General features: G+C 72.4%; 51 protein-coding genes and 1 other RNA gene (2 of these 52 running past the window's edge). 30 read left to right on the top strand and 22 right to left on the bottom strand.

Going from position 1 to position 56,279, the window contains the following annotated elements; translation table 11 throughout:
* Positions 1-1,414, bottom strand: partial view of an alkaline phosphatase D family protein gene (locus ACFYSH_RS23175; protein WP_388754863.1) — the 5' portion only. The gene continues 254 nt to the left of window position 1, outside the view; the window shows 1,414 of its 1,668 coding nt (coding positions 1-1,414); the start codon lies at positions 1,412-1,414; its stop codon lies beyond the left edge, outside the window.
* A gap of 142 nt (positions 1,415-1,556) precedes the next feature.
* On the opposite strand from ACFYSH_RS23175, the gene ACFYSH_RS23180 reads away from it, so the two are divergent.
* The 3 genes from ACFYSH_RS23180 to ACFYSH_RS23190 all read left to right on the top strand — a co-directional run bounded on the left by ACFYSH_RS23180 (position 1,557) and on the right by ACFYSH_RS23190 (position 4,301).
* Positions 1,557-2,312, top strand: coding sequence for an SDR family oxidoreductase (locus tag ACFYSH_RS23180; RefSeq protein WP_388754866.1), 756 nt, complete (start codon positions 1,557-1,559; stop codon positions 2,310-2,312).
* Positions 2,313-2,503: 191 nt separating this feature from the next.
* Complete coding sequence (locus tag ACFYSH_RS23185) at positions 2,504-3,358, top strand: PhzF family phenazine biosynthesis isomerase (protein WP_359474516.1); 855 nt, start codon at positions 2,504-2,506, stop codon at positions 3,356-3,358.
* A gap of 145 nt (positions 3,359-3,503) precedes the next feature.
* The gene (locus ACFYSH_RS23190; protein WP_388754869.1) at positions 3,504-4,301 is read left to right on the top strand and encodes an SAM-dependent methyltransferase; all 798 of its coding nucleotides are present in this window, start codon (positions 3,504-3,506) and stop codon (positions 4,299-4,301) included.
* 51 nt (positions 4,302-4,352) lie between these two features.
* Here ACFYSH_RS23190 and ACFYSH_RS23195 read toward each other — a convergent pair whose 3' ends face one another.
* Both ACFYSH_RS23195 and ACFYSH_RS23200 read right to left on the bottom strand, forming a co-directional pair.
* On the bottom strand, positions 4,353-5,351 hold the full coding sequence (locus ACFYSH_RS23195; protein ID WP_359474510.1) for an aldo/keto reductase: 999 nt from the start codon (positions 5,349-5,351) through the stop codon (positions 4,353-4,355).
* 70 nt (positions 5,352-5,421) lie between these two features.
* On the bottom strand, positions 5,422-6,033 hold the full coding sequence (locus tag ACFYSH_RS23200; RefSeq protein WP_359474507.1) for a TetR/AcrR family transcriptional regulator: 612 nt from the start codon (positions 6,031-6,033) through the stop codon (positions 5,422-5,424).
* Positions 6,034-6,144: 111 nt separating this feature from the next.
* Here ACFYSH_RS23200 and ACFYSH_RS23205 point away from each other — a divergent pair, with 111 nt between their 5' ends.
* From ACFYSH_RS23205 to ACFYSH_RS23215, 3 genes are all read left to right on the top strand, one after another.
* Entirely contained in the window at positions 6,145-7,590 is a 1,446-nt protein-coding gene (locus ACFYSH_RS23205; protein WP_388754873.1) for an MFS transporter, read from the top strand.
* Positions 7,591-7,643: 53 nt separating this feature from the next.
* The gene (locus ACFYSH_RS23210) at positions 7,644-8,225 is read left to right on the top strand and encodes a GNAT family protein (RefSeq protein ID WP_359474501.1); all 582 of its coding nucleotides are present in this window, start codon (positions 7,644-7,646) and stop codon (positions 8,223-8,225) included.
* Between the two features lie 87 nt (positions 8,226-8,312).
* Entirely contained in the window at positions 8,313-9,215 is a 903-nt protein-coding gene (locus tag ACFYSH_RS23215) for a glycosyltransferase (protein WP_359474498.1), read from the top strand.
* A gap of 19 nt (positions 9,216-9,234) precedes the next feature.
* On the opposite strand, the gene ACFYSH_RS23220 is transcribed toward ACFYSH_RS23215, so the two are convergent.
* On the bottom strand, positions 9,235-9,702 hold the full coding sequence (locus tag ACFYSH_RS23220; RefSeq protein WP_359474495.1) for a GNAT family N-acetyltransferase: 468 nt from the start codon (positions 9,700-9,702) through the stop codon (positions 9,235-9,237).
* Between the two features lie 141 nt (positions 9,703-9,843).
* Between ACFYSH_RS23220 and ACFYSH_RS23225 the strand changes: the two genes are divergently transcribed.
* A complete protein-coding gene (locus tag ACFYSH_RS23225; protein WP_359474492.1) occupies positions 9,844-10,272 on the top strand; it encodes a pyridoxamine 5'-phosphate oxidase family protein in 429 nt (142 codons plus the stop codon).
* A 176-nt stretch (positions 10,273-10,448) separates the two neighbouring features.
* Positions 10,449-11,801 (top strand): ricin-type beta-trefoil lectin domain protein, encoded by a 1,353-nt coding sequence (locus ACFYSH_RS23230; protein WP_359474489.1) that lies wholly within the window; start codon positions 10,449-10,451, stop codon positions 11,799-11,801.
* Between the two features lie 68 nt (positions 11,802-11,869).
* On the opposite strand, the gene ACFYSH_RS23235 is transcribed toward ACFYSH_RS23230, so the two are convergent.
* Positions 11,870-13,120 (bottom strand): hypothetical protein, encoded by a 1,251-nt coding sequence (locus ACFYSH_RS23235; RefSeq protein WP_388754878.1) that lies wholly within the window; start codon positions 13,118-13,120, stop codon positions 11,870-11,872.
* Between the two features lie 720 nt (positions 13,121-13,840).
* On the opposite strand from ACFYSH_RS23235, the gene ACFYSH_RS23240 reads away from it, so the two are divergent.
* On the top strand, positions 13,841-15,364 hold the full coding sequence (locus tag ACFYSH_RS23240) for an FG-GAP-like repeat-containing protein (RefSeq protein ID WP_388754880.1): 1,524 nt from the start codon (positions 13,841-13,843) through the stop codon (positions 15,362-15,364).
* A gap of 145 nt (positions 15,365-15,509) precedes the next feature.
* On the opposite strand, the gene rnpB is transcribed toward ACFYSH_RS23240, so the two are convergent.
* Positions 15,510-15,908, bottom strand: an RNA gene (gene rnpB, locus ACFYSH_RS23245) — RNase P RNA component class A.
* A gap of 18 nt (positions 15,909-15,926) precedes the next feature.
* Positions 15,927-16,460 (bottom strand): TetR/AcrR family transcriptional regulator, encoded by a 534-nt coding sequence (locus tag ACFYSH_RS23250; RefSeq protein WP_359474477.1) that lies wholly within the window; start codon positions 16,458-16,460, stop codon positions 15,927-15,929.
* Positions 16,461-16,670: 210 nt separating this feature from the next.
* On the opposite strand from ACFYSH_RS23250, the gene yaaA reads away from it, so the two are divergent.
* The gene (gene yaaA, locus ACFYSH_RS23255; RefSeq protein WP_359474474.1) at positions 16,671-17,471 is read left to right on the top strand and encodes a peroxide stress protein YaaA; all 801 of its coding nucleotides are present in this window, start codon (positions 16,671-16,673) and stop codon (positions 17,469-17,471) included.
* Positions 17,472-17,540: 69 nt separating this feature from the next.
* Positions 17,541-18,188, top strand: a complete 648-nt coding sequence (gene eda, locus ACFYSH_RS23260) for a bifunctional 4-hydroxy-2-oxoglutarate aldolase/2-dehydro-3-deoxy-phosphogluconate aldolase (protein ID WP_359474471.1) — start codon at positions 17,541-17,543, stop codon at positions 18,186-18,188.
* A 42-nt stretch (positions 18,189-18,230) separates the two neighbouring features.
* Here the strand turns inward: eda and ACFYSH_RS23265 are convergent, their stop codons facing one another.
* The 4 genes from ACFYSH_RS23265 to ACFYSH_RS23280 all read right to left on the bottom strand — a co-directional run bounded on the left by ACFYSH_RS23265 (position 18,231) and on the right by ACFYSH_RS23280 (position 22,224).
* Positions 18,231-19,487 carry a bifunctional RNase H/acid phosphatase gene (locus tag ACFYSH_RS23265; protein WP_388754884.1) on the bottom strand — a complete coding sequence of 419 codons (1,257 nt, stop codon included), beginning with the start codon at positions 19,485-19,487 and terminating at the stop codon, positions 18,231-18,233.
* Positions 19,487-20,230, bottom strand: a complete 744-nt coding sequence (locus tag ACFYSH_RS23270; protein ID WP_359474669.1) for a C4-type zinc ribbon domain-containing protein — start codon at positions 20,228-20,230, stop codon at positions 19,487-19,489. Before ACFYSH_RS23270 ends, ACFYSH_RS23265 begins: the two co-directional genes overlap by 1 nt.
* On the bottom strand, positions 20,227-21,063 hold the full coding sequence (locus ACFYSH_RS23275; RefSeq protein WP_359474464.1) for a Nif3-like dinuclear metal center hexameric protein: 837 nt from the start codon (positions 21,061-21,063) through the stop codon (positions 20,227-20,229). The genes ACFYSH_RS23270 and ACFYSH_RS23275 overlap by 4 nt, the downstream gene beginning before the upstream one ends.
* Before the next feature lie 120 nt (positions 21,064-21,183).
* Positions 21,184-22,224 carry an ABC transporter substrate-binding protein gene (locus ACFYSH_RS23280; RefSeq protein ID WP_388754888.1) on the bottom strand — a complete coding sequence of 347 codons (1,041 nt, stop codon included), beginning with the start codon at positions 22,222-22,224 and terminating at the stop codon, positions 21,184-21,186.
* A gap of 196 nt (positions 22,225-22,420) precedes the next feature.
* Here ACFYSH_RS23280 and ACFYSH_RS23285 point away from each other — a divergent pair, with 196 nt between their 5' ends.
* The 6 genes from ACFYSH_RS23285 to ACFYSH_RS23310 all read left to right on the top strand — a co-directional run bounded on the left by ACFYSH_RS23285 (position 22,421) and on the right by ACFYSH_RS23310 (position 30,268).
* Positions 22,421-24,241 carry a hypothetical protein gene (locus ACFYSH_RS23285; protein WP_388754891.1) on the top strand — a complete coding sequence of 607 codons (1,821 nt, stop codon included), beginning with the start codon at positions 22,421-22,423 and terminating at the stop codon, positions 24,239-24,241.
* A 448-nt stretch (positions 24,242-24,689) separates the two neighbouring features.
* Positions 24,690-25,646: an ABC transporter ATP-binding protein gene (locus ACFYSH_RS23290; protein WP_359474455.1), complete on the top strand. Its 957-nt coding sequence runs from the start codon at positions 24,690-24,692 to the stop codon at positions 25,644-25,646.
* Positions 25,646-26,368 (top strand): ABC transporter permease, encoded by a 723-nt coding sequence (locus ACFYSH_RS23295; protein ID WP_359474452.1) that lies wholly within the window; start codon positions 25,646-25,648, stop codon positions 26,366-26,368. Before ACFYSH_RS23290 ends, ACFYSH_RS23295 begins: the two co-directional genes overlap by 1 nt.
* Before the next feature lie 29 nt (positions 26,369-26,397).
* Positions 26,398-27,579, top strand: a complete 1,182-nt coding sequence (locus tag ACFYSH_RS23300) for a sensor histidine kinase (RefSeq protein WP_359474666.1) — start codon at positions 26,398-26,400, stop codon at positions 27,577-27,579.
* A gap of 327 nt (positions 27,580-27,906) precedes the next feature.
* Complete coding sequence (locus ACFYSH_RS23305) at positions 27,907-29,445, top strand: protein kinase (protein WP_388754896.1); 1,539 nt, start codon at positions 27,907-27,909, stop codon at positions 29,443-29,445.
* A 190-nt stretch (positions 29,446-29,635) separates the two neighbouring features.
* Positions 29,636-30,268: a response regulator transcription factor gene (locus ACFYSH_RS23310; protein ID WP_359471313.1), complete on the top strand. Its 633-nt coding sequence runs from the start codon at positions 29,636-29,638 to the stop codon at positions 30,266-30,268.
* A gap of 29 nt (positions 30,269-30,297) precedes the next feature.
* On the opposite strand, the gene ACFYSH_RS23315 is transcribed toward ACFYSH_RS23310, so the two are convergent.
* Complete coding sequence (locus tag ACFYSH_RS23315) at positions 30,298-31,794, bottom strand: MFS transporter (RefSeq protein WP_359471295.1); 1,497 nt, start codon at positions 31,792-31,794, stop codon at positions 30,298-30,300.
* A gap of 253 nt (positions 31,795-32,047) precedes the next feature.
* Between ACFYSH_RS23315 and ACFYSH_RS23320 the strand changes: the two genes are divergently transcribed.
* From ACFYSH_RS23320 to ACFYSH_RS23335, 4 genes are all read left to right on the top strand, one after another.
* Positions 32,048-33,568, top strand: a complete 1,521-nt coding sequence (locus ACFYSH_RS23320) for an MFS transporter (protein ID WP_359471293.1) — start codon at positions 32,048-32,050, stop codon at positions 33,566-33,568.
* 96 nt (positions 33,569-33,664) lie between these two features.
* Positions 33,665-34,321, top strand: coding sequence for a class I SAM-dependent methyltransferase (locus ACFYSH_RS23325; protein WP_359471291.1), 657 nt, complete (start codon positions 33,665-33,667; stop codon positions 34,319-34,321).
* Positions 34,322-34,343: 22 nt separating this feature from the next.
* Positions 34,344-35,282 carry an N-acetylmuramoyl-L-alanine amidase gene (locus ACFYSH_RS23330; RefSeq protein WP_388754901.1) on the top strand — a complete coding sequence of 313 codons (939 nt, stop codon included), beginning with the start codon at positions 34,344-34,346 and terminating at the stop codon, positions 35,280-35,282.
* A gap of 195 nt (positions 35,283-35,477) precedes the next feature.
* Positions 35,478-36,302 (top strand): hypothetical protein, encoded by an 825-nt coding sequence (locus ACFYSH_RS23335; protein ID WP_359471289.1) that lies wholly within the window; start codon positions 35,478-35,480, stop codon positions 36,300-36,302.
* Between the two features lie 66 nt (positions 36,303-36,368).
* Here ACFYSH_RS23335 and ACFYSH_RS23340 read toward each other — a convergent pair whose 3' ends face one another.
* On the bottom strand, positions 36,369-37,148 hold the full coding sequence (locus ACFYSH_RS23340) for a maleylpyruvate isomerase family mycothiol-dependent enzyme (RefSeq protein WP_359471287.1): 780 nt from the start codon (positions 37,146-37,148) through the stop codon (positions 36,369-36,371).
* 218 nt (positions 37,149-37,366) lie between these two features.
* On the opposite strand from ACFYSH_RS23340, the gene ACFYSH_RS23345 reads away from it, so the two are divergent.
* Positions 37,367-37,660, top strand: a complete 294-nt coding sequence (locus ACFYSH_RS23345) for a hypothetical protein (RefSeq protein WP_359471285.1) — start codon at positions 37,367-37,369, stop codon at positions 37,658-37,660.
* A 10-nt stretch (positions 37,661-37,670) separates the two neighbouring features.
* Here ACFYSH_RS23345 and ACFYSH_RS23350 read toward each other — a convergent pair whose 3' ends face one another.
* The 3 genes from ACFYSH_RS23350 to ACFYSH_RS23360 are packed head-to-tail and all read right to left on the bottom strand — an operon-like array spanning position 37,671 to position 40,847.
* Positions 37,671-38,744, bottom strand: coding sequence for a prenyltransferase (locus ACFYSH_RS23350; protein WP_359471283.1), 1,074 nt, complete (start codon positions 38,742-38,744; stop codon positions 37,671-37,673).
* Positions 38,741-39,643, bottom strand: a complete 903-nt coding sequence (locus ACFYSH_RS23355; RefSeq protein WP_388754905.1) for a class I SAM-dependent methyltransferase — start codon at positions 39,641-39,643, stop codon at positions 38,741-38,743. The genes ACFYSH_RS23350 and ACFYSH_RS23355 overlap by 4 nt, the downstream gene beginning before the upstream one ends.
* Positions 39,534-40,847: a glycosyltransferase family 4 protein gene (locus tag ACFYSH_RS23360; RefSeq protein WP_359471279.1), complete on the bottom strand. Its 1,314-nt coding sequence runs from the start codon at positions 40,845-40,847 to the stop codon at positions 39,534-39,536. Before ACFYSH_RS23360 ends, ACFYSH_RS23355 begins: the two co-directional genes overlap by 110 nt.
* A 231-nt stretch (positions 40,848-41,078) precedes the next feature.
* Between ACFYSH_RS23360 and ACFYSH_RS23365 the strand changes: the two genes are divergently transcribed.
* Positions 41,079-41,720, top strand: coding sequence for a TetR family transcriptional regulator (locus ACFYSH_RS23365; RefSeq protein ID WP_359471277.1), 642 nt, complete (start codon positions 41,079-41,081; stop codon positions 41,718-41,720).
* Here ACFYSH_RS23365 and ACFYSH_RS23370 read toward each other — a convergent pair.
* Complete coding sequence (locus tag ACFYSH_RS23370; RefSeq protein WP_359471275.1) at positions 41,702-42,196, bottom strand: hypothetical protein; 495 nt, start codon at positions 42,194-42,196, stop codon at positions 41,702-41,704. The two genes, ACFYSH_RS23365 and ACFYSH_RS23370, sit on opposite strands and share 19 nt — an antisense overlap.
* A gap of 290 nt (positions 42,197-42,486) precedes the next feature.
* On the opposite strand from ACFYSH_RS23370, the gene ACFYSH_RS23375 reads away from it, so the two are divergent.
* The 5 genes from ACFYSH_RS23375 to ACFYSH_RS23395 are packed head-to-tail and all read left to right on the top strand — an operon-like array spanning position 42,487 to position 48,086.
* Positions 42,487-43,746 carry a prenyltransferase/squalene oxidase repeat-containing protein gene (locus tag ACFYSH_RS23375; protein WP_359471273.1) on the top strand — a complete coding sequence of 420 codons (1,260 nt, stop codon included), beginning with the start codon at positions 42,487-42,489 and terminating at the stop codon, positions 43,744-43,746.
* A complete protein-coding gene (locus tag ACFYSH_RS23380; protein WP_359471271.1) occupies positions 43,743-44,417 on the top strand; it encodes an SCO2322 family protein in 675 nt (224 codons plus the stop codon). Before ACFYSH_RS23375 ends, ACFYSH_RS23380 begins: the two co-directional genes overlap by 4 nt.
* Positions 44,414-45,559, top strand: a complete 1,146-nt coding sequence (locus tag ACFYSH_RS23385; RefSeq protein ID WP_359471269.1) for an energy-coupling factor transporter transmembrane protein EcfT — start codon at positions 44,414-44,416, stop codon at positions 45,557-45,559. Before ACFYSH_RS23380 ends, ACFYSH_RS23385 begins: the two co-directional genes overlap by 4 nt.
* The gene (locus ACFYSH_RS23390) at positions 45,556-47,271 is read left to right on the top strand and encodes an ATP-binding cassette domain-containing protein (RefSeq protein WP_359471267.1); all 1,716 of its coding nucleotides are present in this window, start codon (positions 45,556-45,558) and stop codon (positions 47,269-47,271) included. Before ACFYSH_RS23385 ends, ACFYSH_RS23390 begins: the two co-directional genes overlap by 4 nt.
* Entirely contained in the window at positions 47,268-48,086 is an 819-nt protein-coding gene (locus ACFYSH_RS23395) for an ECF transporter S component (RefSeq protein ID WP_359471265.1), read from the top strand. The genes ACFYSH_RS23390 and ACFYSH_RS23395 overlap by 4 nt, the downstream gene beginning before the upstream one ends.
* Here ACFYSH_RS23395 and ACFYSH_RS23400 read toward each other — a convergent pair whose 3' ends face one another.
* From ACFYSH_RS23400 to aroQ, 3 genes are read right to left on the bottom strand one after another with little or no spacing between them, the layout of a single operon-like run.
* A complete protein-coding gene (locus ACFYSH_RS23400) occupies positions 48,087-49,907 on the bottom strand; it encodes a bifunctional sugar phosphate isomerase/epimerase/4-hydroxyphenylpyruvate dioxygenase family protein (RefSeq protein ID WP_388754912.1) in 1,821 nt (606 codons plus the stop codon).
* A gap of 19 nt (positions 49,908-49,926) precedes the next feature.
* Positions 49,927-50,790, bottom strand: coding sequence for a shikimate dehydrogenase (locus ACFYSH_RS23405; RefSeq protein ID WP_359471261.1), 864 nt, complete (start codon positions 50,788-50,790; stop codon positions 49,927-49,929).
* Positions 50,787-51,257, bottom strand: coding sequence for a type II 3-dehydroquinate dehydratase (aroQ, locus tag ACFYSH_RS23410; RefSeq protein ID WP_359471259.1), 471 nt, complete (start codon positions 51,255-51,257; stop codon positions 50,787-50,789). The genes ACFYSH_RS23405 and aroQ overlap by 4 nt, the downstream gene beginning before the upstream one ends.
* 204 nt (positions 51,258-51,461) lie before the next feature.
* On the opposite strand from aroQ, the gene ACFYSH_RS23415 reads away from it, so the two are divergent.
* Complete coding sequence (locus tag ACFYSH_RS23415; protein WP_359471257.1) at positions 51,462-52,124, top strand: TetR family transcriptional regulator; 663 nt, start codon at positions 51,462-51,464, stop codon at positions 52,122-52,124.
* A gap of 228 nt (positions 52,125-52,352) precedes the next feature.
* Positions 52,353-53,717: an MFS transporter gene (locus tag ACFYSH_RS23420; protein ID WP_359471255.1), complete on the top strand. Its 1,365-nt coding sequence runs from the start codon at positions 52,353-52,355 to the stop codon at positions 53,715-53,717.
* A gap of 50 nt (positions 53,718-53,767) precedes the next feature.
* On the opposite strand, the gene ACFYSH_RS23425 is transcribed toward ACFYSH_RS23420, so the two are convergent.
* Both ACFYSH_RS23425 and ACFYSH_RS23430 read right to left on the bottom strand, forming a co-directional pair.
* Entirely contained in the window at positions 53,768-55,804 is a 2,037-nt protein-coding gene (locus ACFYSH_RS23425) for a bifunctional glycosyltransferase 87/phosphatase PAP2 family protein (RefSeq protein ID WP_359471253.1), read from the bottom strand.
* Between the two features lie 176 nt (positions 55,805-55,980).
* A protein-coding gene (locus ACFYSH_RS23430; protein WP_388754917.1) for a serpin family protein crosses the window boundary here: on the bottom strand, positions 55,981-56,279 show its 3' portion. Its footprint extends 784 nt past the window's final position; 299 of the gene's 1,083 nt are visible here — the last part of the coding sequence; its start codon lies beyond the right edge, outside the window; it ends in the stop codon at positions 55,981-55,983.

Consider the following 56,279-nt stretch of genomic DNA (forward strand, 5'->3'; position numbering starts at 1 on the left):
CCGTGCCGACGGTCCGGGACGCCGGGTCGTCGAAGTCCTTCTTGAGGTCGAAGCCGTAGCCGACGTGCACGTCGCCGGTCAGGACCATCAGGTTCTCGATCCCTGCGGCCTCCGCGCCGTCCATGACCCGCTGCCGGGAGGCGGGGTAGCCGTCCCACGAGTCCATGGAGAGCGTGTAGGCCTCGGTGGGGGCGTTGCGCCGCTGGGCGAAGGTGACCTGCTGGGGCACGATGTTCCACCGGGCGTCCGAGGTCTTCCAGCCGTCGAGCAGCCAGCGTTCCTGCGCGGCGCCCGTCATGGTGCGTGACGGGTCCTCGGACTCCGGTCCGGGGACCTTCCAGCCGTCGCCGTAGGCCTGGTTGCTGCGGTACTGGCGGGTGTCGAGGATGTCGAACTGGGCGAGCCGGCCGAAGCGCAGCCGACGGTAGAGCCGCATGTCGGGGCCGGTGGGGCGCTGCGGGGTGCGCAGCGGCTGGTTCTCCCAGTACGCACGGTAGGCGGCGGCCCTGCGCAGCAGGAACTCCTCCGGCGGGACGCTGTTCTCCGGGGTGTCGCCCGCGTAGTTGTTCTCGGTCTCGTGGTCGTCCCAGGTGACGACGAAGGGGTGCGCGGCGTGGGCGGCGCGCAGGTCGGGGTCGGACTTGTAGAGGCCGTACCGCATACGGTAGTCCTCCAGCGTGAGCGTCTCCCGGTTGTAGTGGTCCGGCAGGACGCGGTCGGTGTACTTGCGGGCGCCGCCGACGGAGGTGACCGCGTACTCGTAGAGGTAGTCGCCGAGGTGGAAGACCACGTCGACGTCCTCGTCCGCGAGATGCTGATAGGCCGTGAAGTAGCCGTCGTGGTAGGCCTGGCAGGAGACGGCGGCCAGGGTCAGGGAGCTGTTGCGGGCGCCCCGGGCGGGCGCGGTGCGGGTGCGGCCGGTCGGGCTGACCCAGTTGCCCGCGCGGAAGCGGTAGTGGAAGATCCGGTCGGAGTCGAGGCCGTCGACGTCCACATGGACGCTGTGCCCGAACTCCGGGTGCGCGGTGGTGGAGCCGCGTCGGACGATCCGGCGGAAGCGTTCGTCGCGGGCGATCTCCCAGCGGACCTGGACGCGCTCGGCGGGCAGCCCGCCGTCGGCCTCGTAAGGGCGGGGCGCGAGTCTCGTCCACAGGAGCACGGAGTCGGGCAACGGGTCTCCGGAGGCCACCCCGAGGGTGAAGGGGTCCTCGGTGATCTTCCGGGCGTCGAGCTCGGCGGCGGCCGCCGTGCCCGCGCCGGGCAGGTTGACCGTGAACGCCAGCGCGGCGGCGGCGCCGGTGACGGTGAGGAACCGACGGCGGCCCACACCGGCCCCGAACCGCTGCGCGGCCCGGCGCAGCTCGGCGGAATGGCCGTGGTGGCCGGGCGTCCTGTCGATCTGTGCGGGTGTCATGTGCCCCTCCCCTGCCGGATGTTGTCAGAGGCATTGGAGTGCCGGGCGACGACCGGCCGTTGGCGGGTACACAACATCCTTATGGCGGTGCGATGAGCACCGGGTGCCGGCCGTCGTGAAACCTCCCGTACGCTGCCGGGCCATGAACGCTGAGCAGAGAATCGCTGTCGTCACAGGTGCGGGATCGGGGATCGGGAGGGCGGTCGCCCTCGCTCTCTCGGGTGCGGGCTGGACGGTGGCCCTGGCGGGGCGGCGGGCCGAGGCGCTGGAGGAGACGGCTGCCGCGGCCGGACCCGGCGCCGCCGTGTCCCTGCCCACCGATGTGAGCACCCCGGAGGGGGTGGCCGCGCTCTTCACCTCCGTACGGGACCGTTTCGGCCGGCTCGACCTGCTCTTCAACAACGCCGGGACGTTCGGCCCGCGTGCGACGCCGGTCCAGGACCTCGCGTACGAGGACTGGCGGGCGGTGGTGGACGTCAACCTGACAGGGACGTTCCTGTGCGCGCAGGCGGCGTACCGCCTGATGAAGGAGCAGGATCCGCAGGGCGGCCGGATCATCAACAACGGCTCGGTCTCGGCCCACGCGCCACGGCCGCACTCGATCGCTTACACGGCGACGAAGCACGCCGTGACCGGCCTGACCAAGTCGCTGTCGCTGGACGGCCGGCCGTACCGGATCGCCTGCGGGCAGATCGACGTCGGCAACGCGGCGACCGACATGACGGAACGGATGAGCACGGGCGTCCTCCAGGCCAACGGCGAGGTGGCCGCGGAGCCGGTCATGGCGGTGGACGATGTGGCCCGGACGGTCCTGCACATGGCGGAGCTGCCCCTGGAGGCCAATGTGCAGTTCGCGACGGTGCTGGCGACGGCCATGCCGTACGTGGGCCGAGGCTGATCCGTCCCGGTGATGGTCTGCCACTGACCACGGTGAAGGGGTCGCCGCGGCCGGGGGGCGGGAGCGGCCCGAGGGTGGTCCGGGTGGCCGGACGCCCCCGGACCACCCTCGGGGCTGTCCCGTGGATCTCCCGGGAGTCCTCACGGACACCGCCGGGAATGCGCGGCGCCGCCTCTCGGTTGACCTGCGGCATGAGTTCACTTCCCGGCACCGGGGTCCTCCGCTACACCGCCTTCTCCGCCGACCCCGACGGAGGCAACCCGGCGGGAGTCGTCCTGGACGCGTCCCGGCTCGGCGACGACGAGATGCTCGCCGTCGCCGCGGAGCTGGGCTACAGCGAGTCGGTGTTCCTCAGCGCGCCGGACGGCCGGGGCGGACACACCGTCCGTTACTTCAGCCCGAAGGCCGAAGTCCCCTTCTGCGGCCACGCCACGGTCGCCGCCGCCATCGCGCTCGCCGAGCGGGACGGCCCGGGCGACCTGGTGTTCTCCACTCCCGCCGGCACCGTCCCGGTCACCGTCACCCGGGAGGGCGGCGAGCTTCGCGCCACCCTCACCAGCGTCGAACCGCACACCGAGGACATCGCCGGCGACGACCTGACGGAGGCCCTGGCGGCGCTGGGCTGGCCGGCCACCGACCTGGACCCCGCCCTGCCGGCCCGCGTCGCCTACGCGGGCGCCCGTCACCTGGTGCTGGGCGCCGCGAGCCGGGAACGTCTCGCCGACCTCTCGTACGACTTCGCCCGCCTGGAAGCGCTGATGCACCGGCTCGACCTGACGACCGTCCAGCTGGTGTGGCGGGAGTCCGCCACGGTCTTCCACGTCCGCGACCCGTTCCCGGTCGGCGGCGTCGTCGAGGACCCGGCCACCGGCGCTGCGGCAGCCGCCTTCGGCGCGTACGCACGCGAGCTGGGCCTCGTCCCGCACGAGACGGTCCTCACCCTGCACCAAGGCGCCGACATGGGCCGCCCCGGCACCCTCACCGTCGAACTGAGGCCGGGCGACCGCCGGATCAGGGTCACCGGGACGGGGACCCGTATCGGCTGACGGGCGCCTCGGCACGACGTCGGCGCCGTCCGGGAACCCTTCCGTACGGGCGGACCAACTCGCTTATGCTGCTGCCAGGTTGATCAGGTACTCGGCAACCGGTCCGCAGCGGCCGGAGTTGCCCGCTTCGGAGAACGGGACGGCGATGGCCCCTGTAGACATCGACACCAGCAGGCCGCACCCGGCGCGGCTGTACGACTGGTACCTCGGCGGCAAGGACAACTACCCGGTGGACGAGGAGCTGGGCAAGCGGCTGACCGCCTTCGCGCCCGTCATCCCCGTCATGGCCCGTATGAACCGGGCGTTCACCCACCGGGCCACCCGCTGGCTGGCCGGTCAGGGGCTCCGGCAGTTCCTGGACATCGGAACCGGGATCCCCACCGAGCCCAATCTCCACCAGGTGGCGCAGACGATCACTCCGGAGGCCCGGGTCGTCTACTGCGACAACGACCCCGTCGTCCTCAGCCACGCCCAGGCCCTGCTGAACGGGACTCCACAGGGAGCCCTCGGCTATGTACAGGCCGATGCCCGGGAGACCGGCCGCATCCTGGCCGAGGCGGCCGAGATCCTGGACTTCGACCAGCCGGTCGCCCTGTCCCTGAACGCACTGCTGCACTTCCTGAGCGACGAGATGGGCGCCTACGAGGTGGTGGAGCGGCTGACGGCCGCGCTGGCACCCGGAAGCCACCTGGTGATCTCGCACCTCACGCCGGACTTCCACCCCGAGGAGGCGTCCCAGAAGGTCCGCGACATGTACAAGGCCAACGGCCTCACCCTGGACATGCGCGACCGCGACCGCTTCGCCCGTTTCTTCGACGGGTTCGACCTGGTCGCCCCCGGCATCGTGGCCGCCGAGGAGTGGCACCCGGAGCTCGGCGAGCCGGTGCCCGGCCAGGAGGGCGCACACAGCGGGGAGTACGTGGCGGTGGCCCGCATGGCCTGACGCCCGAGCCGGGCCGGGGCCCACGCCGCGCCCACGGCCACGCCCGTACGCTCACGCGAGCAGCGCGGCGACCTCCTCCATCTGCCCGGGGCTCAGCGGGCCGTGGGTGAGCGCCGCCGCGTTCTCCTCGGCCTGGGCGACCGTGCGGAAGCCGGGGATCGGCACCGCCCTGCCGCTGCGCGCCCACAGCCAGCCGAGGGCTCCCTGGGCGAGCGTGCGGCCGTCAGCGGTCAGCACCTCGCGGACGGACTCGACCCGCGCCGCCCAGTGCTCCGCCGGGACGCCGCCCGCCTCGAACCAGCTGAGCCAGGCGGGTGGGGTGGACCGGATGTCGCCCGCCGCCGCCCTCCTGCCCGGGTCGCGGGCGCCGGTGAGGAGGCCCATCGCCAGCGGGCTGCGGATGACGCTCAGCAGGCCCCGCTCCTCGCTGAGGCCGAGCATCCCGGGGGCGTCCTCCAGCACGTTGCAGGCGTGCTGGACGGCCGCGCAGTGCTCGCCCTCGGCGAACAGCGCGGCGCGCTCCGGGTCGTCGGTGCTCCACCCGTAGGCCCGGATCAGCCCCTCGGCCACGAAGTCCTCACAGGCGTCACGCAGTTCCGCCGCCGCGTCGGGCGGGGTGTCGCCGAGATGCAACTGGTAGAGGTCGATCCGGTCGGTTCCCAGCCTGCGCAGCGAGGCGATGAGCGCCTCACGGGCGTACGCGGGTGACCTGTCGGCCCCGTCCATCGTGCGGGTCCGCTCGTCGAACAGGTTGCCCCACTTGGTGGCGATGACGGCCTCGTCCCGCCTGCCCGCGAGTGCCCGGCCCAGTACCCGTTCGCTGTGCCCGGCCCCGTACACGTCCGCGGTGTCGAAGAACGTCACCCCGAGGTCGAGCGCCCTTCGGATCGCGGCCACCGACTCGTCGTCGTCGACCTCGCCCCAGCCGAGCGGACTGCCGTCGGGCGTCGACCACTCGCCGCCGATCGCCCAGCATCCGAACCCGAGTGCGCCGACCTCGATCCCACTGCGGCCCGGCACCCTCTTCTGCCCTTCCGTTTCTGTCTGCATGGGCCCAGAAGCTACGAGTTGGAGTGCACGACAAGTCAAGCGCCCTGGGGCGAACCGTCCGGTCCCTGCCTCAGCTCACGTACACGCCCGCCCGCGCCGCCACCGCCGCCGCCTCGGCCGCACGGTCGGCGACCGTCTCGTCGAGGGGGTCGCCACTGGCCAGCAGCCGGTAGTAGAGGGGCGCCGACACGGCCCGGATCACCTCGCGGGCATCGGTACCCGGGGGCAGCTCGCCCCGCGCCACCGCCGCGTCGACACAGCCGGCCCACTCCTCGACGCGTACCGCGTAGAAGCGGTGCAGCGCCTCGGCCGTCCTGGCGTCGCACGTGGCGGCCGCGACGACGGCGGCGAAGAGGGGGCCTTGGCGCACGTCGGTCAAGGTCCGCACCACCAGCCGGGCGTTGGCCCGCAGGTCGTCGTCCAGGGATCCGGTGTCCGTGCGCGGGACGGACTGCTCCGCCATGTCCGTCAACAGGTCGGCGACCAGTCCTGCCGTGGTGGACCAGCGCCGGTAGACCGTCGTCTTGCCGACCTCGGCGCGGCGTGCCACATCGGCGAGATCGAGCCGGTCGAAGCCCTGCTCGACCAGCGCGTCACCGGCCGCACGCAGCACGGACTCCCGCACCCGGGCCGTGCGCCCGCCGGGCCGGACCGTGCCCGGCTCTCCATCCCCTGCATCCATAACGGGTCTCCAGTTCCATTAATGAGCAATTCCCTGCTACGGTGACCTCACCTTAACGGTACCGCAGAACCGTTAACCCTCCGGGCCTCCAGGAAGGGCACCGCAATGTCCATGACCAGCAAGGCATCCGCCACCGCACTCCACCCGGCTCCGACTCCGGCTTCGCGCATGACCGGCCGGCAGAAACTCGTCCTCGTCCTCCTCCTCGGCGCGCAGTTCATGATCGCCGTGGACTTCTCGATCCTGAACGTCGCCCTGCCCGCCGTGGGCGAGGGCCTCGGATTCTCCCTCTCCCACCTCCAGTGGATCGCCACCTCCTTCGCCCTCGCGGCCGCCGGATTCACCCTGCTGTTCGGGCGTGTCGCCGATCTGGTCGGCCGTAAGCGGCTGTTCACCGGCGGCATGGTGGTCCTCGGCCTCTCCTCCGCGCTCGGTGGGCTCGCCACCACCCCCGAAGTCCTGCTCACCGCCCGCGTCCTGCAGGGCCTGGCCACCGCGGCCGTGACCCCGGCCGGGCTCGCGCTGCTCACCACGGCCTTCAAGGAGGGCCCCCTGCGTGAGCGCGCACTCGGCCTCAACGGCGCCCTGATGTCCGCCGGTTTCACGGCGGGGGCGATCCTCGGCGGCCTGCTGACCGATCTTCTGTCGTGGCGCTGGGCCTTCTTCATCAACGTCCCCGTCGCCGCACTCGTCGTCGCCCTGGCCCCGTCCGTGATCACCGACTCGCGGCCTGCCGAGCGGCCGAAGCTCGATCTGCCGGGTGCGGCGACCGTCACGGGCGGCCTGCTGCTGCTCGTCTACGGACTGACACAGGCGGGCGAGTCCGGCTGGAGCACACCCACGACGTCGGCCGCGCTGCTCCTGGGCGCCGCACTGCTCATCGGCTTCTGGTTCGTCGAGAAGCGGGCGGCGGCGCCGCTGGTTCCCGTGCACATCCTCAAGCGGCGCAGCGTCATCTGGGGCAACACCACCGGACTGATCGCCTTCGTCACCGAGACCTCCCTGGTCTTCCTGCTGACGCTCTACCTCCAGGAGGTCCTCGGTTACTCCCCGCTCGCCACCGGCCTGGCCTTCGGCGTCCTGGGCATCGGCACCGTGATCGGCGGCATGCTCGGCGGCCGTGCGGTCGGCAGGTTCGGCAATCGGCGCACCATCGTCGTGGGCGGCGCGGTCCAGGCAGCCGCCACCCTCTCCCTCGTGGCGCTCGGCACCTCCGGCGGCTGGATCGCGCTCCTGCTGGCCGCGACCTTCGTCGGTGGCGTCGGCAACATGCTGATGATCGTGGGCTTCATGGTCACCGCCACCTCCGGGCTCCCCGACAGCGACCAGGGGCTCGCCACCGGGCTGGCCACGATGACGCAGCAGGTCGGCATCACGATGGGCATCCCGGTCATGAGCGCGGTCGTCACCGCCCGCATGGGCACGGACAGCGGACCCGGCGCGGTGCTGTCGGGGGTCTCGGCGGCCGTGCTCGTCAATTCCGCCCTCGTCCTTGCGGGCGCCCTGCTCGCCGGGGCCTTCCTCGGCCGGTCCGGCGGGCGGACGTCCGCCGGGTGAGCCGGGTGAGTCGGGCCCTGGCGGCGGAACGCGGGCGCGGCAGTATGGCGGTCATGGCCCAACCGCTGACCGTTCCCAGCATGACCGCCGGAGCCGACTTCGTCCTGCGCCCCTGGGAGATGAGCGACCTGCCCCTCGTCCGCGAGGCGGCACAGGACGACTACATCCCGCTGATCACCACGATCCCCTCGCCGTACTCCGACGAGGCGGCCGAGGCCTACGTCAGACGCCAGTGGGACCGGGCGGCCGCCGGGACCGGGTATCCGTTCACCATCGCGCGCACCCGGGACCGGCGGCCGGTCGGCTCCATCGGGCTCTGGCTCGCGGACGCGGCCGAGGGCCGGGCGTCACTCGGCTACTGGATGACGCTCCCGGGCCGCGGCCAGGGGATCGCGGGTGCGGCCCTGCGGGCGGTCACCACCTGGGCCCTCGACGAGCTGGGGATCCCCCGGGTCCAAGTCCTCGTCGAGCCGTGGAACACGGCCTCGGTACGGACCGCCGAGAGCGCCGGCTACCGGCGCGAGGGCCTGCTGCGCGGCTGGCAGGAGATCGGGGGCCGTCGCCGGGACATGCTGATGTACGCCAGGCTGAACGACGACGGGCCTCCCGATGACCGGGCACCCACAGAGGGCTGAACGGGAGGCGTTACGATCGCGGGCACCGCCGCAGCACCGCGGTGCCGGGCCGTCGAGAGCCCGACCGAAGCCTCCAGGAGCCGAGCCTTGTCCCAACCACGCATCGGTGTTTCCGTCGTGACCATGGGGGATCGCCCCCAGCAGGTCGAGGCACTGCTGGCGTCGGTGGCCATGCAGGACGTGCGGCCCGCCCGCGTGGTCGTCGTCGGCAACGGCTCGCCGCTCCCCGACTACAGTTCCTTCCCCGGTCTGACGGACCTCGCCGGCGGCGTGACCCTGCTCGAACTCGACGAGAACCTCGGCTGCCCCGGCGGCCGCAACGAGGCCCTGGACGCACTCGCCGGCTTCGGCGACGTGGACGTGGTGATCGAGCTGGACGACGACGGGCTCCTGGTGGACAAGGACGTGTTCCGCACGGTCCAGGAGCTGTACGCCGACGACCCGCGCCTGGGCATCGTCGGCTTCCGTATCGCCGACGAACACGGCGAGACCCAGCGCCGGCACGTGCCCCGACTCCGCGCCAAGGATCCGATGCGCCGGGGTCTGGTCACGGCTTTTCTCGGCGGCGGCCACGCGTTCTCCATGAAGATGCTCGCCGAGACCGGCCCGTGGCCGGCGGAGTTCTTCTTCACCCACGAGGAGACGGACCTGTCCTGGCGGGCGCTCGACGCGGGCTGGAAGATCCTCTACGAGCCCGGCCTGCTGCTCCAGCACCCCAAGACCTCCCCCGCCCGGCACGCGGTCTACTACCGCATGACCGCCCGTAACCGCGTCTGGCTGGCCCGCCGCAACCTCCCGCTCCCCCTGGTTCCCGCCTACCTCGGCACCTGGATCCTGCTCACCGCCGCCCGCACCCGCTCGGTCCCCGGTCTGCGCGCCTGGGCGGCCGGCTTCGTGGAGGGGATGCGCACCGGGTGCGGCGTACGCAATCCGATGCGCTGGCGCACGGTGTGGCGGATGACGCGCCTGGGCCGCCCGCCCCTCGTCTGAACGTTCCGGGCTGCCCCGCTCAGCCGGCCGCCGTCCACCGGTAGAGCACGTCCGGCTCCTTCTCCTCGTTGCGGCTGCCGTCGTCGTACACCTCGGCGACGAAGCCGTGCCGCTCGTAGAAGGCCCGTGCGGCGGAGTTGCGCTGGAAGGTGTACAGGCTCAGCTCTCCCCGGGAGGCTTCCTTCACCCGCTCCAGCAACCGGGTCCCGATGCCCCGCCGCAGGTGGCCGGGGCGCAGGTAGAGCTGATCGAGCTCGTCCCCGTCCAGTGCCGCGAAGCCCAGCAGTCCTCCCGCCTCTCCTTCGGCCACCCACACCCTGCTGCCGGGCAGGACGACATGGGTGATCCAGGCGAGCGTGTCCTCGTCGCTGTGCACCCGCGCCAGATACGGCAGCGCGGCCGCCCGCGAGGCCAGGAAGACCTGGGTGATCTCCTCCGCGTCCCCGGCGGTCGCCGCCCGCAGCCGTACCGCTGTGTCCCGAGCCATTCTCCGCTCCCCCTCGTCGGTGCACGCACGGATACAGCAGGGGCGTCCGCCGGGACGGCGGGTTCCGCTGGTTGTGCCGGTGCGAGCGTTGCACGATGCTGTCCTCAGGCGCCACCACCCGCACACCCGAGGAGTCCGGACATGGCTTTGACCCGTGCAGAGCGTGAGCAGTTCCTGGCCGAACCGCATGTGGCCGCACTGGCCGTGAACGCGGTGGAGGAGGGGCGCGCCCCGCTCACCGTGCCGATCTGGTACCAGTACACGCCCGGCGGCGACCTGTGGATCATGACGGGCCGCGACTCACGCAAGGGCGTCTCCATCGCGCGGGCCGGCCGCTTCAGCATGATGGTCGAGCGCCTCGCGCCGACCGTCCGCTACGTCTCCGTGGAGGGCCCGGTCGTCTCCACCCTCCCCGCCACCCGCGAGCAGCTGGTGGAGATCTCGTCGCGCTACCTTCCCGCCGAGAAGGTCGACGCCTACGTCGACTTCGCATGGAAGGAGCACGGCGAGCAGGTGGTCATCCACATGCGCCCCCACCACTGGCTCAGCTCCGACCTCGGCGAGGCGTGAGGCGTGCGGACGGGAAAATCACATCCTTCGGGAGCAACAGCTTCGCACCGACGCGGACGGGGCTCAGGAGGGCAGTCGGACGAGGATGAACGGGCAGGCTGTCCGCGCCCCTTCGGACGACCGGTGTGCCCCTGCGCCCGCTGACGCGGCAGCGGCCCCGGCCCTACTGTCGACTGGTGAGCCTATGGACTTCTTTGGAACCCGCGTCGGCCACGGTGGATCCTGGTAGCAGCACGACCGTGCGGCTGCGCTTGCGGAACACCGGCGACGTCGTGGACGAGTACCGCTTCGAGCCCGTAGGCGATGTCGCCCCCTGGACCACCGTGGAGCCGCAGACGGTTCGGCTGTATCCCGGTACGACCGGGACGGTGGAACTGACGATCGCGCCGCCCCGCACGCCCGACGCGACGGCCGGGCCCAATCCGTACGCGGTGCGGATCACGCCGACCGAGCATCCGGAGGCCACCACGGCCCCGGAAGGCGTCCTCACGATCACCCCGTTCACCGAGCTCAAGGCCGAGCTGGTCCCGCCGACGGTCAGGGGGTGTTTCCGGGGCCGGCCGAAGCTGGCCGTGGACAACCTGGGGAACACCAAGGTCACCGCCTCGATCCGGGGGAGCGACACCGGAGACACCCTCTCCTACGACATCCACCCGGGCAGCGTCCAGATCGATCCGGGCCGCGCCGCGTTCGTCAAGGCGACACTGAAGCCCCGTCAGATCACCTGGTTCGGATCCAAGGAGCAACGGCCCTACACACTGGCCGTCCAGAGGTCCGGGGCGCAGTCCGTCGACGTGGACGGCACCTATGTCCAACGGGGATTCCTGCCGGGGTGGCTCGCCACGGCGCTCGGTATCACCCTGGCTCTCGCCATCACGTGCGTCATCATCTGGCTCTCCTACAAGCCTCAGGTGCGCAGCCTCGCCACGGAGAAGGTCAACGACGCAGCCGTCAGCACCCTTCCACCGTCCGCGCCTCCCCTGACCGAGGCGAAACCGACCGTGGCCCCCGAGAAGGCTCCGGAGCCGGAGGCTTCCCCGGAGAAGGAGGACGCCGGCACGGCCCCGACGAAGGAGCCCTCCGACGAGGGGGGCGGCGAGGACCCGGAGCCTGGGGAGCCCGCAGCCCCGGCGCCGGGATCCTTCATCATCGGCAAGTCCGCCGACCTCTGCATCGAAGCCACCGGCCAGGTGAACGGCAAGGCGAGGGACGGCACGCACCTCACGGTCCACTCGTGCACGGAGCAGGGCAACCAGAGGTGGGAGTTCCTCAGCGACCGCACCGTGCGCTCGCTCGGCCTGTGCATGGACGTGGCCTGGGGGTCCAAGGACGACGGCGCCGTGATCCAGCTCGCCCGGTGCAGCGGCAACCCGGCTCAGGAGTTCGTGCTGAGCGGCGAGGGCGCCCTGGTCAATCCGCAGGCGGACAAGTGCGTGGACGCGATGGAGGACGGCCGCACCGAGGGGGCCGAGCTGCGGCTGTACACGTGCTCGGGCAAGCCCGACCAGAAGTGGCGGACCGAGGGCTGACCGTATCGACCGCCTGCGCCGTCCCGTCGGCACGAACGACGGGACGGCGCGGCTCGGTTGCTGTGGCGTCACCAGTTCTTGTACACCACTTCGCCGAGGTCGCAGAAGGTGCAGTCCGGGCTCAGGAAGTCCTGTGTGCGACGGAAATCCTCGTCCGCCAGGTGCCATCGGAGCCATGAGGTGATGATGTGCTGGCCGTTGCGGGTGGCGAGGATGTGGTCGGTGCCGTCGAGGACGTTGAACCACACCGGCACATCGGTGTTGGTGTAGTCGCTCTCCATGTTCGCGGTGGCGAAGTCCTCGTCACCGCCGACGTAGAGGGCCGGGTTGCGCAGGTTGTCGGGGCCGTTGCCGTCGAAGGAGCCGCCGGCCACGTGGATGGTGGTCTCCAGCCGCTGCTCGTCGGCCACGTCGAAGGTACCGATCGATCCACGGGAATGGCCGCCGAAGGCCACCTCGGACAGGTCCAGATGGGTGTGCAGCGGGCTGCTCGGGCTGGTGTTCTGATCCTCCAGCCAGTCGAGGGCGTCGACCATGTAGGCGCCGCTGCTGGACGAGACCTCGCTGTAGACGACGAACCCGTGCGAGGCCCACTGCCGCAGCATGTCCTCGTAATCCGCGGGGTCGGATCCCGCGCCGGGGCCCCAGACGAAGACCGGGTGGTCCACACCGTTCCCGCCGGCGTCGGTCGGCCGGACCAGCCATCCGTCGTTGTCGGGCCCTGCGGATTCGTCGACGGTCACCGCGTACGGCCCGGGCTCGGTGACGTCGTCCACCGGAGGCAGGGACCCGGCCGGAGGGTCGGTCGGGCCTCCGTCGTCCTCGGCTTCGACGAGCACGTCGTCGACGGTCAGCGTCTCCAGCGGGCTGTTGGCGTTCAGCGAGAACCGTAACCTCAGGTCGCCGCCGTCGACCGCGGCCGGCAGGGGGAACGACACCGCGCCCGTGGCTGTGCGCGCCGATTCCAGTGGGGTGAACGAGGCGCCGTCGACCGAGTAGGCCGCGGTGAAGGACTCGCCGAGGTCCAGTCCTGAGACCGTGCGGGTGTAGGACAGCGTCACATCGCCGCGCCCGGTGAGATCGATGGGCGCGGACACCATGGACGGGCCGGAGCCCAGCGACCCGCTCAACCGGGCGCCGTAGGTTCCGGTCCGGACGGAGCCGGAGGCGGTGAAGGTGCCGAGCCCGTCGGAGAAGTCCTCGCTGTAGACCGCGGTGGCGGCGGAGGCGGGGGCTGCCGTCATACCGGTGGCGGCCGCGGCCATGACACCGGCGGCCGCGGCGCCGAGTATCCGCAGGCGTCCTCTGACACGAGACATGGGTGGATCCCTTCTGGCCGCGCCGGCCGGCTGGGCCGGCGCACCCGTGTCGGTCCTGTTTCCGATCACCGAAGTCCGCCTCGGGACCGGCTCATGCCGATTGAAGCGGGCATCGGGAAGAAAGGAATCCGTGAAATCACCGGGCCGGCAGCCGGTCCGGTCGCTCCCGGTGGAGCGCGCTCCGCACACGGGGCGCGCACGCCTTCCGTCCGGTGCGCAACGGCCATGGGCGGCAGGGCCGGGGACGGCTCCCTCACCCGGCCCGGACGTGCGAGAGGAAGGACGACCAGAAATGCCGGATCGAGGACCGATCCGAGCGGCGGCGCCTAAGATCGCGTTCATGTCCGGCCGCATGCAGTCCATGACATCGTTCCCGGTCGTCCCGCGGAGTTCCGCACGGGACGACCGGGAACGAGTGGTTGCCATGCGTGACGACGGCGTCTCCCGCACGGGGTGGACGTCCGACGGTGCGGGAGCTGATGACGCATGAGCACCTGAGGCGATGTCAGTGCCTCGGGTCAGCTGCTCACCGTGCTGGCGCCGAACCCGTACGTCGCTCGGGGCCGGTACGAGCAGGCCGCGGGGAGGCCCCGCCGGGCCGGCTCTCCGCGGACGGCCTCGCGGATGACCAGCGGCCAGGGCCGCACGGCGGCACGGTCCACACCCGCAGCTCCCTCAACCCTCCGAACGGCTCCCTTCTCATCACTCGTTGGAGAACTCTTGTCCCACAGACCTGTACGCAACGCGTGGCTCGGCGGCGCTGCCGTCGTCGCCGCCATATCCGGTGTGCTCGTCGGCTCGCCGACATCCGCCGTGGAGGGGACACCGGCCACAGCGTCCTTCGCCCACACAGCCAAGATCGTCATCGGTGACTCCGAGCGTGCCTGCTCCGGCACTCTTGTCTCGCCCCGGTGGGTTCTCTCGGCCGCCAGCTGTTTCGCGGACCCGGCCGGCGGCGTCACGGCCGGAGCGCCCCGGACTCCGACCACGGTCACGGTCGGACGGACCGACCTGACCCAGACCACGGCCGGGGCCACTCGGGCCGCGGTCGAACTCGTCCCCCACCCCGGCCGGGACCTGGTTCTGGTGAAGCTGGCGACCGGCGTCGCCGGCGTGAAGCCGGTCGCTACGGCCACCACGGCCGTCACGGCCGACGAGAGCGTCACGGTTGCGGGATTCGGCCGCACAAGGACGGCCTGGGTCCCCGACCAGCTCCATACCGGCTCCTTCAACGCAGTCGGTGACAGCTCGGCAGACGTGACCCTGACGGCCGCGGACGACGCCGTCATCTGTCAGGGGGATGCCGGCGGACCGGTCATCCGCACCACGGGCGCGGTCCAGGAACTGGTCGCCGTCACCAGCAGGTCCTGGCAGGGCGGTTGCCTCGGCACGCCGGCCACGGAAACCCGCACGGGAGCGGTCGCGACCCGCGTCGACGACGTACGTGGCTGGATCACGGACACGGCGTCCCCCGTCGCGGGCGACCTGACCGGTGACAACAAGCCGGACCTCGTGGCGATCGACAACGAGGGCAAGCTGCGCCTGTACCCCGGTACCGGCACCGGTGCGCTCGGGACGAGGATCGAGATCGGCACCGGAGGATGGTCCGGCGCCTCGGTGACCCACCGCGGTGACTGGACCGGCGACGGCATGGAGGACCTCGTCGCGATCGTCGGCGGCGAACTGCGGGTCTACCCCAACCTGGGCGACGGGAAGCTCCGGTCGCCGGTCAAGATGGGCAGTCTGCCCACCACCGCCCGGGTGGTCGGCGTCGGCGATGTCGCCCTTGACGGACAGCCCGACCTCCTTGTCACCTACGACAACAAGCTGTGGCGGTACCCAGGCGTCACCGGCCACACTCCCTCCGTCGGCGCACCCGTCCTGATCGGGAACGGCGGCTGGAACGTCATGTCCCTGTCCGCCCCGGGCGACGCCGACAAGGACGGCCGGGTCGACCTGCTCGCCCGCGACACCAACACCGGCATCCTGTACATCTACCTCGGTCAGTCCAACGGAACGTTCAGCGACCGGACCGAGTACGGGCACTCGTACACCCTCACCAACCGGCCCCTGATCGCCGGTGCCTCCGATGCCGACCGTAACGGCATCGCCGACATGTGGACCACCGCGGGCGACGGCACCCTGTGGTTCTACAAGGGTGGATCCGACATCCACGGCCCGATCGACGGCCCGAGCGTCAAGGTCGGAACCGGGGGTTGGGAGTTCATCAAGGCCATCAGCTGACCGACTGCCCGTGCGACTCCATGCGATGCGCGACGGCCAGAAGCGCGACGCCGAGCCGCACACCCACGAGGAGCCTCTGGCGGCAGCCGGAAGGGGCCTCCGACGCAGGTCGGAGGCTCTTCGGTGGCAAAGCCGCAGGTGGCGGCAGACGAGTCGGGCTGTACGCCGGGTTCTGTCGCCCGGTCGCCTCGCGGCGGCCGGGGAGACGGCCATCCATCTAGGACCGGCATTGCTGCCGGTCTCGTGCGGTCTACCCGCGAACTCGGGCGGGCAGCCCTCGGACGTTCGCGCAGGAGCACCGGGGTGCTCCCTCTTGACCTTGCTCCGGGTGGGGTTTACCTAGCCGCCTGAGTCGCCTCAGGCGCTGGTGGTCTCTTACACCACCGTTTCACCCTTACCGGGGACCGAGGTCCCCGGCGGTCTGTTTTCTGTGGCACTGTCCCGCGGGTCACCCCGGGTGGCCGTTAGCCATCACCCTGCCCTGTGGAGCCCGGACGTTCCTCGGGAGGATCCGGGATCCTCACGCGGCCGTCCGCCCGGCTCGTCTGCCGTGGTGACCATGCTACCCGCCGGGGGTGGCGGCGAAGGCCGCGATCCCCGCCTCCCAGGCCGCCGAGAGGTCGGCACCCGGGGGGAAACGGCCGTTGAGTTCCAGGACCACCATCCCGTGGGCGAAGGCCCACGCCGCCCGGGCCCGGTCCTCGTCACCCCCGGCGGCGCGGAACAGCGGGGCTGCGGCGGCGTCCGCCGCTCCCGCCGTGGGCAGGATGCGGCCCATGGTGAGGAGGTAGAGGTGCGGGTGGGCCAGGGCGTAGGTGCGGTACGCGGTGGCGAGTGCGGAGAAGGAGCCCGGGGCCGCCGCCTCGGCGGCGGCCAGGACCCCGGCGGTCTCCCGGAGCATCTCTGCGGCCAGGGCTGCCACCACGGATGACTTGTCCGGGAAGTGCTTGTAGAGGGACGGCGCCTTGACGCCCACCCGGTCGGCCAGCCGTCGCATGGTGAGCGCTCCGGGGCCCTCCGCCTCCAGGAGGGCGCGCGCGGCGACGATGATCTGCTGGGGCCGGCCGGCCGCGGGGGCCGTGGCGAGGTCAGTCACGCAGGAGACCTTCCCTGGTACGGAGTCGGTACGCGTTCCGTAGCCGAGGACGTGATCGTACGAGATACGGACAAGCCGGTCGTCGACGACCTGCACGGTCGGGGCCAGGGGGTACGAACAGCGCCTCGCACGGCTCCGGGTCTGCGGCCGTACCCTTGCCGAGGGCTCCCGAGCGCGCGGAGCCCTGTGCCACGTCAGAAGGAGAACCCCGTGCTCGTGCTGTTGCCGCCCTCCGAAGGTAAGGCCGCCTCGGGGCGCGGAGCACCGCTGAAGCCGGAGTCCCTGTCCCTGCCGGGCCTCGCCGGCGCCCGGGCCGCGATCCTCGACGAGCTGGTCGAGCTGTGCCTGGCGGACGAGGACAAGGCCCGCGAGGTGCTCGGCCTGAGCGAGGGGCTGCGCGGTGAGATCGCGAAGAACGCCGAGCTGCGCACGGCCGGGGCCCGGCCCGCCGGGGAGATCTACACCGGAGTGCTGTACGACGCCCTCGGCCTGGCCACACTGGACGCGGCGGCCAAGCGGCGGGCCGGTACGTCCCTCCTGGTCTTCTCCGGGCTGTGGGGCGCGGTGCGGGTGGGCGACCGGATCCCTTCGTACCGCTGCTCGATGGGGGTGAAGCTGCCGGGGCTCGGTGCGCTGAACGCGTACTGGCGCGCCCCGATGGCATCGGCCATGCCGGAGGTGGCCGGGGACGGACTGGTCCTGGACCTGCGCTCGTCGGCGTACGCCGGTGCGTGGAAGCCGGCGGGTGAGGTCGCGGAGCGGACGGCGAGTGTGCGGGTGCTCCAGTCCCAGAGGGTGAACGGGGTGGAGAAGCGGTCCGTGGTGAGCCACTTCAACAAGGCGACGAAGGGCCGGATGGTCCGCGATCTGCTGCTGGCCGGCGCCCGGCCGAAGGGCCCGGCCGAGCTGATGGAGGCGCTGCGCGACCTCGGTTACGTGGTGGAGGGGCAGGCTCCCGGACGGGCGGGACGGCCGTGGGCACTCGATGTCGTGGTCACCGACATCCACTGAGACGCCTCTGCGTTGCAACATACGCAACGCGCGTTGCGCAGTGTGCGGTTCGCGCGGCAGGATGAGCCCATGACCTCCTCCGCGCCCGCCGCCGTGTCCGCCTCCGTCCTGGACCTCGCCCCCGTCGTCCCCGTCGTCGTACTGGAGGACGCGGCCGACGCGGTGCCGCTGGCCCGTGCGCTCGTCGCGGGCGGACTGCCCGCGATCGAGGTCACGCTGCGGACGGCCGCCGCCCTCGACGCGATCCGGGCGATCGCCGCGGAGGTCCCCGGGGCCGTGGTGGGCGCCGGCACGGTGATCTCCCCGGCGCACGTGACGGAGACCGTCGCGGCCGGAGCGCGCTTCCTGGTGAGCCCGGGCTGGACGGACGCCCTGCTGGACGCGATGAAGGCGTCGGGCGTGCCGTTCCTGCCGGGCGTCTCGACGACGTCCGAGGTGGTCGCGCTGCTGGAGCGCGGAGTGACGGAGATGAAGTTCTTCCCGGCCGAGGCCGCGGGTGGCACCGCCTATCTGAAGGCTCTGGCCTCCCCGCTCCCCCAAGCCCGGTTCTGCCCGACGGGCGGTGTCTCGCTCGCCTCGGCGCCGTCGTACCTCGCCCTGCCCAATGTCGGTTGCGTGGGCGGCAGCTGGATGGTGCCCGGTGACGTGGTGGCGGCGAAGGACTGGGCCCGGGTGGAGCGGCTCGCCGCCGAGGCATCGGCGCTCGGCCGCGGCTGAGCCCTGCGGGCGGCCGGGACAAGGCCCCGGGCCCGCGCGCCGCTAACGCAGGTGCGAGGTGTCGTTGAGGAGCCTCAGCGACGGGTTCCCGTCCGCGTAGTACGCCACCGTCGAGACCGAGGCGGGCGAGAGTTCCATGCGGAACAGCGACTCCGGCGGGGCCCCCAGCGCGAGCCGGACCAGCGTCTTGATCGGGGTGACGTGCGTGACCAGGAGCGCCGTGCGGCCCGCGTGACGGGCGATCAGCCGGTCGCGTGTCTGCGACACCCGTTCCGCCACCTCGGCGAAGCTCTCGCCCCCGCCCGTGGGCGCCGCGTCGGGGGATGCCAGCCAGGCGGTGAGGTCGGAGCTGTAGCGCTCCCGCACCTCGCTGAAGGTGAGCCCCTCCCAGACCCCGAAGTCCGTTTCGCGCAGACCCTCCTCGATGTGGACCCGGAGGCCGAGCCTGGCCGCCACGGCCTCCGCCGTCTCACGGCAGCGACGCAGCGGGGAGCTCACGATCTCCTGGACCGCGCCCCGGGCGGCGAATGCCTCCGCGGCGCGAGCGGCCTGGTGGCGGCCGGCCTCCGAGAGCACCGGGTCGCTGCCGCCGCTGCCGGAGAACCTTTTCTCGGGGGTGAGGGCCGTCTCGCCGTGCCGGAGCAGAATGAAGGTGGCGGGCGCGCCCAGGTCGGGTGCGCTCCCCCAGCCCACCTGCGGGGTCGCCGACGCGGCGGCGGCCACCGGGCGGGCGGCCGCCATCGCGGCGCGGACCTTCGCCGCGCCCGCCGCCGCGTCGCCGGGCGGGCCGGACGGAGGCAGCTGGGGCTCCGGCAGGACCAGCGTGCGCATCGTCTCCATGTCGGCCGTCGAGGACGCCGCGTCCCACTGCTCGCCCCGCCTGCCCGCGTCCATCGCCTCGTTGGCGAGCCGGTCGGCGTGCTTGTTCTGCTCGCGCGGGATCCACTCGTACGTGACCGAGGAAGCGGGCAGGATGCTCGCGGCCTCCGCCGCGAGCGGCTTCATGTCGGGATGCTTGATCTTCCAGCGGCCCGACATCTGCTCGACCACCAGCTTGGAGTCCATCCGGACACGGACCTGTACATCCGTGTCCGGGAAGAGCTCCCTGACCGCCTTGAGCCCGGCGATCAGGCCCTTGTACTCGGCGACGTTGTTCGTCGCGACGCCGATGTACTCGGCCGCCTCGGCGAGCGTCGCCGCGTCGGCCGGGTCGAGGACGACCGCCCCGTAGCCGGCGGGCCCCGGGTTGCCCCGGGAACCGCCGTCGGCCTCGACGACCAGCCTGCGGGGAGCGGACACTACAGGCCCGAGTCCGCGGTGCGCACCAGGATGCGGTGGCAGTTCTCACAGCGCAGCACCGTGTCGGGGGACGCGGCCTTCACGTCGTTGACCTCGGTGATGTTCAGCTCCAGGCGGCAGCCCTCGCAGCGGCGCTGGTGGAGCCGGGCCGCGCCTACGCCGCCCTGCTGGGCGCGCAGCTTGTCGTACAGCTTGAGCAGGTCGGCGGGTACGGCACCGGCGACGACCTCGCGGTCCTTGGTCACGGTGGCGGCCTCGGCCTCGAGCTCCTGGGTGGCGGCGTCCCGGCGGGCGGTGGCGTCGTCCACCTTCGCCTGGACGGCGCGGACACGCTCCGTCAGTTCGGCGACGCGCTCCTGGGCGGACTCGCGGCGCTCCATGATCTCGAGGACGACGTCCTCCAGGTCACCCTGGCGCTTGGCCAGCGAGGTGATCTCGCGCTGCAGGCTCTCCAGGTCCTTCGGCGAGGAGACAGCGCCGGAGTCGAGCCGCTGCTGGTCGCGGACGGCGCGCTGGCGCACCTGGTCGACGTCCTGCTCCGCCTTGGTCTGCTCGCGGGTGGTGTCGCTCTCCTCGGTCTGCGAGGCGACGAGGAGGTCGCGCAGCTGGGCGAGGTCGCTGTGGAGCGCGTCGAGCTCGGCGTGCTCGGGGAGCGACGTCCGCTTGTGGGAGAGCTGCGACAGACGTACGTCGAGTGCCTGGACTTCGAGGAGTCGGATCTGGTCGGCGGGCGCGGCGTTCAGTTGGGGGCTCCAGAAGAGTGGTGGGTGGTCCAGGGGTCGGTGACCTGCTTCGAGACATGGACCCGCAGGTCCCATCCGTGGCGGTCGGAAATCTCGTCGAGCTGCGCGGCGGCCTGCTCGCACCAGGGCCATTCGGTGGCCCAGTGTGCGGCGTCGACGAGGCCGAGCGGCGAGTGCTGGACGGCCTCGGAGGCCGGGTGGTGGCGCAGGTCCGCGGTGAGGAAGGCGTCCACACCGGCGGCCCGTACGGCGTCGAAGAGGCTGTCGCCGGAGCCACCGCTCACCGCGACCCGGCGCACGACGGCGTCCGGGTCGCCGGCCAGCCGGATGCCCTGCGCCGTGGCGGGCAGCCGCGCGGCGGCGCGGGCGGCGAAGTCACGGAGGCTCTCGGGGTGGTCGAGCTCGCAGATCCGGCCGAGTCCGCGGCGGCCGCCGGCGTCGGTGGGGTCCGGCACGAGGGGGCCGGCGACCCTCAGGTCCAGGGCGGCGGCGAGGGCGTCGGAGACCCCGGGGTCGGCGGTGTCGGCGTTGGTGTGCGCGACGTGCAGGGCGATGTCGTGCTTGATGAGCCCGTGCACGACCCTGCCCTTGAAGGTGGAGGCCGCGACCGTCGTCGTACCGCGCAGATAGAGCGGGTGATGGGTGACGATCAGCTGGGCGCCGAGGGAGCGGGCCTCGTCGGCGATCCGCTGGACGGGGTCGACGGCGAAGAGGACCCGGTCGATCTCCGCTGCGGGATCACCGCAGACCGTGCCGACGGCGTCCCATCCTTCGGCCCGCTCGGGCGGCCAGAGGGCGTCGAGCTCGGCGATGACTTCAGACAGACGGGGCACGGGGGAAAGGCTACCTGCCCGGCGTACCCCGCCGCCCCTGGCCGCCGGGGCCCATGCGGGCGGACCGGCGGCCGGGGCGAATCGTTACCCGCGTCGTCGCCCGGGGCGTCTTTCGGCCCGCTACTTGACGAGGTGGCCGCGGAGGTCGTCGAGGACCAGGTTCGCGGAGGTGACTCCGAGACCGAGGTACCAGGTCTCATCGGGTACGTCCTCGGCCTGGCCGGCCTTCACCGCGGCGAGGTTCTTCCACAGCGGATTGGCGCGGGCGGTGTCGCGCTCGGTGGCCTTCGCGTCGCCGTAGACACCGGTGAAGATCCAGTCGGCGTCCGCCTGGTCCATGTTCTCCGAGCTGATCTCCGTGGCGAGGTCGTCGATCCGCTGGTTCTCGGGTCGCGGCAGACCCGCGTCCTGAAGGATCGTGCCGATGAAGGATGCCTTGGCGTACAGGCGGATCTTGTCCGGCATGTAGCGGACCATGGAGACGGTCGGCTTGTCGGGACCGATGTCCGCGCCGAGCTTCTTCGCCTTCGCCTCGTAGGCGGCGAGCTCGGACTTCGCCTTCGTGGTCCTGTCGAGCGCGGCGGCGTTCAGGAGGTAGTTCTCCTTCCAGGTGAAGCCCGGGCGGATGGAGAAGACGGTCGGCGCGATCTTCGAGAGTTCGTCGTACATGTCCGCGGCGCGCAGCTGGCTGCCGAGGATCAGGTCCGGCTTCAGACCGGCGATCGCCTCGAGGTTGAGGCTGTTGATCGTCCCGACGCTCACCGGGTCCCCGGCGGCCTTCTCCAGGTATGACGGGACGGCCTCGTCACCCTCGGAGGGGGCGTAGCCGACGGGCTTCACCCCCAGCGAGACCACGTTGTCGAACTCGCCCACGTCCAGCACGACCACCCGCTCGGGCGCGGCCTCCAGCTCGGTGCTGCCCATGGCGTGGGTGAGCGTACGGGGGAACACGCCGGCTGCGGCGTCGGTCCCGTACTCCGCGGTCTTCTTCGCCGCGTCGGCGAAGTCCTTGCCTCCCGTGGCGACGGCCGCTTTCTTGTCGCTGCCCGCGTCGCCGCCCGCCGGACCGCCCGCGGTGTCGTCGCCGCCGCATGCGGAGAGGGAGAGGGCGGCTGCGACCGCGAGACCGATCGCGGCGGTGCCGCGGCGTCTGAGGGACATGTTCTGCTCCGGTTCGGGACGTACACAGGAAATTCTTAGGGAAGGCTCACCTTATCTCTGCACTTTTCGGCAGCACACTCGCCCCCGCCTCCGCAGGCGAATCAGGACATCGGCACCCTTATGTGTGAAGTGGTGTGGGTGGTGTTGTCCGTGGGGAGTGCGAAACCTAGCTTCGGTTGCCGGAGGTGACCGGACCATGACTGCCTGTGCCATCGAGGACGAGACCACCGGGATCGCGAGGACCGCCACGGCGGCCGGCCCCACGGAGGGGCCGGCGGAGCCCGACGAACCGGCCGAGCCCGTGGAACCGCCCGCCGTGGGCCCGCGGGGCGTCGGCGCGGATGCGGCGCGGGCGGATGCGGCGCGGGCGGATGCGGCGCGGGCGGATGCGGCGCGGGCGGGTGCGGATCATCCGGCCGGGGCGGTGACGCCGGACGGGCAGACCGGTGCGGGGCCGGCCGGAGGCGTCGGGGCGGCAGGGGCACAGGCGCCGGACGGGCAGGTCGGCGCAGGCACGGCCGGAGACGTCGGGGCGGCAGGGGCACAGGCGCCCGAGGCGCTGGCGCCGAGCGGACCTCGCGACGTTTCCGCGTCGGCGGACGGACCGCGCGGCGTGCCCGAGGTGCCGAGGGGGCCTCGCAGCGGGCCCTGGTCGCCGGGCGGACTGCGCGGCGCCGTAGGTGCGCCGGGGGGATTTCGCCTCGTGTCCCGCAAGGCCGGCGTCTCCGTGCCCCCGCGCCCCTCCTCACCGCAGGCCCCGGTCGCGGCACCGCCCGCACCGCTGGTCCCGCCGACGCCGCCGGCCCCCTCCGCGCCCTCGGGAGCATCACCGGCAGCCCCGCCGAAGCCCGCGACCGCCGCCGTCCCGGCAGCCCCGGCGGACAGCGGCGAAAAAACGTCTCTGCCGCCGTCACCTCTCGTCCCGCCCGCGCTCACCCTGGCCGCCGGCCACGCGTACGCGGCGCGGCTCACGCCGGCCGGGGAGGCCGCGGGGCCGGGCTGGTTCCCCGAGCGCTGGACGCTGGACGGGCCCGAGCCGTACGCCGTGCTCCTGCCCCTCGACGAACCGGAGGACGCCGGTTCCGACGTCCTGCCGCTGTCGGACGGCCGCGTCCTGTTCCGGCGTCAGGCAGCGCCAAGCCGCCACTCGTTCTCGCTCCTCTACCCGACCGGGCCCGGCACGGGCGAGATCCCGCTGGGTGCCCTCGACTGCGCGGAGCTCACGCTCCTGCCCCCGTCGCCGGACGGCATGGGCGCCTACGCCCTGCTCCCCGGCGAACGCTCCACCGGGGTCTGGCTGGTGGCGGGCGGCGCGTTCGGCCCCGAGCAGGTCGCCGAGGTCCCGGGGCGCTGTTCGGCGGGCGTCTGGCTGGACCGCGAGGGCCGGCTGCTCGCCGTCGACCGGCAGATGCCGGGCGGCGGCCCGGTGAAGGCGGTCGTCGTGGACCTGGGGCGTGGCGGGGTGGTGAGCCCGCTGCTGCAGATCGCACCGGAGAGCAACGACAGACTGCTGCTGGCCGACGCCGACAGCGGGCTGCTGCTGGTCCGGTCGGACGCGCCCGGCCAGGACCGGCTCGGCTGGGGTGTGCTGGGCAGCTGCCTTCCCGTGCGCTTCCCGGAGTGCCTGCGCAGGCCGGACGAGACAGTGACGCCGTTCGCCGTGCAGCCCGGCCAGATGCTGATGCCGGAGAGCTGCGCGGTGGCCCTGCGGATCGACGGGGCGGCCGGCAGCTGGGTGGGGCTGTGGCGTCCGGCGGGACGCCGGCTGCACCAGGTCGCGGCCCCCGGCGGATGGCTGGCCGGGGCGGGTTTCTGGACCCGGGAGGGGATCCTGCACCTGCCGTACGCACAGGAGGGCGCGCCCTGCGCGGTGGCGCTGATGGAGGCCCCCGCGGACGAGCCCCACACGGCCGTCACCCACGGAACGCACGCGTCCGGGACGACCCCTGCGCGCGGGGTGTGCACGCCCGTCCCGCTGGGGCAGGCACCTCTCACCGGGCGCACGGGACCTGGATAGGGTGGATCCGGGTCACGCGGCTGTTCCGTGCGGATGCCGACGGTGACCGTTTCGGGCGGCGGCGGGGCTGCGACACACACGTAAGCGATTGCAACGGGGAGACTTCCCACATGTCTGAAGCCCGAACCGACACGACCCAGACGCGTCCGCCCCAGGCGGACACGGAACGGGCCGAAGCCGGCGGCTACGGAAAGCACCGAGGAGGCGCATCTGCGGAGAGCGTGACCGCGCAGCCGCACGGCCGCCATCGCCGTCCCTCCGAAGGGGGTGGCAGCGCGGCGGCCTGACACCGCTCCGTACGACCCGAGGGCCGTCGCAGCCATCCGGCTGCGGCGGCCCTTCGTCGGTCCCGGGTCCCAACAGGCCGTGGACCCAGGACATTTGTCCTGCCGGAGTCCGTACACACGCCCCTGCCGCCGGGGGTGCCCCGGCCCGTAGCTTCATCGTCATGACGCAGATGACGGGGATCACGAGAACCGGCCCGGCGGTGGAGCTCACCGCGGCCGTCAAGACATTCGGGAGAGCGGAACGGACCGTCCGGGCCGTCGACGGCATCGATCTCACGGTGGCCCGCGGCGAGAAGGTCGCCCTGCTCGGACGTAACGGCGCGGGCAAGTCCACGGCGATCAGCCTGCTGCTGGGCCTCGATGACCCCGACTCCGGCTCGGTGCGCATCCTCGGCCGGACCCCGGACCGGGCGGTCCGCGCGGGGCTGGCCGGCGCGATGCTCCAGGACGGCCGTCCGATCCCCCGGGTGACGGTGGCCGAGCTGGTCCGCTTCGTCGCGGCCCTCTATCCGCGGCCGCTGCCGGTGGCCGAAGCGCTGGACCTCGCGGGGGTGTCGGAGTACGCGGACCGGCGCATCGACAAGCTGTCCGGCGGGCAGATCCAGCGGGTCCGCTTCGCCGTGGCGGTGGCCGGGAATCCCGAACTGGTCGTGCTGGACGAGCCGACCGCCGCCCTGGACGTGGAGGCGCGGCGCGCGTTCTGGGTCTCGATCCGGTCCTTCGCGGAGCGCGGCACCACCGTCCTCTTCTCCACGCACCACCTGGAGGAGGCGGACACGAACGCAGACCGGATCGTGGTCCTGCACGGCGGCCGGATCGTCGCGGACGGCAGCGGCGAGACGATCAAGCGCTCGGCGGGCAGCAGCCTGGTCTCCGTCGACCTGGCGGGCCGCCCGCCCGCGGGGCTGGACACACTCCCCGGTGTCATCGGCGTCGAGGTGCGCCAGGACCGGGCCCTACTGCGTACGGACGACTCGGACGCGACCGTCGTCGAGCTGGCACGGATCGGCGCGGTGCGCGGTCTCCAGGTCGAACGGGCCACCCTGGAGGACGCGTTCCTCTCCCTGACCGCACCGGGCTCCCCGGATGCGGCCGACTTCGAGAAGGAGGCCGTGTGATGTACGCCTACATCGCTCTGGAGATCCGCCGGACCCTGCGCGACCCCACGTTCCTGATCTTCGGGACGGGCATGCCGGTGATGATGTATCTGCTCTTCACCAACATCGGCGGGGCCGGCACCTACGACGACTGGAAGGCGTCGTCGATGGTCGGCATGGCCGCCTACGGGGCGCTCGGCTCCGCGATGGCGATTGGTACGGGCATCGCGTCGGACAAGTCGCTCGGCTGGCTGCGGCAGTTGAGGATCACACCGCTGGACCCGGGGCGCGCGGTCGCGGGCCGTGCGACCAGCGGGTCGGTGACGGTCCTGCCGACGATCGTGACGATCCTGCTGGCCGGGGCGCTGGTCAACGGGGTGCGGCTGGCCCTCTGGCAGTGGACCGCCCTGGTGCTGCTGCTGTGGATCGGCGCGCTGCCCTTCACCCTGCTGGGCATCGGCAACGGCTACCGGCTCACGCCGCAGGGCACCGGTGTGGTGAACGTGGCCTGTCTGATGGCCTTCGCGATCGTCGGCGGGCTGTGGTTCCCGCTCGCCACGTTCCCCGGATGGCTGCGTACGGTCGGGGAGTTCACCCCCGCGCACGGGTTCGCGGACCTGGGCTGGGCGGTGATCGCCGGGCGCGCGCCGGAGATCGGATCCGTGACCGTACTGACCGCGTGGCTGCTGCTGTTCGGCGGCTACGCCGTGGTGTCCTACCGCCGGTCGGCGAGGACCGTGTGAGTGAAGTGACAGCGCCGGAGAAGACGACCGTGCCCGAGGGGACGAAGGAGAAGGCGGAGCCGAGGAGGAGCCGGCGGCGGTTCCGGCCGGGCCCTCCCGGTCCGTACGCCCTGCTGCCCACGCTGCTGATGGGGCTCGGCGCGTTCTCCAACCTCTGGCAGGGCGAGACGTCGAACCCCTGGGTGGGCGGGATCGGGCTGCTGGCCTTCAACTCCCTCTACGTCTCGGTGATGTTCCGGGGGTTCGACCGGCGGAGGCGGGAGAGCGTCACGTCCTACGTGCTGCTGGCCGCGATGGGATGCATCACCTTCGGTCTCGCGATCGCGTACGGCGGCAACTGGCTGCTGTTCTTCCCGCTGTTCTCGCTGGCCTGCGGGACGATCCTGCGCGGACGGCGGCTGGGCGTCGGCCTGATCGTCCTGGCGGGGTGCGCGTGCGCCATCGCCGTGTGGCGCGGTGACCATGTGTCGGAGCCCTGGACGATCGGCTACGGCACCTTCATCTCCGGCGGTGTGACCGCCGCGATCCTCACCCTCTCCGAGACGGTGATGGAGCTGCGCGCCACCCGGCAGGAGCTGGCCCGCAGCGCCGTCGAGCAGGAGCGGCTGCGCTTCTCGCGTGATCTGCACGATCTGCTGGGCCACACCCTGTCGGTGGTCGTCGTGAAGTCCGAGGCGGCGCGCAGGCTCGCCCCGCGCGACATCGACGCCGCGCTCGCGCAGGTCGCCGACATCGAGTCCGTCGGCCGTCAGGCGCTCACGGAGATCCGTGAGGCGGTGACGGGCTACCGCCAGGGGAGCCTGACCACCGAGCTGGAGCGGGCCGCCCCGGTGCTGGCCGCGGCCGGTATCGAGCAGGCCGTCCACCGCTCGGGTCCGGCGCCGGGCCCGCAGACCGATGCCCTGCTGGGCTGGGTCGCCAGAGAGGCGGTCACCAACGCCGTACGCCACAGCGGCGCGACCCGCTGCGAGTTCGCCCTCGACTCCACGCCCGAGCGCGTCCGGCTGACCGTGACCGACGACGGGGCGGGCGCCGGTGCGGAACGCCCGGCCGCCACGACCGGCGGTACGGGACTGAAGGGTCTCGCCGAGCGGCTGGCGGCGGCGGGCGGCTCCCTGGAGTCGGGCCCCGGGCCGGACGGCGGCTTCGTCGTGACCGCGGTGCTGCCGGCCGATGAGCGGAGCGGCGCCGAGAAGGGTGACTGCGGCTAGTGCCGCGTCAGTCAGGGTTTGCCCGTCAAGGAGCGGCGTCAGGTGCGTGCTATCGGCGTGCCGGCCGGAAGCCCTTGTACTGGATGTACTCGGGCTTTCGGCCGGTGCGGCGAGAGTGCGTGCCGGGCGTCGCGACGGGGCGAACCTTGGCTGATGCGGCACTAGCGCCCCTCGTGCGGTGCCGGTGCCCATTCAGTCGACCGACGCCAGAACTGCCGGGGCGGTAGCTGCGTCCTGAGTAGGGGTAATGGCGTCAGCAAAGCATGGGTTACGAGAGTCTCACGATCTCCGGCCCGGGCGCTGAGGTCTACGCTCGAAGGGGGCAGCGTGGAGGAGTTGCAGGCCGGGGACCCGACCGTGGCCGGGCCGTACCAGTTACTGAAGCGGCTGGGTGGGGGCGGGATGGGGCAGGTGTTTCTGGGCCGTTCCCGTGGCGGTCGCCTGGTGGCGGTGAAGCTGGTACGGCCTGAGCTGGCAGTGGACGCCGGGTTCCGACAGCGTTTCGCGCGCGAAGTAGCGGCCGCACAGCGGGTCGGCGGCTTCTACACCGCACACGTCGTAGGCGCCGATCCTGAGGCTGATCCGCCGTGGCTGGCCACCGCCTACATTCCCGGCCCCTCGTTGCACCAGGCCATCGGGCGATACGGTCCGCTGCCGGAGCACGCGTTGGGGCTGCTGACTGCCGGGCTTGCGGAAGGGCTGGCCGCCGTACATGACTGCGAGATGGTGCACCGTGACCTCAAGCCGGGAAACGTCCTGCTGGCAGCGGACGGCCCCCGGCTGATTGATTTCGGCATCGCTCGGGCAGTCGAGGACACGCACCTCACCAGCGCAGGAATGGCCATCGGGACGCCCGGTTTCATGGCTCCGGAACACCTTCTGGGAAATCGTACCGGGCCGGCGTCGGACGTGTTCTCCCTCGGCGTCGTGATCGCCTATGCGGCGACCGGCCGCCCGCCTTTCGGAGCCGGCATCCCGCACACGGTGAACTACCGGGTGGTGCACGAGCGTCCGGACCTGTCTGGGCTGCCCCAGTCCCTCTCCTCGCTGGTCGCGGACTGCCTGGCCAAGGACGCCTCGCAACGTCCGACCGTGGAACAGATCCTCGACCGGGTGGCCATCCCGGACGGGACGGGGGACTCATGGCTACCGCCCGCCCTCACCACAATGATTGCCGAACGGGACGTCACCCCTCCCACACACGACGACACGGTGTCCCCCGGGACCGAGCCGGAGGCCGACGAGGAGGACGCGGCCGACCGGGGGCGTCCGAATGACCGGGAGCGTGACCGGGAACTGCACCGCCATGTCGACGCGCTGCTCCGCCTGGCGAATCTTGAGGCGGACGCAGGGAATCTGGATGAGGGACGCACATTTTTCCAGCAGGTCATCGACGCCGACGGCACCCCTGAGCAGACGGCCGACGCGCGCAAGGGCCTGGGCTGGTTCGAGACGCAGGCCGGGAATCTGGACGAGGGACGCAAGCTGTACCAGCAAGTCGTCGAGACCGGTCCTCCCTGGCACAGGGGCTGGGCGCTCAACTGCTGGGGCCTGCTGGAGAAGGACGCCGGAAACGTGGAGGACGCCCGCGGCTTCTTCAGGCAGGCGATCGACATCGGCGGATGGGGCACGGTCATGGCAGCGTCGTGGAATCTGGCCGTGCTCGAGGTAGGGGCCGAGGATCTGGAGGAAGCCCGCAGGCTGCTCCGGCAGAGCACCGAGGCCGACGGTCCATCCGATCAGAGGGCCGACGTACTCATGTACTGGGCCGACCTGGAGCGTGACGCCGGGAACCACGAACGCGCCCGCCAGCTCTATCAGCGAGTCCTCGACCTCAAGCAGCCACCCGCTGGGAGCATCACGTGAGTCGGCCGACGGGTTGGCCGATCGCGAATGCCACAGCTCGGCCGCGGCAGGCCACATGCCGGGCGGGGACCGGCCACTGCGGCCGGGCCGGGAGGGGGAGCGGGCCGCGGCTGGGGCGTCCCACCGGGCGAGGTGCTCGCGTCGGGCCCTCGCCGGCGTCCCGGCGCCCTACTCTGAGCCCGTGAACGAGATGCCGCAGGACCACCGGCCCACGGGTTCGGTACGCATCCTGCTCGCCGAGGACCAGGGCATGATGCGCAGCGCGCTGGCCCTGTTGCTGGGGATGGAGCCGGACTTCGAGGTCGTCGCCCAGGTGGCCACCGGCGACAGGATCGTGGACGAGGCGCTCCTGGCCCGCCCGGACGTGGCACTGCTGGACATCGAGCTCCCGGGCCGGAGCGGCCTGGACGCGGCCGCCGACCTCCGTGCGGAAGTGCCCGACTGCCGGGTGCTGATCCTGACGACCTTCGGCAGGCCGGGCTATCTGCGGCGCGCCATGGAGGCGGGGGCGTCGGGCTTCCTGGTGAAGGACGGCCCGGTCGGGGATCTGGCGAAGGCGATCAGGCAGGTGCTGGGCGGCGAGACCGTGATCGATCCGGCGCTGGCCGCCGCCGCCCTGGGCGCGGGGCCGAGTCCGCTGACCCCGCGGGAGCGGGACGCGCTCAACGCGTCCGCGGACGGGGCGACGGTCGCGGACATCGCGGCGAAGCTCAGCCTGTCGGAGTCCACGGTCCGGAACTACCTGTCCTCGGCCATCGGCAAGACGAACACCCGCAACCGCATGGAGGCGATGCGCGCGGCCCGCCAGGAGGGCTGGCTCTGACGCCCGCGCCCCACCCCGCACCCGGGGCCTCACACCTCCGGGGCGTGCAGCGCCGGGGTGGCTTCCCTCCCGCGGCGGGCGCCGGCCCGCGTGTCCGGCCGGCCGCCGGAGCGGTTCTCCCCGCGCCCGGGCAGCCAGAGCAGCATCATCACCGCTCCCGCCACCAGCACCCCTGCGGACGTGCGGAAGGCCAGCGCGTATCCGGCCGTGATCTCCGCCGCGCCCGTCGAGCCCCCGGTGCGGGCCGCCGCGACCGTGGAGAGCACGGCGAGGCCCAGCGCCCCGCCCATCGTGCGGGAGGTGTTGACCAGGCCGGAGACGAGTCCGGCGTCGCCGGGTGCCGCGCCGGAGGTGGCGAGGGCGGCCAGCGGGGTGGAGGCCAGTCCGGACCCGGCCATCATCAGGACCCCGGGGAGACAGACCGCGGTGAGGTAGGAGCCGTGCACCCCCATGGCGGACTGCCAGCCGAAGCCGACGGCGGCGATCAGCACGCCGGCCACGGCCAGGGGCTTGGCACCGGTCCGCGCCATGAGCGCGGGGGCGGCCTTCGCACCGGCGAAGACGGCGGCGGAGCTCGGTACGAGCGCGAGACCGGCCTCCAGCGGCGTGTAGCCGAGGACGTTCTGGGCGTAGACGGTCATGAAGTACCACATGCCGAAGGTCGCCGAACCCAGCAGCAGCATCGATACGTTGGCCGCCGAGACGGCGCGCACCCCGAGGACCCGCAGCGGCATCAGGGGCGCGGCCGTCCTCGCCTCCACCAGGACGAACACGCCGAGCAGGACCAGGCCGCCCAGCAGCGGCACCAGGGTCGCGGCAGCGGTCCAGCCGGCGGCCTCGGTCTGCACGATGCCGTACGCCGTCGTCGCCAGGCCCGCCGTGACGAGTACGGCGCCCAGCAGGTCCACGCGGCGCCGGTCGCCCGCCCGGCCCTCGGCCAGCCGCACGGCCGCGCCGGCGAGGACCAGGACGCCGACCGGCACGTTGATGAGCAGGACCCACCGCCAGGACAGGAGGTCGGTGAGCACCCCGCCGATCAGCCCGCCGGCCGCTCCGCCGCCCGCGCCGACCGCCATCCAGGTGCCGATCGCCCTGGTCCGCGCGGGGCCTTCGGGGACGGCGGCGGTGAGGATGGTGAGCGTCGCCGGGGCCAGCACGGCGGCGCCGAGCCCCTGCCCGGCACGGGCGGCGAGGAGCTGCCAGCCCTCCTGCGCGAACCCTCCGGCCAGTGAGGCCGCGGTGAAGAGGCCGAGCCCCGTCAGGAACATTCGCTTGCGGCCGTAGATGTCGGCGGCCCGCCCGCCGAGCAGCATGAATCCGGCGAAGGCGATGGAGTAGGCGTTCACGACCCATTGCAGTCCGGATGCGCTCAGTCCCAGGTCCGCGCGCATGGACGGCAGCGCCACATTGACGACGGACACATCGAGGACGACCAGGAACTGGCCGGTGCAGGCGGCCGCGACCACGGCCCACGTCCGGGTTCTCGGCCGGGCAGGACACGGCGTGGGCGGGGAGACGTCAACCATGCGTGTCATACTCGCAGGCCACCCGTGCCCCGTACATCGGTTTCGGGCCCCCGGTCGGTCTCCTCGGGCCTCCGCCCTCTGGCGTAGGAACCTCACCGACTGCCGTCTTTTTACGCCGCGTTCACCGGAATATCGCGGGCGTACGGAAGCGTTCAACATGCACACACTTGGCGGTCGGCGCTGCCTGTCGGCGCGCTCCCGCATGCTCGACCCTGTTCACTTCCCGCATTTCCCCTACCCGGAGGCCACCCGTATGCAACGGACGACGAACGAACAGCAGGGCCCTCACGCCGCGCTCCCCGACCCGCACAGGGGCAAGGGCGGCGGAGTCGTGCCCGTGCTCGCGTTCGCGGGGATCACCGTCGCGGTGATGCAGACCCTGCTCGTCCCCGTCATCAAGGACCTGCCGTCCCTGCTCGGCACCGACCCGGCGAACGCGACCTGGGTGATGACGGCCACCCTGCTCGCCGGTGCCGTCGCGACGCCGATCATGGGGCGGCTCGGTGATCTCCACGGCAAGCGGCGGATGCTGCTGGCCAGCCTCGCCGTGATGGTCGTCGGCTCGCTGATCTGTGCGTCCACCGACAACCTCGTGGTCATGATCGTCGGCCGGGCGCTCCAGGGCTTCGCCATGGGTGCCATTCCGCTGGGGATCGGCATCATGCGCGATGTGCTGCCGGCCGAGAAGCTCGGTTCGGCGATGGCTCTGATGAGCTCTTCCATAGGCGTGGGCGGCGGACTCGCCCTGCCCGCCGCCGCGGTCGTCGCCCAGCACGCCGACTGGCACGCGCTCTTCCTCGCTTCGGCCGCGCTGGGCGTGCTCTCCATGGCCCTGACGGCCCTCGTCGTGCCGGAGCCCCCGCTGCGGGCGCCGGGACGCTTCGATCTCGTCGGCGCGCTGGGGCTCTCCCTCGGCCTGGTCTGTCTGCTGCTGCCGGTCACCAAGGGCGGCGACTGGGGCTGGACCTCTCCGCTGACGCTCGGTCTGCTCGGCGCGTCCCTGCTGATCCTGGTGCTGTGGGGGGTGTTCGAGCTGCGCTCTCCGGCGCCGCTGGTCGATCTGCGGACCAGCGCCCGCCGTGAGGTGCTGCTCACCAACCTCGTGTCCATCATGGTCGGTGTGGCCTTCTACGCCGTCTCGCTGGTCCTGCCGCAGCTGCTCCAGCTGCCCGCGTCGACGGGTTACGGACTGGGCCAATCCATGGTGGTGGCCGGGCTCTGCGTGGCACCGCTGGGGCTGACCATGATGTTCGTCGCCCCGCTGTACGCCCGGCTCTCCGCCCGCCGCGGCCCCAAGACCACGCTGATCCTGGGGATGGTCGTCATCGCCGTCGGTTACGGCGCGGGGCTGGGCCTGATGAGCGCCGCCTGGCAGACCGTGGTCATCGCGGTGGTGCTCGGGGCGGGCATCGGACTCGCGTACTCGTCGCTGCCCGCCCTGATCATCGGGGCGGTCGACGCGTCCGAGACCGGCGCCGCCAACGGTCTGAACACGTTGATGCGCTCGATCGGCACCTCGCTGTCGAGTGCGGTGATCGGCATGGTGCTGGCGAACACCTCGGTGAGGTCGGGACCGGTGGACGTCCCCACCATGGAGGGCTTCCGGACCTCGTTCATGATCGCCACCGGGGCGGTGCTGATCGGCCTCGTGCTGGCGGCTTTCCTGCCGGCGCAGCGCAAGGCCCACCCGGTGCTGCTGGCCAGCAGCGCGGGCGACGCGCTCGCCGCGACGGACCCGGCTCGGACGGCCGCCACGGCGCCCGCGCGGCGCTGACCCACTCGTCTCCGTACGGCCCCGCCGATCCGTGCCGCGGGGGCGTACGGCACGATGGGACGCCGTCCGATCCACCGTCCCACCAGGAGGAACCCCGTGGCCGCCGAGTCCGCCGCCCGTCCGGAGCCGGAGGTCCTCGCGGCCTTCGAGGCCACCAAGGGCTTCATGCCGGTCCACGAAGGGCTCGCCCTGTACGCCGCCGCCGTCGAGGCCGCCGCGCTGGGCCTGCCGCTCCTGGAGGTCGGCACGTACTGTGGACGGTCCGCGATCCTGCTGGCGGACGCCGCCCGTGCCGGCGGGGTGACGGCCCTGACCGTCGACCACCACCGGGGCAGCGAGGAGCAGCAACCGGGGTGGGAGTACCACGACCCGTCGGTGGTGGACCCGGAGATCGGTCTGATGGACACACTGCCGTCCTTCCGGCGCACCCTGCACCGGGCAGGGCTCGAGGAGCACGTGGTGGCGCTCGTCGGGCGGTCCCCGCAGGTCGCCGCCGTGTGGGGCGGGGAGCTCGGCCTCGTCTTCATCGACGGCGGGCACACCGACGAGCATGCGAACGGCGACTACGAGGGCTGGGCCCCGAAGGTCGCCGACGGCGGTCTGATGGTCATCCACGATGTGTTCCCGGACCCTGCGGACGGCGGCCAGGCCCCGTACCGCATCCACCGACGCGCCCTGGAATCAGGGGCGTTCACCGAGATCTCGGTGACGGACTCCCTGCGCGTATTGCGGCGTACGGGGCCGGGGATCTGAGGGGCGCGGATAGCATCGCGGCGTGCGTCACCAAGAGTTCCCTCCCCCTGCACCGCGCACGGGCCCGCTCCGCAGGCCCGTGTTCGCCGCCGCCCTGGCCGGCGTCTGCCTGACCGCCGCCGGGTGCGCGGGCGACGGCGGACCGGTCCCCGGCGCCGCGCCGCAGGCCGCGTCCCGTGCGGCGTCCTCGTCGCCGTCCCCCTTCCCCACGTCCTCGGCCCGCCGGCCGTCGGCCCCGGCCGCGAGCCCGTCCGCCGGGGCCACCTCCGCCCATCCCCTGCCACGGGGCCCGCTCACGGGCCGCACCGTGGTGATCGACCCCGGGCACAATCCGGGTAACCGCGACCACACCCGCGAGATCAGCAGCCAGGTGGACATCGGCACCGGGCGCAAGGAGTGCGACACCACGGGCACGGCCACCGACGCGGGGTACGCGGAAGCCCGGTTCACCCTCGACGTCTCCCGCCGGCTGCGCACCCTGCTGGAGGAGCGGGGCGCGAGGGTCGTCCTCACCCAGGACGGCGACCGCGCCTTCGGCCCCTGCGTCGACGAGCGGGCACGCATCGGCAACAAGGAGCGTGCGGACGCGGTGGTCTCGGTCCACGCGGACGGTTCCGCGACCGGGAACCGGGGATTCCACGTCATCCTCCCCGCAGCGGTGCACGGAGGAGCCGCGGACACCGCGAAGATCGTGGCCCCTTCGCGTGAACTCGGAGTGCGGATCGCGGGCCATTTCCTACGGGTCACCGGAAGTGCCCCGTCCAACTACATCGGCGGCAGCACCGGGCTGGACACCCGTGCTGATCTCGGCGGCCTGAATCTGTCGACCGTGCCCAAAGTGTTCGTCGAGTGCGGCAACATGCGTGATCCGGAGGACGCCGCCCTGCTCACCAGCGCGGGCTGGCGCCAGAAGGCGGCTCTCGGTATCGCCGAGGGCATCGGCAGCTACCTGCAGAGGTAGTTCCGTGGGGACGGTGGCAGCAGTGACAGCACCCGGGGCCGCCCGGGGCCGAGGGCCGGGCAGCACCCCAACCCGCCCGGGCAGACGATAGATTCATCCGTACGATGGGGAGCCGCCCCCGAGCTTCGCGCCGTACCCGCCGTTCAGGCGGCATCGACGGCCGCCCCGACGATACGACCGACTAAGGACCTTCACGTGAATATCCGCTCCCTCACTCGAGGCGACGGCGTGGTGATCGGAGCAGCGGTCGTGCTGTTCGTCGCCTCTTTCCTCGACCTCTCCGGCTACGACTGCCCCTCGGGCGTGGACTGCTCGGGCTACAGCGCGAACGCCTGGGACTCGCTCTCCGTCCTGATGGGCATCTACCTGGCCGGCATCATCGGCGCCGCGCTGCTGATCGTCAGCCGCGCGATGCCGGGCCGCAAGGTGGCCGGCTTCGAACTCGGCCAGTTCGGCGCCGCGTTCACCGTGTACTCCCTGTGGACGTTGTTCTGGACGATCATCGACGCCGGTGACGCGGGCGCCGGCCTGATCCTCGGGCTGCTGGCGGCTCTCGTGCTGGCCGGCGGCGCCGTGGCCACGCCGCTGGTTCCCGCGCTCAAGGCCCCGCTGCTGGGCGCACCGCGTCCGGCCGCCGTGCAGCCGGCCTACGGCCAGCAGCCCAGCCAGGGTTACGGCTACCCCGGCGCGCAGCAGCCCTTCGGCGCCCAGCCCGGCCAGCACCAGCCGTACGGTGCACAGCCCGGTCAGCCCGGTCAGCCGGAGCACCAGCAGGCGGCGCAGCAGGCCTCGCAGGGCGGTGCGGCGCCGGCACCGGCCGGCGACTTCACGCCCTTCTGGTTCGCGGTGCCGGTGGCGCGTCCGCTGTACGGCGAGGACGGCGCCCCCAACCCCATCGCCGAACTCGCCCCCGGTACCTGGTACCTCGCGGTCGAGCAGCGCGGTCCCGGGCTCATCGCCCAGACGCAGGACGGCCGTCGGGGCGTCCTCCAGGACACCACGGGCATCCAGCGCGGCTGAGCCGTCACGCCCGAGCGGCCCCCGCCCTGACGGCGGGGGCCGCTGTCGTGTCCGCGACACGTGGGCTCAGCCGAAGGACGACCTCTCCAGCCAGAAGTCCAGCAGCCCTCGGTCCCCCAGGACCTCCAGTCCGCCCTCGTCCGGCTTCTGCCTGCGGTTGAACGCCAGCATCAGTTCGGTCAGCGGGCCCCTGAGCACCACGGTCGCCTTCTCGTGGGCATGGCGCCAGGTGAAGCCGTGCTCGCCGAGGTCGATCAGCCACTCCGCTCCCGGCACATCCGTGGCATGCAGATGCAACGACCGCCCGGCGCCGCGCAGTTCGGCTGCTTCCGGGTCCCCCTGCGCCTGGGCGAAGGCGACGATCCGGAGCCATTCGGTGATGGTGTCGGAGGCCAGGTCGGGTGCCACCTCGTAGGCCGTGCCCGCGGCGAGGGCCGCGTCCGCCCGGTGGACCGCGGTCTCGTGGGCCATGCGCCGGGCCCAGAAGGCCGTCCGGCGTTCCCACGCCCAGGTCCAGACCTCGGTGTCCGGGCCCGCCTCCCGCAGGGCGTCCACCGTCGCGGCGGCGCCTGCGGCCAGCCATCGCGCCAGAGCGTCCGCGTCGTCACCCGACGGCCCCTCGGTGTCCGGGACCTGGTCGTCGGGGACCGCGTCGACTGCCCGGCGACGGACGATCTCACCGGCCCAGCGGTGCGCCCCTCCGACGTGGACGACGAGCTCGCGCACGTTCCATTCGGGGCAGGTGGGCACCCGACGGGTCAGGTCGGCGCCCTTGAGCAGTGCGCCCAACCGGTCCGTCTGGGCAAGGATTTCGTCGCAGTAGCGCGCATACGTGAGAGCGGTCATCCGCGCACCCTACGCGGCGCAGGACGGCCGCTTCAGCTCATCGTCCGCAGCGCCACGAGGAGCCGGTGAAGCGGGCACGGCGGGCCTCCCTGACCGGACATCTCACGGTGAGTGACGAAGGTCGGCGCTCGTCGCCGGGCTCGCCCGCGCGGAGGCGGCCCGCCACCCGGCGTACGTCGTACGGGTTTCACTCACGGTAAAGCGGTAACCCGGAGAACATGTCTCCCAGAACAGGCACAGGAAGCAGTACCGCCGCACGTGTCATAGCCGTCGTCGCGGACATCATGGCCTTCATCATCATTCTGTGGATCCTGATGTACCTGCTCGACGCCAACCGGGGCAACGACCTGGTCCAGTGGGTCCAGGACTCGGCCCGCTGGCTGGCCGGCTGGTCGCACGACCTGTTCACCTTCGACGAGGCGTGGGCGCGCGTCGTCACCGGGTACGGTCTGGCCGCCGCCGTCTATCTGTTGATCGGGCACGCCGTGGCGGGCCGGGTCCGCCGCTTCTGACGGTCGTCCCCTACCGGCAGCAGTCCGGCTCCAGCCCGGCCGGCAGCCGTTCGCCGCCGAAGACCGCGGTGGTCGCCTCGTCCCCCCCGAGCGCGGCCACCGCGAGCAGCAGTGATCCGGCGGTCCAGGTGGTGAGTTCCTCCGGCCATATGGCCGGCTCGCCCTCGAAGACGTAGCCCGTCCAGTAGAGGCCGCCGTCCGCCCGCAGGTGCTGGATGGACTGCAGGATCTGCAGGGCACGGTCCGACTCCCCCGTCACCCAGAGGGCCAGGGCCAGTTCGCAGCTCTCGCCGCCCGTCACCCAGGGGTTGGGAAGCACACAGCGCACGCCGAGCCCGGGTACGACGAAGCTGTCCCAGCCGTCCTTGATCCGCCGTGTCGCGTCGGGCCCGGTGACCGCTCCGCCGAGGACCGGGTAGTACCAGTCCATCGAGTAACGGCTCTTGTCCAGGAAGCGCTCGGGGTGGCTGCGGATCGCGTGGCCGAGCGCTCCGGCCGCCAACTCCCAGTCGGGCTGCGGTTCCTCGCGCTGCTCGGCCAGGGCCAGGGCGCAGCGCAGCGCCTGGTGGACGGAGGAGGAACCGGTCAGCAGGGCGTCGGTGACGGGTGTGCCGTCGGCTTCGCGCTTCCAGCCGATCTGGCCGCCGGGCTGCTGGAGCCGCAGCACGAATTCGACGGCGGCGTAGACCGTCGGCCACATCCGGTCGGCGAACGCGTCGTCGCCGGTGGCGAGGTAGTGGTGCCAGACGCCCACGGCCACGTAGGCGCAGAAGTTGGTCTCGCGGCTCAGGTCGGTGGGCCGGTCGGCGTCGCCGTCGTGGTACGCGGCGTACCAGGAACCGTCCGCGTTCTGGTGGCGGGCCAGCCATGCGTAGGCACGGGCGGCCGCCTCGTGCTCTCCGGCCGCGTCCAGTGCCATGGCCGCCTCGGTGTGGTCCCACGGATCGAGGTGGTGGCCGCGGAACCAGGGCAGCGCCCCGTCCTCCCGCTGCACGGCGAGCAGCGCGGCCACGGTCTCGGCGGCCTGATCGGCGGTGAGGACCCCGGGCAGGACGAGGTGTTCGGTCCGCTCGGGCGTGCTCACGCCTCGGCCTTCGGGAGGTGCGGCTTGGTCGCGTACGCCACGAAGCTCTTGCCGACGACCGGGTTCAGCAGTTGCTCGGTGACGCGGGTGACCAGGGGCTTCTTCATGATGTCCCAGACCAGCAGCTTGTGGTACGCCCGCACCGGGAGCGCCGCGTCCTTGCCGTCGCGGCCCACGCCGAACGCGCACTTCAGCCACCAGTACGGGCTGTGGAGCGCGTGCGCGTGATGGGTGCCGTAGGGCTTGAGTCCGGCCTCCCGGATCTTGCCGAGGAGTTCGTCGGCCCTGTAGATCCGGATGTGGCCGCCCTCGACCTCGTGGTACGCGTCGGAGAGCGTCCAGCAGACCTTCTCGGGGCCGTAGCGGGGCACGGTGATCGCGATCCGGCCGCCGGGCTTCAGTACGCGGACCATCTCGGCGAGCACTCCCTTGTCGTCCGGGATGTGCTCCATGACCTCGGAGATGATCACGACGTCGAAGGACGCGTCGGGGAACGGCAGGTTGAGCGCGTCGCCCTCCATCGCGGTGGCGGTCGCGCCCGCGGGTGCCTCACCGGCCTCCTTCATCGCGGCGAACCACTTCGCGACCTCGCGGATCTCCTCGCCGTTCTGGTCGAGGGCCACCACCTGGGCGCCGCGCCGGTAGCACTCGAAGGCGTGCCGGCCGGCGCCGCAGCCCAGATCGAGCACCCGGTCGCCGGCGGCGAGCGGGAAGCGGGTGAAGTCGACGGTCAGCACGGGGGCCTGCCTTCGATGTCGGAGGTACGGATTGCGGGAGCCACGGGGACGCTCACCTGCGCGCCCCACGGGCGGCGATCGACTGACGGTACAGCTCGACGGTACCGACGGCGGCCCTGGCCCAGGTGAAGTTGGCCAACACCCGGGCGCGGCCGGCCTCACCGAGGCGGGCCCGCAGTTCACCGTCACCGAGCAGCCGGCCGAGCGCGGCGGACAGGGCCTCCGCGTCGCCGGGCGGCACGGCGAGGCAGGTCTCGCCGTCGGGTCCGGCGACCTCGGGGATGGCGCCGCCGGTGGTGGCCACCAGGGGGGTCCCGGTCGCCATGGCCTCGGCGGCGGGCAGCGAGAAGCCCTCGTACAGCGAGGGGACGCAGGAGACCTGGGCGCTGCGGACCAGGCCGACGAGTTCGGCGTCGCTGATGCCCTTGACGAACTCGACGGCGTCCTCGAGTCCGAAGCGCTCGATGGCCTGGGCGACGGGGCCGCGCTCGGCGCGCTTGCCGACGACCACGAGGTGCGCGGCCGGGTTCTCGGTGCGGAGCTTGGCGAGGGCCTCCACGAGGTGGACGAGGCCCTTGAGCGGGACGTCCGCGCTGGAGGTGGTGACGATCCGGCCGGGGACCTCGGCGACCGAGGGGTCGGGCGACCAGAGGTCGGTGTCGGCCCCGATGTGCACGACGCGGATACGGTCCCGGCGCACCCCGAGGTGCTCGACGATCTCCTGCTGTGAGGAGCCGGAGACGGTGAGGACGGAGGGAAGACGGCGGGCGACGCGCTTCTGCATGCGGGTGAAGCCGTACCAGCGGCGTACCGACAGCCGGCGGCGTACCGACTCCGCGGCGGCCAGGTCCAGTTGGCGGTCGACCGTGATCGGGTGGTGGATGGTGGTGACGAGGGGCGCGCCGAGGTTCCCGAGCAGGCCGTAGCCGAGCGTCTGGTTGTCGTGCACGACGTCGAAGTCGCCGCGCCTGGCGAGGAGATGGCGCCGGGCCCGCAGGCTGAAGGTGAGGGGCTCGGGGAAGCCGCCGGTCCACATGGTGGCGACCTCGGCGAGGTCGATCCAGTCGCGGTACTCGCCGCGTCCCGGTGTGCGGAACGGGTCGGGGTGGCGGTAGAGGTCGAGGCTCGGCAGTTCGGTGAGCGGGACGCCCTCGTCGAGTACGGGGTAGGGCTGGGCGCCGATCACTTCGACGCTGTGGCCGAGCCGGGCCAGTTCGCGGCCGAGGTGGCGGACGTAGACGCCCTGGCCGCCGCAGAAAGGGTTCCCCTTGTAGGTCAGGAGCGCTATGCGCAACGGCCGGTCTCCGTCGGCGCCGGACGCGCCGCCGCCCGCGAAGGGGCCCGTTTCTATGGCCTCAGCGGTCACACTCGGCCCCCTTCTCACTGCGTTTTCGCCGGAGCGTAACCGGTCGCGCTAATCTAGAACAAGTTTCAGACTCGTCGGTTCAACCCACATCGAATCTACCGGCAGGTAGCGTCGGTGTGACGGCCGGATCAGGTGATTCGTGCCACGGCATCACCCTGGCATGCTGTGCGCGCCCGGCAACCGGGGCCCGGCCGGACAGGGAACCGGTTCTCCCTTTGTGGATGGGGACAGATGACAGCGGAAGCCAGGCCGGCGGAGCCTCCCCTGACCGAACGCCAGGAAGCCCGCCGCCGCAGCATTCTGCAGGCCGGTGCCCAGCTCGCGGGGCGGGGCGGTTTCGAGGCGGTGCAGATGCGTGAGGTGGCGGAGGCCGCCGGGGTCGCCCTGGGCACGCTGTACCGCTACTTCCCGTCCAAGGTCCACCTCCTGGTCGCGCTCATGCAGGACCAGCTCCAGCACCTGCACGTCACGCTCCGCAGGCAGCCGCCCGCCGGTGACGACGCCGCCCGGCGGGTCGCCGACACGCTGATGCTGGCCTTCCGGGCACTCCAGCGCGATCCGCATCTGGCGGATGCCATGGTGCGGGCGCTGACCTTCGCCGACCGGGGGGTGAGCCCCGAGGTGGACGCCGTGTCCCGGCTGACGACGGCGATCGTCCTGGACGCCATGGGGGTGGACGACCCCACGCAGGAGCAGCTGTCAGTGGTGCGCGTCATCGAGCACACCTGGCACTCGGCGTTGATCACCTGGCTGTCGGGCCGGGAGTCGATCGCGCAGGTGAAGGGGGACATCGAGACGGTGTGCGGGCTGATCGACCTGTCGGCCGGCAGCCGTTCCCGCGCGGATCGGGCGGATCAGGCCGGGTCCTCGTAGTCGCCCTTGACGCCCGCCGGCAGCCGGCAGCCGTCCTCGACCGCCGTGAGGGACACCGTCCGCCCCCGCGTGGAGCCCTCCCCGGCGTGGTACCGGGCGTACAGCTTCCAGTTGCGCTTGGCGAGGGTGCGGTAGGTGACCTCGTGATCGGTGTGACTGGAGACGATCTCCCAGTCGTGCTGCCGCAGCCGCAGCACCGTCGCCTCGAAGGCGCCGTCGGCGTCCGCCTCGGGCGCGTCGCCCGTCCAGGGCGCGACGCACTGCTGCCAGTCACCCCTGGGCAGTCCGGCGGTGGAGGTGTCACCGGGCGGGAGCCCGCCGGCCCGGGCGAAGCCGGCTATCTCGTCGGCGACCGTCCGTGTGGTGAACGGCGGTGTGGGTTCCGGGGAGGGAGCGGTGGCGCTCTCACTCTCCCCGACGATGCCGCAGCCCGCCGTCACCGTCATGAATCCGGTCGCCACGGCAGCGGCGGCCACTCTCCTGCTTCTGCGCACTGACGCTTCCCACTCAGGTCGTTCCTTCCCACGGGCACGCGCCCGTGTGGCCCCCGCCGGAGTTTCGCACGGGCCCTGACCTGCTGGGAAGGCCCTTGCGCCGGAGCGTGCGGCTGTCCGCCCGAAGGCGGCCCGGGGTGCCCCGGTAGAGTGGGCGGGTCGTCATCATGCCCGTACAGGGGGAAGCCGGTGCGAATCCGGCGCCGACCCAACCCCTACGCGCTCGGCTCAGCTCGAGCAGGGGAAACCCCATTCGAGAGGCCCGGCCCGCCATGTCCGTACGCCGCCGCGCGGCAGCGCTCGCGCTCACCGCCGTGCTCTGTGGAGCGGCCGCCCCGGTGGCGGCCGCCGCGCCGTCCCCGTCCCCGTCCCCGTCCACACCTGGCCTTCCGGCGGGGCTGTACGGCAGCAAGGACCCGACGTACGACGGGGTGTGGCGCCAGTCGCTGGCCTTCCTCGCCCAGAAGGTCGAGCTGGTCACGCCCGCCACGCAGTCGGTGGACTGGCTCGTCGGCCAGCAGTGCGACAGCGGGGCCTTCGCCGCGTACCGCGACGCCTCCGAGCCCTGCGACTCCACGACGGTCGCGGACACCAACGCCACGGCGGCCGCGGTCCAGGCCCTGGTCGAGCTGGCCGCGCACCGCGAGGTCGTGGACAACGGGGTCAGCTGGCTGAAGTCCGTGCAGAACGAGGACGGCGGCTGGGGCTACCACGCGGGCAGCCCGAGCGACGCCAACTCCACCGGTGTCGTGGCCGGGGCACTGGCGCGGGCGGGTGTGCCGCTCGCCGAGGTCACCACGGCGGGCGGGAAGACTCCGTACACGGCGCTGCAGACCTTCGCGCTGCCCTGCGGGGGCGAGGACGGCGGGGCGTTCGCCTACCAGCCGGACAAGGACGGCAGGCTCGCCGCCAACGCGGACGCCACGGCGGCCGCGGTCATCGGCGCGATGGGCAAGGGCATGGCCTCGGGGAACTACAACGTGGCGAAGGCCCCCGTCTGTCACGAGGGCGACGGCCTCACCCCCGAGCAGTCCGCACAGAACGGGGCCCACTACCTGGCGCGGACACTCGCCGGGTCGGGACACCTGGACCTGCCGCCGATGCCGGGCGCCGAGGAGTCAGCCCCGCAGCCCGACTTCGGGAACACCGCGGACGCGGTCGTGGCGCTCGCGGCGTCCGGCCACAAGGACAAGGCGGCCGGAGCGGTCGCGTATCTGGAGAAGCACGCGCAGGGCTGGGCGAAGGAGGGTGGCCCCGCCGCCACCGCCCAGCTGGTGCTGGCGGCCCACGCGACCGGCACCGACGCCCGTGACTTCGGTGGCGTCGACCTCGTCAGGCAGCTCAACGCCACGGGTCCGGCGCCCGCCGCCACCGCCGTGCCCTCGCCGACCGCGACGGCACCGGACAAGCCCGCGGACACCAGCAGCGACGACGAGGGGCTCGGCCTCTGGTGGATCATCGGCATCGGTCTCGCCTTCGGCGCGGGCATCGGCTTCCTGCTCAGCGGACGCCGGAAGAACCAGCAGCTGTGAGGCGCCCGCTGAGGAAGGCGGCACTGCTTCTCCTCCTCGGTGCCGTCCTGGCGGGGCTGGGCGCGGGGAGCGCGCAGGCAGCCGGTTACCGCTACTGGTCGTTCTGGGAGGGCGACGGCGGGAAGGGCTGGACGTACGCCACCCAGGGGCCTTCCGTCGTCCGGCCCGACGACGGCGCGGTGCAGGGTTTCCGCTTCTCGGTGAGCGAGGACTCCCAGGACTCGGCGCAGCCGCGCCGCGCACCGGACTTCGGGCGCGTCTGCGCGGCCACCCCGGCGAAGGACGGCCTCAAGCGGATCGCGCTGGTCATCGACCCGGGTACGCCGGCGGACGCGCCGGACGGTGAGAAGCCGCCCGCGCTGCGCACCGCCTGTGCCCAGGTCGCGCCGGACGCGAGCACGGCCGACGCCCTCGCCGCGGTGGCGAAGCCGCTGCGGTACGACAGCTCCGCGATGCTCTGCGCGATCACGGGCTATCCGCGCTCGGGCTGCGGCGAACAGACCGGCGGGGACCCCGCCGCCTCGGAGCCCGGCGATCCGGCCGCGGCGTCGACGGCCGACGCGGGCACCTCCGACGAGGACGGCGGCCCGTCGGCCGGTGTGCTCACCGGTGTCGGCGCGGTGCTCGTCCTGGGTGTCGCCGCTGTGCTGCGGGCCCGCCGCCGCCGATGACCCGCTCCACCGGCCCGGCCCGGCTCCACCCTGCCCTGCGCGCCCCCGAGGCCGGCCGGGGCAACGCGCTTCCGGCCGGGGCCTGGTGGCTGTGGGCACTCGGGCTGGCGACCGCCGCGTCCCGTACGACCAACCCGTTGCTGCTCGGCCTGCTGGTGGGTGTGGCCGGCTACGTGGTGGCGGCGCGCCGTACGGACGCGCCATGGGCCCGTTCGTACGGGATGTTCATCAGGATCGGGTTGTTCGTCGTCGCCGCGCGGCTGGTGTTCTCCGTCGTCCTCGGCTCCTCCGTCCCCGGCACGCACACCCTGTTCACGATGCCCGGGGTGCCGCTGCCCGACTGGGCACAGGGGGTCGGTATCGGCGGGCGGGTCACGGCGGAGCAGCTGGTGTTCGCGCTGTACGAGGGTGCGAAGCTGGCCACGCTGCTGATCTGCGTCGGCGCCGCGAACGCGCTGGCCAACCCGGCCCGGTTGCTGAAATCCCTGCCCGGCGCCCTGTACGAGGTGGGGGTGGCCGTCGTCGTCGCGATGACGTTCGCGCCGAACATGGTCGCCGACGTCGCGCGGTTGCGGACGGCACGCAGACTGCGCGGCCGTCCGACCGGCGGGATCGGGGCGGTGCTCCAGATCGGGCTGCCGGTGCTGGAGGGCGCGCTGGAGCGTTCGGTGGCCGTCGCCGCGTCGATGGACGCGCGGGGGTACGGGCGCACCGCGCAGGTTCCGCCCGCCGTCCGCCGCACCACGCATGTGCTCACCCTGGGCGGCCTGCTGGGGGTCTGCGCGGGGACGTACGGGCTGCTGGCCGCGCAGGGCGCCGTGCACGGGCTGCCGTTGCTGCTGGCCGGGCTGGTCGCGGCGATGGCCGGGCTCCGGCTAGGCGGGCGCCGCTCGGTCCGTACCCGCTACCGCCCGGACCGCTGGGGCGTACGGGCCTGGCTCGTCGCCGCCTCGGGCGCGTTCGTCGCGGCCGCGATGGTCTGGGCGACCGCCACGGACCCGGGGGCCCTGCACCCCGGTGTCGTACCGCTGACCGCCCCCGTACTCCCGCTGTGGCCGGCCGCCGCCGTACTGGTCGGGCTGCTGCCCGCCGTGGTGGCGCCGCTGCCCCCTTCCCCCTCGGACTCCAAGGAGCGCTCATGATCCGGTTCGAGCACGTGTCGGTGCGCTACGAGGGCGCCGAGCACCCCACCCTGTCCGGGGTCGACCTCACGATCCCCGAGGGCGAACTGGTGCTGGTCGTCGGCCCGTCCGGTGTCGGCAAGTCGACTCTGCTGGGTGCGGTGTCCGGTCTCGTGCCGCACTTCACGGGCGGCGTGCTGACCGGCCGGGTCACGGTCGGCGGCCGTGACACCCGTACCCACAAGCCCCGCGAGCTGGCCGACCTGGTCGGCACGGTGGGCCAGGACCCGCTCGCCCACTTCGTCACGGACACCGTCGAGGACGAGCTGGCGTACGGCATGGAGTCGCTGGGCCTCGCACCTGACGTGATGCGGCGCCGGGTCGAGGAGACGCTGGACCTGCTGGGACTCGCCGAGCTGCGTGACCGGCCGATCGCCACGCTCTCCGGGGGCCAGCGGCAACGCGTCGCGATCGGCTCGGTCCTCACCCCGCACCCCAGGGTCCTGGTCCTGGACGAGCCGACGTCCGCCCTGGACCCGGCGGCGGCCGAAGACGTCCTGGCGGTCCTCCAGCGGCTGGTGGACGACCTGGGCACGACGGTGCTGATGGCCGAACACCGGCTGGAGCGCGTGGTGCAGTACGCCGACCAGGTCCTCCTGCTGCCCGCGTCCGGCGTCGCCCCGGTGATGGGCGCGCCCGCCGACATCATGGCGCTCTCGCCCGTCCGGCCTCCGGTGGTGGCCCTGGGCCGGCTGGTGGGCTGGGATCCGCTGCCGCTGTCGGTGCGCGACGCCCGGCGCCGGGCGGGGGACCTGCGGGAGCGGCTGGCCGGTGTGCGTCCGCCGGCACGCACCGCCCCGGCGGACGCCGCGGTGGCCCCACTCCCCGCTCGGGCCGTCTCCCGCCCCGGTTTCCTGGGTCGGCTGTTCGGCCGTCGTCCGGACGCGGCCCCCGTGGAGCCCCTGGTCCAGGACCCGGTCGCCCGGGTCGAGGGACTCGGGGTGCGCCACGGACGTGTCCAGGCGCTGCGCGGTCTGACGCTGTCCGTCTCGCCGGGCGAGACGGTGGCGCTGATGGGCCGCAACGGCGCGGGCAAGTCGACCCTGCTGACGACGCTGGTCGGCACGACCGAACCGACCACGGGTTCGGTCCTCGTCGGCGGACTGCAGCCGTCCCGTACGGCGCCACGCACCATGGCACGCCGGGTCGGACTCGTGCCGCAGGAACCACGCGACCTGCTGTACGCCGACACCGTCGCCGCCGAGTGCGCGGCGGCGGACTCCGACGCGGACGCGCCCGCGGGCAGTTGCCGGGCCCTGGTCTCCGAGCTGCTGCCCGGTGTGCCGGACGAGACCCACCCCCGTGATCTGTCCGAGGGGCAGCGCCTCGCCCTCGCCCTCGCCCTCGTCCTGACCGCCCGGCCCCCGCTCCTCCTCCTGGACGAGCCGACGCGTGGCCTGGACTACGCGGCGAAGGCCCGGCTCGTCGGCGTACTGCGGAGGCTGGCCGCGGAGGGGCACGCCATCGTCCTGGCCACCCATGACGTGGAGCTGACGGCGGAGCTGGCCGACCGGGTGGTGATCCTCGCCGACGGCGAGGCCGTGGCCGACGGACCGACCCGGCAGGTCGTGGTCTCCTCCCCCGCGTTCGCCCCGCAGACGTCGAAGATCCTGGCGCCGCGTGAGTGGCTGACGGTGTCGCAGGTGCGGACGGCTCTGGAGGACCTCGTATGACGGCCGGGTCCGGCCGCCCGGTGCGGCTCGGCCCGCACGCCGTCGCCGCGCTCGTGCTGATCAGCGCGGTCGGACTGGTCGGGTTCGGCTGGCCGCTGCTGGCGGGCGCCGACTCCGGTCTCGCCCACGCGCAGGACGCGCCGTGGCTGTTCGCCGTCCTGCTCGTCCTGCTCGTCGGGGTGGTCCTCGCGACGATCGCGGACTCGGGTCTGGACGCGAAGGCCGTCGCGATGCTCGGCGTCCTCGCGGCGGTCGGGGCGGCGCTGCGTCCGCTGGGCGCGGGTACGGCCGGACTGGAGCCGATGTTCTTCCTGATGGTGCTGAGCGGCCGGGTGCTGGGCCCCGGCTTCGGATTCGTGCTCGGCTCGGTCACGATGTTCGCCTCGGCCCTGCTCACGGGCGGGGTCGGGCCGTGGATGCCGTTCCAGATGCTGTCGATGGGCTGGTTCACCATGGGCGCCGGTCTGCTCCCCGGCCCGGAGCGGCTGCGAGGCCGGGGCGAGCTGCTGGTGCTGACGGGGTACGGCTTCCTCGCCGCGTTCGCGTACGGCACGGTGATGAACCTGTACGGCTGGACGATCGTGCCGGGGCTCGGCTCGGGAATCTCCTTCGTCGCGGGTGACCCGCTGCACGAGAACCTGGTCCGCTTCCTCGCCTACTGCACCGCCACCTCGCTCGGCTGGGACCTGGGCCGCGCCGTCCTCACCGTGGCGCTGACGGTGACCGTCGGGCCCACGCTGCTGAGAGCCCTGCGCCGGGCCACCCGCCGCGCCGCGTTCGACGCGCGGGCGGACTTCGAGGTCCGGGCGGACTGATCATTCGGCCAGCGCGTGCTGCGCGGCGAGCCTGACGGGGGCGTTCCTGGCGCCGTATCCGTCGTATCCGCCGCCGCGCTCGACGAGTTCGAAGAAGACGCGGCCGGTCGTCACGGTGTAGCAGTGCCGGAACTCCCCCTTCTCGTCGCGGTCGTAGAGGATGCCCAGGTCCCGGTAGGTCTCCAGCTCGCCCGGGGCGAATGCGTGGTGCGCGGCCAGGTCGTCGTAGTAGTTCGCGGGAACCGGCAGCATCCGGGCGCCTGCCGCGAGGGCCCGACGGACCGTGGTGACGAGGTCGTCGGTGACCAGGGCGACGTGCTGGGGCCTCCCTCCGCGGGCCGGATCCTCCGTGGGGGACGCGCCCACGCCGAGGGCGATGCGCACGGTGCCGTCCTCGTTGCTGACGGCCCGGCTGCGGAGCAGGCCGTACGGGTCGGCGAGGTCGACGCTCGCGTGCGGGCGGAGACCGAGGACGCCGCGGTGGAAGAGGGTCGCCTCGTCGAAGTGGTGCCAGGGCTGGGTCAGCGCGACATGGTCGACGCGGGTGACCCCGATCGGGGCGGGGGTGTGCGGGGCGGACGCGAAGTCCCCGGTCCACCCGGCGCGCACGGGATGGCCGGTGTCGTCGGGGCCTGCGGTCCGCTCGGTGACGCAGAAGAAGAATTCGGTGCCGTCGGGTGCGGCCACCGCGTCCAGCGGGGCGTCGCCGGGGGCACGGCGCCGGGGCAGGACGGGCGCGAGCAGCGACTCGGCCCGCGCGGAGGCTCCCGTGGGGTCGGGGCTCTCCAGGCCCACCGCGGTGAGCGAGGGCTCCGGGCGGTGGATGCCGGTGTCGGTGTTGATCAGGATGCGGGCCTCGCCCTGTTCCCAGAGGTCCACCGGCTTGCCGGAGTGCCTGGCTGTGCGCGCGAAGCCCAGCGCGGTCAGCAGGGGCGCGATCCTGGCGGCGTCGGCCGTGGCGATCTCCACGAAGGCGAAACCGGTGGGCACGACCGGCGCCGGAGGCGCGATCAGCCCCGCCGACTCCTGGAGGAGTGTCAGCGAGCGCCGGGCGTCGATCGCGGTACGGCCCGCGTCCGCCTGGCGGAAGACGTCGTTGAACACCTCCAGCGAGAGGGGTCCGTCGTATCCGGCACGGACGGCGGCGCGCACCAGCCCGGTGACGTCGAGGTCGCCCTGGCCGGGGAAGCAGCGGTGGTGGCGGCTCCACTGCAACACGTCCAGGGCCATCTGCGGGGCGTCTGCGAGTTGCAGGAAGAAGATCCTGTCACCGGGGATGTCCTCGATCCCGGTGACGTCGGATCCCCTGGCCAGGATGTGGAAGCTGTCCAGGCAGACCCCGAGGGCGGGATGGTTCGCGGCCTCGACGATGCGCCAGGCGTGCTCGTAGGTGCTGACGTGACGGCCCCAGGCCAGCGCCTCGTACGCGACCCGGATGCCCGACTCCTGTGCGAGGTCCGCCAGCCGGCGCAGCTGCTCGGCGGCGAGGGCGTCGTCGTCGACGGCGTACGGCGACACGCTGGAGCAGACCAGTACGGTGTCCGCGCCGAGCCGCCGCATCAGCCGGAACTTGTGCTCGGCGCGCCGCAGATTCCGGGCGAACTCGTCGGCGGGGACGGCCTCGATGTCGCGCATGGGCTGGAAGAGATCGATCGTCAGGCCGAGATCCGCCGCCCGCTCCCCGATCTCCTCGGGGCTCAGCGGACTCCCGATCAGGTCGTTCTCGAAGATCTCGACGCCGTCGAAACCCGCGCGCGCTGCCGCGGCGAGTTTCTCGGTGAGCGTTCCGCTGAGCGAGACGGTGGCGATGGACGTACGCATGTCGGTCCTCCTGCGGGCTTCAGCGCGTGGACGTGAGATCGGCGATGTCGGCGAGCATGCGGGCGGTGTCGGGTTCGCGGCCGGTGAAGAGACGGAAGGAGTCGGCGGCCTGGAAGGCGGCCATGCCCCCGCCGTCGAGAGTGGGGCAGCCAAGGGCCCGGGCGGTGCGGACGAGTGTGGTCTCCAGCGGCCGGTAGACGACCTCGGCGACCCACAGTCCGGGATGCAGCAGGTCGGCGGGGAGCGGGAGTCCGGGGTGTGCGGCCATGCCGATGGGTGTGGCGTTGACCAGACCATCGGCGTCCGCCGTCCGTCCCGCGATGTCCAGGAGGTCCGCGGCGGCGGCCCGGCCGGGGCCGAAGTGGTGGTTCAGGGACTCCGCGAGGGCCGCCGCCCGGTCCGGCATGGCGTCCAGCACGGTGAGCCGGCCGGCGCCGAGGGCGAGGAGGGCGTGGCCGACCGCGGCGCCGGCACCGCCCGCCCCCAGCTGCACGACCCGGTCCAGCGGGGCGTCCGGCAGACCGCGGGCGAAGGAGGCGGCGAAACCGGTCGCGTCGGTGTTGTGGCCGATCGCGAGATCGCCCTCGAAGACCACGGTGTTCACCGCGCCGAGGGCCTCGGCATGCGGTGAGAGCGCGTCGAGGTGGGCGAGGACCTGCTGTTTGCAGGGGTGGGTGACGTTGAGGCCGTCGTACCCCATGTCACGTGCGGAGCGGACGAGTTCACCGGTCTTCTCCGGCGGGACACCGAGCGTGCCGATGTCGATGAGGCGGTAGAGGTAGCGCAGCCCCTGCCGGTCCGCTTCGCGTTCGTGGAGCGCCGGGCTCAGCGAGGGCCCGATACCGGAGCCGATGAGTCCGACGAGATACGAGTCCGGGCTCACCGGTTCTCCTCCAGGAGCTTCGCGAGGTGGGTGAGGGCCAGGGCGTATCCATGGGCGCCCGCCCCGCAGATGACGGTGTCGGCGACGGCCGAGACGTAACTGTGGTGACGGAAGGCCTCGCGCCGGTGGATGTTCGAGAGGTGGACCTCCACGACGGGCAGCTCCACGGCGGCGAGCGCGTCACGCACGGCGACCGAGGTGTGGCTGTACCCGGCGGGGTTGATCACGATGCCCCGGTGCGCGGTGCGGGCTTCATGGATGGCGTCGACGAGCACACCCTCATGGTTGCTCTGCCGGCAGTCGGCGCGCAGCCCGTGGGCCGCCGCGGTGCTCCGGCAGAGCTCGTCGATGCCGGCCAGGGTGTCCTCGCCGTACACCTCGGGCTCGCGCAGGCCGAGCAGATTGAGATTCGGCCCGTTCAGCACGAGGACGGAGACGCCGGTCGGCGGGACCGGGGGGTTCGGCATCGCTCACTCCCGTTGATGTGACGGCTCAATGTACGGACTGGTTAGTTAGTCATACCCAAAGACGACCTCCCAGGGAAGACCCCGGGCCGAAACGGCCACCCGGGGCGTGTTCCGAAAGTCCCGCCCGCCCTTCGGGCGGACGGCGCCACTTTCGAAGCACGCCCTAGAATCGCGGGCACGCACCGCCTGCCGCGAAGGATCCGGATGACCAGCACCGAAGGACCCGCCCAGCCCGCCGTGCGTACCCGCGACTCGGCGCGCACCAAGGCCGAGATCCTGACCGTGGCGACGCGGGAATTCGCCCGCCTCGGTTACGCGGGCGCCCGGGTCGACGAGATCGCCGCCCGCACCCGCACGACGAAGCGGATGATCTACTACTACTTCGGCGGCAAGGAGCAGCTGTTCACCGCCGTCCTGGAGCGCGCGTACACCAGGATCCGGGAGGCCGAACAGCTGCTGGACGTCGAGCACCTGGACCCCGTGGCGGCGGTCCGCCGACTGGCCGAGGTGACCTTCGACCACCACGAGGACCACCCGGACTTCATCCGCCTGGTCAGCATCGAGAACATCCACGAGGCCGAACACATCGCCGCATCCGCAGAGTTGAGCCGCATCAGCTCCCCGGCTATCGAGGTCCTGCGGCGCATTCTCGACACGGGGCGCGCGTCGGGGCTGTTCACGGCCGACGTCGACGCCGTGGATCTGCACGCGATGATCAGCTCGTTCTGCTTCTTCCGCATCGCCAACAGGCACACCTTCGGCGCCCTCTTCGGCCGCGACCTGGTGGACGCGGGCCGGCGCGAGCACTACCGGACCATGCTCGGCGACATGATCATCGCCTACCTCACGGCCGACCGGGCGGCGTAGGGCCCGGACGGTGCGGCCCGGCGACCGGGCGGGCGGGACCGGCCGGGACTTTTCGGGAGCATCGGGGCCGGATGTCCGCACGGGCCCGGATCCGATCCTGCGCGAACTCTTGACAGGGGCGACAACTGCTCGCAGCATCCGTAGCCATCCGCAACTAACTACCTAGTGCGTTAATTAGCCGGGTCCGCTCGCCCTCCCCCGCACGGAACGTCCCCGAAGGAGCCCGACGTGACCGCTCACGACCCTTCCGCCGGTCCCCCGCCCCAGCCGCAGGCACAGCCCCGTAAAGCCGCGCTCGCCGCCTGGATCGGCAGCGCGCTGGAGTACTACGACTTCTTCATCTACGGCAGCGCGGCGGCGCTGATCTTCCCCAAGGTCTTCTTCGACGAGTCCGATCCCGCGAACGCGACCCTGCTGTCGCTGGCCACCTTCGGCGTCGCCTACGCGGCCCGCCCGGTCGGCGCGCTCTTCCTCGGACACGTCGGGGACCGGCTCGGCCGCAAGAAGATCATGGTCTTCACGCTGATGCTGATGGGCGTATCGACGTTCCTCATCGGCTGTCTGCCCACCCGGGACCAGATCGGCGTGGCCGCACCCGTCCTGCTCGTCGTCCTGCGGATCATGCAGGGCATCTCCGCGGCGGGCGAACAGGCCAGCGCCAACTCCATGAGCCTGGAACACGCGCCCTCGCACCGCCGCGGCTACTTCACCAGCTTCACCATCAACGGGACCCAGGCAGGCCAGCTGATCGCGACCCTGGCCTTCATCCCGGTCGCCGCCCTGCCCGAGGAACAGCTCCTCTCCTGGGGATGGCGCATCCCGTTCTGGCTGAGCGTCGTGGTCGCGGTCACCGGGTACGTCATCCGCCGCACCCTGGAGGAGACCCCGGTCTTCACCAAGCAGGCGGCCACCGAGGGTGTGGCGAAGATGCCGCTGGCCGTGCTGCTGCGCGACCACTGGGCCGATGTGCTGCGGGTCGTCGCGGCCTCCGTGATCGCCACCGTCAGCACGATCTTCACCGTCTGGGCGCTGTCGTACGCGACGAGTGACGCCGTCGGCCTGAGCCGCACCGGCATGCTGTGGGTGGGCGCGCTGGCCAACGTGGTCGCCCTGTTCACCATTCCGCTGTGGGCCCGGCTCTCCGACCGCGTCGGACGCCGTCCGGTGTTCCTCGTCGGCGCCGTCGGCAGCGCGGTGGTGATGCCTCTGTACCTGTGGGCGATCTCCACCGGCAGCTATCCGCTGGTACTGATCCTCGGGGTGCTGGTCTTCGGCGTCGTCTACAGCGCGGCCAACGGCATCTGGCCCTCCTTCTACGCCGAGATGTTCCCCACCCGGGTCAGGCTCTCGGGCATGGCGATCGGCACCCAGACCGGCTTCGCCATCGCCGGATTCGCCGTCGCCTTCGCCTCGCAGATCGCCGGGCCCGACGGCGACAACTGGGCCGGTGTCGCCCTCTTCGCCGCCGCGCTCTGTGTGCCGCCTGTCGTCGCGGCCCTGAGCGCCCGCGAGACGGCTCACGTGGAGACGGAGAAGCTCGGGGAGAGGAGCGACGAGGTTCCCGCGAAGGCCGGAGCGCCGGCCGGGGCCTGATCCCCGTGCCGGCGCCGCACGGGAGCGGCCCTTCCGCCCGCCGGCGGGCGCTACGCCTTGGTGCCCGCCGGTTCGGGCAGCGGCTCCCCGTCGGCGTCCCCCGCCTCCCGGGCAGGACGTTCGGACGGGCCGGTACGGGCCTGGAGCCCGCGCGGCCCGGCCAGGGCGTACGCCAGCCCGAAGCCCGCCGCCACCACCACCGCACCGCCGACCGCGTCGAGCACCCAGTGGTTGCCCGTGGCGACGATGCACGAGACCGTGAACAGCGGGTGCAGCAGGCCGAGCGCCTTCATCCACGCCTTCGGCGCGAGCAGCACGATCACCACACCGCACCAGAGCGACCATCCGAAGTGCAGCGAAGGCATCGCCGCGTACTGGTTGGTCATCGCGGTCAGCGCTCCGAAGTCGGGGCTGTCCAGGTCCTGCACGCCGTGGACCGTGTCGATGAAGCCGAGTCCCGGCATCAGACGCGGCGGTGCCAGCGGGTAGAGCCAGAAGCCGAGCAGGGCGAGGACCGTGGCGAAGCCGATGGTGGTACGGGCCCAGCGGTAGTCGGAGGGCCGGCGTACGTACAACACCCCGAGGATCGCGAGCGGCACGATGAAGTGGAACGTCGAGTAGTAGTAGTCGAAGAACTCGCGCAGCCAGGGGATGCCGACGACCGTGTGGTTGACCCAGTGCTCGATGTCGATGTGCAGCCACTGCTCGGCGGAGTGGATCTGCCGGCCGTGCTCCTCGGCGGTGGGACGCCCGGCGGTCGCCGCCAGCCGGACCTGCGCGTACGCGGAGTAGACGACCCGGATGAGCAGCAGTTCCAGCAACAGGTTGGGTCGGCTGAGTACCCGGCGCCAGAACGGCAGCAGCGGCACCCACGCGTACCGCGCCGGCACGGGCTTCGCGTGGTCCGTGGGGACCGGCCGCTGCCAGTGGGGCGAGGTGCGGGCCAGGAACGGCACCGCGCACGCCGCGGCGAGCGCGGCGACGAGCAGCGCGTTGTCCCGCACGGGGACTATCACGCCGACGTTCGGCAGCAGCATCTTCCCGGGCAGGGTGAGGACGAGCACCACGACCGTCGGCCAGACCAGCCGGTCCGAGGCCCGGGTGCCGACGCGGCCGACGACGGCGAGCAGCACCCACAGCAGCTGGTGCTGCCAGGCGGTGGGCGACACGGCGACGGCGACGCAGCCGGTGACGGCGACGGCCAGGAGCAGCTGCCCGTCCCGTGCGTAACGGGCCGCGCGGCGCAGCCCGAGGAACGTGACGGCGGCGGCCAGGACCAGGAACAGCACGATCTCGAGCGGCCCCTGGAGCCCGAACCGCAGCAGCGCGCCGTGCAGGGACTGGTTCGCCAGGCTGTCCGGACGCTCCCCGAGTCCGGCACCCGCGAGATGGTGCACCCAGTACGCCCAGGAGTCACGGGGCATCGCCACCCAGGCCAACGCGGTGCAGACGGCGAAGGTGACACCGCCGCTCGCAGCCGCCCGGCGTCTGCCGGTGAGCCAGAACAGGACCGCGAAGAGCAGGACGGCGGGCTGGAGCGCCGCGGCGACACCGGTCAGTACGCCCGGAAGCCGCTCACCGCGTACCGCGAAGCAGGCGAGGAGCACCAGCAGGACCGGCAGGATGCTGGTCTGGCCCAGGTGCAGGGTGTTACGGACAGGCAGCGACACCATCAGCAGCGCGATCGCGACGGGCGCCGCCAGGAACGCGGTGCGCCGGCTCACCGGGGCCGGCAGCGCGCGGACGGCGACGAACCCGAGCACCACGACGAGCAGCAGCGAGCCGAACGTCCATACGACGCCGAGGGCTTGTTCGGCCGAGACCGTCAGCGGTTTCAGGACCAGCCCGGCGAACGGCGTCCCGGTGAACCGGCCCGGGTCGTACAGGGATCCCGCGATGTGCAGGACCCCGGTCGCCCCGGTCCAGGTCTCCAGATCGGTGAGCCGTTCGCCGGGCGGCCGTCTGAGCACCACCGCCACCTGCCGCACCGCGAGGACCCCCACGAGCAGCCAGAGGACCGCTCTGACCACCGCGGCCCTCGGATCCGCCGCCGCGTCCCCCCGCACACTGCGCTCCACATCTGTCACGCTGCGCCGACCCTCCCGTTTCCATGCACTGCCCCATCGGCCGGGTATGTGCGGATGAAGCCTCGCATTGCCCTATGAGGTAGACACACTCCACCCCCTCTTCGCCTGACTGTCATCGGGGATTCGCCGGCCGCATGCCCGAATCCCGGTGGGCGGCCCGTCGAACCAGCCGGAATTCAGCTCTCGTACACGGGCATGTCCGCCTGCCAGCCCGTGAAGAGGGGGACGTCCGACGAGCCGTCCAGGACGACGATGCCGAAGGGCCGGTCGAAGGCAATGTGCCGCACCACCCGCGGCCTCGGGGCGGCGGCCCTCGCGGCCACGACCGTGACCGCCGCGGCCTCCACCCCCTTCTCCGCGATCTTCACCACGGCTTCCTGGACCGCCTCGGAGACGTGCAGGCGCACGGGCGAGAGGCCGGAGAAGTCCGCCGCCGCGGGGTCGGTCGCGAGCCGCACACCGAGCGCCGGCAACT

This window comes from Streptomyces sp. NPDC005791 (genome assembly GCF_042871485.1).
Taxonomy (GTDB): Bacteria; Actinomycetota; Actinomycetes; order Streptomycetales; family Streptomycetaceae; genus Streptomyces.

Bases quoted from the DNA above. Each gene is read 5' to 3' on its own strand.
- ACFYSH_RS23180 (WP_388754866.1), top strand. From the start codon at position 1,557: ATGAACGCTGAGCAGAGAATCGCTGTCGTCACAGGTGCGGGATCGGGG.
- ACFYSH_RS23185 (WP_359474516.1), top strand. From the start codon at position 2,504: ATGAGTTCACTTCCCGGCACCGGGGTCCTCCGCTACACCGCCTTCTCC.
- ACFYSH_RS23190 (WP_388754869.1), top strand. From the start codon at position 3,504: ATGGCCCCTGTAGACATCGACACCAGCAGGCCGCACCCGGCGCGGCTG.
- ACFYSH_RS23195 (WP_359474510.1), bottom strand. From the start codon at position 5,351: ATGCAGACAGAAACGGAAGGGCAGAAGAGGGTGCCGGGCCGCAGTGGG.
- ACFYSH_RS23200 (WP_359474507.1), bottom strand. From the start codon at position 6,033: ATGGATGCAGGGGATGGAGAGCCGGGCACGGTCCGGCCCGGCGGGCGC.
- ACFYSH_RS23205 (WP_388754873.1), top strand. From the start codon at position 6,145: ATGACCAGCAAGGCATCCGCCACCGCACTCCACCCGGCTCCGACTCCG.
- ACFYSH_RS23210 (WP_359474501.1), top strand. From the start codon at position 7,644: ATGGCCCAACCGCTGACCGTTCCCAGCATGACCGCCGGAGCCGACTTC.
- ACFYSH_RS23220 (WP_359474495.1), bottom strand. From the start codon at position 9,702: ATGGCTCGGGACACAGCGGTACGGCTGCGGGCGGCGACCGCCGGGGAC.
- ACFYSH_RS23225 (WP_359474492.1), top strand. From the start codon at position 9,844: ATGGCTTTGACCCGTGCAGAGCGTGAGCAGTTCCTGGCCGAACCGCAT.
- ACFYSH_RS23235 (WP_388754878.1), bottom strand. From the start codon at position 13,120: ATGTCTCGTGTCAGAGGACGCCTGCGGATACTCGGCGCCGCGGCCGCC.
- eda (WP_359474471.1), top strand. From the start codon at position 17,541: ATGACCTCCTCCGCGCCCGCCGCCGTGTCCGCCTCCGTCCTGGACCTC.
- ACFYSH_RS23280 (WP_388754888.1), bottom strand. From the start codon at position 22,224: ATGTCCCTCAGACGCCGCGGCACCGCCGCGATCGGTCTCGCGGTCGCA.
- ACFYSH_RS23285 (WP_388754891.1), top strand. From the start codon at position 22,421: ATGACTGCCTGTGCCATCGAGGACGAGACCACCGGGATCGCGAGGACC.
- ACFYSH_RS23290 (WP_359474455.1), top strand. From the start codon at position 24,690: ATGACGCAGATGACGGGGATCACGAGAACCGGCCCGGCGGTGGAGCTC.
- ACFYSH_RS23295 (WP_359474452.1), top strand. From the start codon at position 25,646: ATGTACGCCTACATCGCTCTGGAGATCCGCCGGACCCTGCGCGACCCC.
- ACFYSH_RS23310 (WP_359471313.1), top strand. From the start codon at position 29,636: ATGCCGCAGGACCACCGGCCCACGGGTTCGGTACGCATCCTGCTCGCC.
- ACFYSH_RS23315 (WP_359471295.1), bottom strand. From the start codon at position 31,794: ATGGTTGACGTCTCCCCGCCCACGCCGTGTCCTGCCCGGCCGAGAACC.
- ACFYSH_RS23320 (WP_359471293.1), top strand. From the start codon at position 32,048: ATGCAACGGACGACGAACGAACAGCAGGGCCCTCACGCCGCGCTCCCC.
- ACFYSH_RS23340 (WP_359471287.1), bottom strand. From the start codon at position 37,148: ATGACCGCTCTCACGTATGCGCGCTACTGCGACGAAATCCTTGCCCAG.
- ACFYSH_RS23345 (WP_359471285.1), top strand. From the start codon at position 37,367: ATGTCTCCCAGAACAGGCACAGGAAGCAGTACCGCCGCACGTGTCATA.
- ACFYSH_RS23365 (WP_359471277.1), top strand. From the start codon at position 41,079: ATGACAGCGGAAGCCAGGCCGGCGGAGCCTCCCCTGACCGAACGCCAG.
- ACFYSH_RS23375 (WP_359471273.1), top strand. From the start codon at position 42,487: ATGTCCGTACGCCGCCGCGCGGCAGCGCTCGCGCTCACCGCCGTGCTC.
- ACFYSH_RS23385 (WP_359471269.1), top strand. From the start codon at position 44,414: ATGACCCGCTCCACCGGCCCGGCCCGGCTCCACCCTGCCCTGCGCGCC.
- ACFYSH_RS23390 (WP_359471267.1), top strand. From the start codon at position 45,556: ATGATCCGGTTCGAGCACGTGTCGGTGCGCTACGAGGGCGCCGAGCAC.
- ACFYSH_RS23395 (WP_359471265.1), top strand. From the start codon at position 47,268: ATGACGGCCGGGTCCGGCCGCCCGGTGCGGCTCGGCCCGCACGCCGTC.
- ACFYSH_RS23400 (WP_388754912.1), bottom strand. From the start codon at position 49,907: ATGCGTACGTCCATCGCCACCGTCTCGCTCAGCGGAACGCTCACCGAG.
- aroQ (WP_359471259.1), bottom strand. From the start codon at position 51,257: ATGCCGAACCCCCCGGTCCCGCCGACCGGCGTCTCCGTCCTCGTGCTG.
- ACFYSH_RS23415 (WP_359471257.1), top strand. From the start codon at position 51,462: ATGACCAGCACCGAAGGACCCGCCCAGCCCGCCGTGCGTACCCGCGAC.